This window comes from Streptomyces sp. ITFR-6 (genome assembly GCF_031844725.1).
GTDB lineage: Bacteria > Actinomycetota > Actinomycetes > Streptomycetales > Streptomycetaceae > Streptomyces.
Genome location: NZ_CP134612.1, coordinates 4,165,893 through 4,221,061 on the forward strand (window position 1 = coordinate 4,165,893; position 55,169 = coordinate 4,221,061).

The 55,169-nt window shown below is 70.8% G+C and carries 57 protein-coding genes and 1 tRNA gene (2 of these 58 cut by a window edge); 30 read left to right on the top strand and 28 right to left on the bottom strand.

What is annotated here, in order from left to right:
- From RLT59_RS18840 to RLT59_RS18850, 3 genes are all read right to left on the bottom strand, one after another.
- Positions 1–618, bottom strand: partial view of a PP2C family protein-serine/threonine phosphatase gene (locus tag RLT59_RS18840; protein WP_311304475.1) — the beginning only. Its footprint begins 879 nt before the window's first position; the window shows 618 of its 1,497 coding nt (coding positions 1–618); the start codon lies at positions 616–618; its stop codon lies beyond the left edge, outside the window.
- Positions 619–747: 129 nt separating this feature from the next.
- Positions 748–1,263 (bottom strand): FHA domain-containing protein FhaB/FipA, encoded by a 516-nt coding sequence (locus tag RLT59_RS18845; RefSeq protein ID WP_073733278.1) that lies wholly within the window; start codon positions 1,261–1,263, stop codon positions 748–750.
- A gap of 10 nt (positions 1,264–1,273) precedes the next feature.
- Positions 1,274–2,167 (bottom strand): FHA domain-containing protein, encoded by an 894-nt coding sequence (locus tag RLT59_RS18850; RefSeq protein ID WP_311304476.1) that lies wholly within the window; start codon positions 2,165–2,167, stop codon positions 1,274–1,276.
- A gap of 317 nt (positions 2,168–2,484) precedes the next feature.
- Between RLT59_RS18850 and RLT59_RS18855 the strand changes: the two genes are divergently transcribed.
- Positions 2,485–2,567, top strand: a tRNA-Leu gene (locus tag RLT59_RS18855).
- Between the two features lie 290 nt (positions 2,568–2,857).
- Here the strand turns inward: RLT59_RS18855 and RLT59_RS18860 are convergent.
- Entirely contained in the window at positions 2,858–3,469 is a 612-nt protein-coding gene (locus RLT59_RS18860) for an FMN-dependent NADH-azoreductase (RefSeq protein ID WP_311304477.1), read from the bottom strand.
- 127 nt (positions 3,470–3,596) lie between these two features.
- On the opposite strand from RLT59_RS18860, the gene RLT59_RS18865 reads away from it, so the two are divergent.
- The 4 genes from RLT59_RS18865 (at position 3,597) to RLT59_RS18880 (ending at position 6,952) form a co-directional block, all read left to right on the top strand.
- Positions 3,597–3,944, top strand: coding sequence for a winged helix-turn-helix transcriptional regulator (locus tag RLT59_RS18865; protein WP_073733281.1), 348 nt, complete (start codon positions 3,597–3,599; stop codon positions 3,942–3,944).
- Between the two features lie 152 nt (positions 3,945–4,096).
- Positions 4,097–5,548 (top strand): DUF2252 domain-containing protein, encoded by a 1,452-nt coding sequence (locus RLT59_RS18870; RefSeq protein ID WP_311304478.1) that lies wholly within the window; start codon positions 4,097–4,099, stop codon positions 5,546–5,548.
- A gap of 58 nt (positions 5,549–5,606) precedes the next feature.
- A complete protein-coding gene (locus RLT59_RS18875) occupies positions 5,607–6,560 on the top strand; it encodes a J domain-containing protein (protein WP_311304479.1) in 954 nt (317 codons plus the stop codon).
- A gap of 47 nt (positions 6,561–6,607) precedes the next feature.
- Entirely contained in the window at positions 6,608–6,952 is a 345-nt protein-coding gene (locus tag RLT59_RS18880) for a rhodanese-like domain-containing protein (RefSeq protein WP_311304480.1), read from the top strand.
- Positions 6,953–7,034: 82 nt separating this feature from the next.
- Here RLT59_RS18880 and RLT59_RS18885 read toward each other — a convergent pair whose 3' ends face one another.
- The 6 genes from RLT59_RS18885 to paaA form a co-directional block, all read right to left on the bottom strand.
- Positions 7,035–8,195: an acyl-CoA dehydrogenase family protein gene (locus RLT59_RS18885; RefSeq protein WP_311307774.1), complete on the bottom strand. Its 1,161-nt coding sequence runs from the start codon at positions 8,193–8,195 to the stop codon at positions 7,035–7,037.
- Between the two features lie 147 nt (positions 8,196–8,342).
- Entirely contained in the window at positions 8,343–9,401 is a 1,059-nt protein-coding gene (locus tag RLT59_RS18890) for a 2Fe-2S iron-sulfur cluster-binding protein (RefSeq protein ID WP_311304481.1), read from the bottom strand.
- Complete coding sequence (gene paaD / locus RLT59_RS18895) at positions 9,402–9,908, bottom strand: 1,2-phenylacetyl-CoA epoxidase subunit PaaD (RefSeq protein ID WP_311304482.1); 507 nt, start codon at positions 9,906–9,908, stop codon at positions 9,402–9,404.
- Positions 9,902–10,603 carry a 1,2-phenylacetyl-CoA epoxidase subunit PaaC gene (gene paaC, locus RLT59_RS18900; protein ID WP_311304483.1) on the bottom strand — a complete coding sequence of 234 codons (702 nt, stop codon included), beginning with the start codon at positions 10,601–10,603 and terminating at the stop codon, positions 9,902–9,904. The genes paaD and paaC overlap by 7 nt, the downstream gene beginning before the upstream one ends.
- Positions 10,600–10,890 carry a 1,2-phenylacetyl-CoA epoxidase subunit PaaB gene (gene paaB, locus RLT59_RS18905; RefSeq protein ID WP_311304484.1) on the bottom strand — a complete coding sequence of 97 codons (291 nt, stop codon included), beginning with the start codon at positions 10,888–10,890 and terminating at the stop codon, positions 10,600–10,602. The genes paaC and paaB overlap by 4 nt, the downstream gene beginning before the upstream one ends.
- On the bottom strand, positions 10,887–11,948 hold the full coding sequence (paaA, locus tag RLT59_RS18910; protein ID WP_311304485.1) for a 1,2-phenylacetyl-CoA epoxidase subunit PaaA: 1,062 nt from the start codon (positions 11,946–11,948) through the stop codon (positions 10,887–10,889). The genes paaB and paaA overlap by 4 nt, the downstream gene beginning before the upstream one ends.
- 114 nt (positions 11,949–12,062) lie before the next feature.
- Between paaA and RLT59_RS18915 the strand changes: the two genes are divergently transcribed.
- From RLT59_RS18915 to RLT59_RS18925, 3 genes are all read left to right on the top strand, one after another.
- A complete protein-coding gene (locus RLT59_RS18915; RefSeq protein WP_311304486.1) occupies positions 12,063–12,953 on the top strand; it encodes a DUF5819 family protein in 891 nt (296 codons plus the stop codon).
- A gap of 68 nt (positions 12,954–13,021) precedes the next feature.
- Complete coding sequence (locus RLT59_RS18920) at positions 13,022–14,311, top strand: HTTM domain-containing protein (protein ID WP_311304487.1); 1,290 nt, start codon at positions 13,022–13,024, stop codon at positions 14,309–14,311.
- 101 nt (positions 14,312–14,412) lie between these two features.
- Entirely contained in the window at positions 14,413–15,066 is a 654-nt protein-coding gene (locus RLT59_RS18925; protein ID WP_311307775.1) for a TrmH family RNA methyltransferase, read from the top strand.
- 288 nt (positions 15,067–15,354) lie between these two features.
- Here the strand turns inward: RLT59_RS18925 and paaN are convergent, their stop codons facing one another.
- A complete protein-coding gene (gene paaN, locus RLT59_RS18930; protein WP_311304488.1) occupies positions 15,355–17,055 on the bottom strand; it encodes a phenylacetic acid degradation protein PaaN in 1,701 nt (566 codons plus the stop codon).
- A gap of 123 nt (positions 17,056–17,178) precedes the next feature.
- On the opposite strand from paaN, the gene RLT59_RS18935 reads away from it, so the two are divergent.
- Positions 17,179–17,766: a TetR/AcrR family transcriptional regulator gene (locus RLT59_RS18935; protein WP_311304489.1), complete on the top strand. Its 588-nt coding sequence runs from the start codon at positions 17,179–17,181 to the stop codon at positions 17,764–17,766.
- A 111-nt stretch (positions 17,767–17,877) separates the two neighbouring features.
- Here RLT59_RS18935 and RLT59_RS18940 read toward each other — a convergent pair whose 3' ends face one another.
- Positions 17,878–18,384 (bottom strand): Lrp/AsnC family transcriptional regulator, encoded by a 507-nt coding sequence (locus tag RLT59_RS18940; RefSeq protein WP_311307776.1) that lies wholly within the window; start codon positions 18,382–18,384, stop codon positions 17,878–17,880.
- A gap of 236 nt (positions 18,385–18,620) precedes the next feature.
- On the opposite strand from RLT59_RS18940, the gene pdhA (RLT59_RS18945) reads away from it, so the two are divergent.
- From pdhA (RLT59_RS18945) to RLT59_RS18975, 7 genes are all read left to right on the top strand, one after another.
- The gene (gene pdhA, locus RLT59_RS18945; RefSeq protein WP_311304490.1) at positions 18,621–19,784 is read left to right on the top strand and encodes a pyruvate dehydrogenase (acetyl-transferring) E1 component subunit alpha; all 1,164 of its coding nucleotides are present in this window, start codon (positions 18,621–18,623) and stop codon (positions 19,782–19,784) included.
- Positions 19,781–20,812 carry an alpha-ketoacid dehydrogenase subunit beta gene (locus RLT59_RS18950; protein ID WP_311304491.1) on the top strand — a complete coding sequence of 344 codons (1,032 nt, stop codon included), beginning with the start codon at positions 19,781–19,783 and terminating at the stop codon, positions 20,810–20,812. The genes pdhA (RLT59_RS18945) and RLT59_RS18950 overlap by 4 nt, the downstream gene beginning before the upstream one ends.
- Positions 20,812–22,200, top strand: coding sequence for a dihydrolipoamide acetyltransferase family protein (locus RLT59_RS18955; RefSeq protein ID WP_311304492.1), 1,389 nt, complete (start codon positions 20,812–20,814; stop codon positions 22,198–22,200). Before RLT59_RS18950 ends, RLT59_RS18955 begins: the two co-directional genes overlap by 1 nt.
- A gap of 102 nt (positions 22,201–22,302) precedes the next feature.
- A complete protein-coding gene (locus RLT59_RS18960) occupies positions 22,303–23,151 on the top strand; it encodes an NTP transferase domain-containing protein (protein WP_311304493.1) in 849 nt (282 codons plus the stop codon).
- Entirely contained in the window at positions 23,148–24,809 is a 1,662-nt protein-coding gene (locus RLT59_RS18965; RefSeq protein ID WP_311304494.1) for a molybdopterin molybdotransferase MoeA, read from the top strand. The genes RLT59_RS18960 and RLT59_RS18965 overlap by 4 nt, the downstream gene beginning before the upstream one ends.
- A 20-nt stretch (positions 24,810–24,829) precedes the next feature.
- The gene (locus tag RLT59_RS18970; RefSeq protein WP_311307777.1) at positions 24,830–25,903 is read left to right on the top strand and encodes a potassium channel family protein; all 1,074 of its coding nucleotides are present in this window, start codon (positions 24,830–24,832) and stop codon (positions 25,901–25,903) included.
- 125 nt (positions 25,904–26,028) lie between these two features.
- Positions 26,029–27,018 carry an NAD(P)H-quinone oxidoreductase gene (locus RLT59_RS18975; RefSeq protein ID WP_311304495.1) on the top strand — a complete coding sequence of 330 codons (990 nt, stop codon included), beginning with the start codon at positions 26,029–26,031 and terminating at the stop codon, positions 27,016–27,018.
- Positions 27,019–27,169: 151 nt separating this feature from the next.
- Here RLT59_RS18975 and RLT59_RS18980 read toward each other — a convergent pair whose 3' ends face one another.
- The 6 genes from RLT59_RS18980 to RLT59_RS19005 form a co-directional block, all read right to left on the bottom strand.
- Positions 27,170–27,718, bottom strand: a complete 549-nt coding sequence (locus RLT59_RS18980) for a bacterial proteasome activator family protein (protein WP_311304496.1) — start codon at positions 27,716–27,718, stop codon at positions 27,170–27,172.
- 131 nt (positions 27,719–27,849) lie between these two features.
- A complete protein-coding gene (locus RLT59_RS18985) occupies positions 27,850–30,702 on the bottom strand; it encodes an FtsX-like permease family protein (RefSeq protein ID WP_311304497.1) in 2,853 nt (950 codons plus the stop codon).
- The gene (locus RLT59_RS18990) at positions 30,699–31,466 is read right to left on the bottom strand and encodes an ABC transporter ATP-binding protein (RefSeq protein WP_311304498.1); all 768 of its coding nucleotides are present in this window, start codon (positions 31,464–31,466) and stop codon (positions 30,699–30,701) included. Before RLT59_RS18990 ends, RLT59_RS18985 begins: the two co-directional genes overlap by 4 nt.
- Positions 31,467–31,633: 167 nt before the next feature.
- A complete protein-coding gene (locus RLT59_RS18995) occupies positions 31,634–32,242 on the bottom strand; it encodes a PadR family transcriptional regulator (RefSeq protein ID WP_311304499.1) in 609 nt (202 codons plus the stop codon).
- 83 nt (positions 32,243–32,325) lie between these two features.
- Positions 32,326–32,814, bottom strand: coding sequence for a hypothetical protein (locus tag RLT59_RS19000; protein ID WP_311304500.1), 489 nt, complete (start codon positions 32,812–32,814; stop codon positions 32,326–32,328).
- A gap of 410 nt (positions 32,815–33,224) precedes the next feature.
- A complete protein-coding gene (locus tag RLT59_RS19005) occupies positions 33,225–34,871 on the bottom strand; it encodes a protein kinase domain-containing protein (protein ID WP_311304501.1) in 1,647 nt (548 codons plus the stop codon).
- A gap of 364 nt (positions 34,872–35,235) precedes the next feature.
- Here RLT59_RS19005 and RLT59_RS19010 point away from each other — a divergent pair, with 364 nt between their 5' ends.
- On the top strand, positions 35,236–36,897 hold the full coding sequence (locus RLT59_RS19010; RefSeq protein ID WP_311304502.1) for a protein kinase domain-containing protein: 1,662 nt from the start codon (positions 35,236–35,238) through the stop codon (positions 36,895–36,897).
- Between the two features lie 25 nt (positions 36,898–36,922).
- On the opposite strand, the gene RLT59_RS19015 is transcribed toward RLT59_RS19010, so the two are convergent.
- From RLT59_RS19015 to RLT59_RS19025, 3 genes are all read right to left on the bottom strand, one after another.
- Positions 36,923–37,924: a phosphotransferase enzyme family protein gene (locus RLT59_RS19015; protein WP_311304503.1), complete on the bottom strand. Its 1,002-nt coding sequence runs from the start codon at positions 37,922–37,924 to the stop codon at positions 36,923–36,925.
- Between the two features lie 58 nt (positions 37,925–37,982).
- Positions 37,983–38,420, bottom strand: a complete 438-nt coding sequence (locus tag RLT59_RS19020; RefSeq protein WP_311304504.1) for a pyridoxamine 5'-phosphate oxidase family protein — start codon at positions 38,418–38,420, stop codon at positions 37,983–37,985.
- A gap of 101 nt (positions 38,421–38,521) precedes the next feature.
- Complete coding sequence (locus RLT59_RS19025; protein ID WP_073733310.1) at positions 38,522–39,181, bottom strand: response regulator; 660 nt, start codon at positions 39,179–39,181, stop codon at positions 38,522–38,524.
- Between the two features lie 341 nt (positions 39,182–39,522).
- Here RLT59_RS19025 and pdhA (RLT59_RS19030) point away from each other — a divergent pair, with 341 nt between their 5' ends.
- From pdhA (RLT59_RS19030) to RLT59_RS19045, 4 genes are all read left to right on the top strand, one after another.
- Positions 39,523–40,686, top strand: a complete 1,164-nt coding sequence (pdhA, locus tag RLT59_RS19030; RefSeq protein ID WP_311304505.1) for a pyruvate dehydrogenase (acetyl-transferring) E1 component subunit alpha — start codon at positions 39,523–39,525, stop codon at positions 40,684–40,686.
- Between the two features lie 2 nt (positions 40,687–40,688).
- Complete coding sequence (locus RLT59_RS19035; protein ID WP_311304506.1) at positions 40,689–41,669, top strand: alpha-ketoacid dehydrogenase subunit beta; 981 nt, start codon at positions 40,689–40,691, stop codon at positions 41,667–41,669.
- A gap of 10 nt (positions 41,670–41,679) precedes the next feature.
- Positions 41,680–43,143: a dihydrolipoamide acetyltransferase family protein gene (locus RLT59_RS19040; RefSeq protein ID WP_311304507.1), complete on the top strand. Its 1,464-nt coding sequence runs from the start codon at positions 41,680–41,682 to the stop codon at positions 43,141–43,143.
- 245 nt (positions 43,144–43,388) lie between these two features.
- Positions 43,389–44,069 carry a DUF4232 domain-containing protein gene (locus tag RLT59_RS19045; RefSeq protein ID WP_311304508.1) on the top strand — a complete coding sequence of 227 codons (681 nt, stop codon included), beginning with the start codon at positions 43,389–43,391 and terminating at the stop codon, positions 44,067–44,069.
- Here RLT59_RS19045 and RLT59_RS19050 read toward each other — a convergent pair.
- Complete coding sequence (locus tag RLT59_RS19050) at positions 43,966–44,607, bottom strand: ATP-binding protein (protein WP_311304509.1); 642 nt, start codon at positions 44,605–44,607, stop codon at positions 43,966–43,968. The two genes, RLT59_RS19045 and RLT59_RS19050, sit on opposite strands and share 104 nt — an antisense overlap.
- Positions 44,608–44,870: 263 nt before the next feature.
- Here RLT59_RS19050 and RLT59_RS19055 point away from each other — a divergent pair, with 263 nt between their 5' ends.
- Positions 44,871–45,725, top strand: a complete 855-nt coding sequence (locus tag RLT59_RS19055) for a helix-turn-helix domain-containing protein (RefSeq protein ID WP_311304510.1) — start codon at positions 44,871–44,873, stop codon at positions 45,723–45,725.
- Positions 45,722–45,913 (top strand): DUF397 domain-containing protein, encoded by a 192-nt coding sequence (locus tag RLT59_RS19060; RefSeq protein ID WP_311304511.1) that lies wholly within the window; start codon positions 45,722–45,724, stop codon positions 45,911–45,913. Before RLT59_RS19055 ends, RLT59_RS19060 begins: the two co-directional genes overlap by 4 nt.
- Positions 45,914–45,945: 32 nt before the next feature.
- On the opposite strand, the gene RLT59_RS19065 is transcribed toward RLT59_RS19060, so the two are convergent.
- Positions 45,946–46,380, bottom strand: a complete 435-nt coding sequence (locus RLT59_RS19065; RefSeq protein WP_311304512.1) for a nuclear transport factor 2 family protein — start codon at positions 46,378–46,380, stop codon at positions 45,946–45,948.
- Positions 46,381–46,463: 83 nt separating this feature from the next.
- On the opposite strand from RLT59_RS19065, the gene RLT59_RS19070 reads away from it, so the two are divergent.
- Both RLT59_RS19070 and RLT59_RS19075 read left to right on the top strand, forming a co-directional pair.
- Complete coding sequence (locus RLT59_RS19070; protein ID WP_311304513.1) at positions 46,464–46,844, top strand: winged helix-turn-helix transcriptional regulator; 381 nt, start codon at positions 46,464–46,466, stop codon at positions 46,842–46,844.
- 87 nt (positions 46,845–46,931) lie between these two features.
- A complete protein-coding gene (locus RLT59_RS19075) occupies positions 46,932–47,156 on the top strand; it encodes a hypothetical protein (RefSeq protein WP_311304514.1) in 225 nt (74 codons plus the stop codon).
- A gap of 81 nt (positions 47,157–47,237) precedes the next feature.
- On the opposite strand, the gene RLT59_RS19080 is transcribed toward RLT59_RS19075, so the two are convergent.
- The gene (locus tag RLT59_RS19080) at positions 47,238–47,789 is read right to left on the bottom strand and encodes a DUF1062 domain-containing protein (protein ID WP_311304515.1); all 552 of its coding nucleotides are present in this window, start codon (positions 47,787–47,789) and stop codon (positions 47,238–47,240) included.
- Positions 47,790–48,037: 248 nt separating this feature from the next.
- Here RLT59_RS19080 and RLT59_RS19085 point away from each other — a divergent pair, with 248 nt between their 5' ends.
- Together RLT59_RS19085 and RLT59_RS19090 are read left to right on the top strand one after the other, a co-directional pair.
- Positions 48,038–48,469: a nuclear transport factor 2 family protein gene (locus tag RLT59_RS19085; RefSeq protein WP_399125696.1), complete on the top strand. Its 432-nt coding sequence runs from the start codon at positions 48,038–48,040 to the stop codon at positions 48,467–48,469.
- A gap of 107 nt (positions 48,470–48,576) precedes the next feature.
- On the top strand, positions 48,577–49,914 hold the full coding sequence (locus RLT59_RS19090) for a S41 family peptidase (RefSeq protein WP_311304516.1): 1,338 nt from the start codon (positions 48,577–48,579) through the stop codon (positions 49,912–49,914).
- Positions 49,915–49,941: 27 nt separating this feature from the next.
- On the opposite strand, the gene RLT59_RS19095 is transcribed toward RLT59_RS19090, so the two are convergent.
- Complete coding sequence (locus tag RLT59_RS19095) at positions 49,942–50,379, bottom strand: VOC family protein (protein ID WP_311304517.1); 438 nt, start codon at positions 50,377–50,379, stop codon at positions 49,942–49,944.
- 137 nt (positions 50,380–50,516) lie between these two features.
- Between RLT59_RS19095 and RLT59_RS19100 the strand changes: the two genes are divergently transcribed.
- Positions 50,517–50,792: a hypothetical protein gene (locus RLT59_RS19100; RefSeq protein WP_311304518.1), complete on the top strand. Its 276-nt coding sequence runs from the start codon at positions 50,517–50,519 to the stop codon at positions 50,790–50,792.
- Positions 50,793–50,871: 79 nt separating this feature from the next.
- Here RLT59_RS19100 and RLT59_RS19105 read toward each other — a convergent pair whose 3' ends face one another.
- Both RLT59_RS19105 and RLT59_RS19110 read right to left on the bottom strand, forming a co-directional pair.
- Positions 50,872–51,771 carry a D-alanyl-D-alanine carboxypeptidase family protein gene (locus RLT59_RS19105; protein WP_311304519.1) on the bottom strand — a complete coding sequence of 300 codons (900 nt, stop codon included), beginning with the start codon at positions 51,769–51,771 and terminating at the stop codon, positions 50,872–50,874.
- Positions 51,772–51,959: 188 nt separating this feature from the next.
- On the bottom strand, positions 51,960–52,478 hold the full coding sequence (locus RLT59_RS19110) for a hypothetical protein (RefSeq protein WP_311304520.1): 519 nt from the start codon (positions 52,476–52,478) through the stop codon (positions 51,960–51,962).
- A 244-nt stretch (positions 52,479–52,722) separates the two neighbouring features.
- Between RLT59_RS19110 and RLT59_RS19115 the strand changes: the two genes are divergently transcribed.
- A complete protein-coding gene (locus RLT59_RS19115; RefSeq protein WP_311304521.1) occupies positions 52,723–53,397 on the top strand; it encodes a GntR family transcriptional regulator in 675 nt (224 codons plus the stop codon).
- Positions 53,394–54,704 carry an MFS transporter gene (locus RLT59_RS19120; RefSeq protein ID WP_311304522.1) on the top strand — a complete coding sequence of 437 codons (1,311 nt, stop codon included), beginning with the start codon at positions 53,394–53,396 and terminating at the stop codon, positions 54,702–54,704. Before RLT59_RS19115 ends, RLT59_RS19120 begins: the two co-directional genes overlap by 4 nt.
- Before the next feature lie 61 nt (positions 54,705–54,765).
- Here RLT59_RS19120 and RLT59_RS19125 read toward each other — a convergent pair whose 3' ends face one another.
- On the bottom strand, positions 54,766–55,169 hold the 3' portion of the coding sequence (locus RLT59_RS19125; protein ID WP_311304523.1) for a maleylpyruvate isomerase family mycothiol-dependent enzyme. It continues 421 nt past the right edge of the window; the window shows 404 of its 825 coding nt (coding positions 422–825); the start codon falls outside the window, past its right edge; its stop codon occupies positions 54,766–54,768.

Below are 55,169 nucleotides of genomic sequence, written 5' to 3' on the forward strand. Positions count from 1 at the left end.
GCTGGCGAGCGTCTCCTCCATCGTTTGGTGGGAGACGACGCCGGAGAGGCCGTCGGAGCAGATCAGATAACGGTCGCCGGCCCGGACCTCGCGGATGGAGAGGTCGGGTTCGACGTGGTCGCCACTGCCCAGCGCGCGCATCAGCAGGGAGCGCTGCGGGTGGGTGGTGGCCTCCTCCTCGGTGATCCGGCCCTCGTCGACCAGCCGTTGGACCCAGGTGTGGTCCTGCGTGATCTGGGTCAGTACGCCGTCACGCAGCAGGTACGCGCGTGAGTCACCGACGTGCACGAGGCCGAGCCGCTGACCGGTCCACAGGAGGGCGGTGAGCGTGGTGCCCATGCCCTCCAGCTGCGGGTCCTCCTCGACCATCATGCGCAGCTGGTCGTTGGCCCCCTGCACCGCCGTACCGAGCGAGGTGAGGATGTCGGAACCGGGGACGTCGTCGTCCAGCTGCACGAGTGTGGAGATCACCTCGGAACTGGCGACCTCACCCGCGGCCTGTCCGCCCATTCCATCGGCGATGGCGAGAAGGCGGGGACCGGCGTAGCCGGAGTCCTCGTTGCCTTCCCGGATCATGCCCTTGTGCGATCCGGCGGCGAAGCGCAGGGAAAGACTCATGCGCACCTCGCCCGTCGGTTCGGGGTACAGCCGGTCTCGCGCCACACTGCCCACCCTCCGGTCGGGAGCCCTGCCGGGTCCGATGCCCGGGGCACCGCGGCTCGCTCGCTCCGCTCGCTCATTGTCGTACTACTTCCGCAGCTCGATGACGGTCTTGCCGATCCGGATCGGCGCGCCCAGCGGAACAGGCGTCGGGGTGGTGAGACGGGTCCGGTCCAGATACGTGCCGTTGGTGGACCCGAGATCCTCGACGATCCACTGGCCGTCACGGTCGGGGTAGATCCTGGCATGCCTGCTGGACGCGTAGTCGTCGTCCAGCACGATCGTTGAATCATGGGCGCGGCCCAGCGAGATGGTCTGCCCCTGGAGCGCCACCGTGGTGCCGGTCAGGGTGCCCTCGGACACGACCAGCTTGGTAGGCGCCCCCCGGCGCTGGCGGCCGGGCTGCTGGCGTTGCTGCGGTGGTGCCGCAGCGGTCTGGCGTGCCTGTGGCGGGCGCGCGTCGTTCGCAGTGCGGCGTGAGCCGCGCTGCGTTACGCGCGTTCCGAACAGGTCGCTGCGGATGACCTGGACGGCCACGATCACGAACAGCCACAGAACAGCCAGGAAACCTAGCCGCATGACCGTAAGGGTCAGCTCTGACATTGCCCCCGCTTCACCCTTCGGCTTGCCGGTAAACGATGGTGGTGTTGCCCACGACGATCCGCGAGCCGTCGCGGAGCGTAGCGCGGGTTGTGTGCTGCCCGTCTACCACGATGCCGTTGGTAGACCCGAGATCCTGGATCGTCGAGGGCGTTCCGGTCCGGATCTCACAGTGCCGGCGGGAAACGCCGGGGTCGTCGATCCGCACGTCGGCGTCGGTGCTGCGGCCCATCACCAACGTCGGGCGGGAGATCTGATGGCGGGTGCCATTGATCTCGATCCAGCGTCGCACCTGCGTGTTCGGCAGGGGGCTGGGATTGGCCGGCGGGCGCCGGTCGGATGGGGGTGCTGCGGGACGCCCCGCGCCCGGCGGTGGGGCCGCGGGCATGGGCGGGGCGGAGGTGGGCGGGTAGCCGTAGCCGCCGGGAGGCTGCGGGGCGGCGGGGCGCCCGTGGCCGGAACGGGGCGGGCCGGCGGGCTGTCCGGGCTGGTTCTGGAAACCGTGCTGCTCGGGCTGGCTCTGCTGTGACGAACTCGATGCCAGCGTGCGGCTGCGTACCCGGTAGAGACCGGTGTCGAGGTCGTCGGCCTTCTCCAGGTGGACCTTGATGGGGCCCATGAAGGTGTACCGCTGCTGCTTGGCGTAGTCCCGGACCAGGCCCGAGAGCTCGTCGCCCAACTGGCCCGAGTACGGGCTGAGCCGCTCGTAGTCGGGGGCGCTGAGTTCGACGATGAAGTCGTTGGGGACGACGGTCCGCTCGCGGTTCCAGATGGTGGCGTTGTTGTCGCACTCCCGCTGGAGGGCTCCAGCGATCTCGACCGGCTGCACCTCGGACTTGAAGACCTTGGCGAAAGTGCCATTGACGAGACCTTCGAGACGTTGCTCGAAACGCTTCATGACTCCCATGGGGCACCTCCTCCGGTGTCGTCGTCCCTGTACTGCTTACTGATCGTATCCACGCGTCGGGAAATCGGCTGGTTCCCCTTGTCTGCACTGCGGATGAGTGTCCCCCCTCACACGGATCGTAGAGGCGGTCTCCTCACAGTGTCCCGCACCTTGGGTGCACTCAGGAGGAGTGGGGGGCGCCGGGTCCGGGTTCCCGGTTCCCGTCAGGCGTTCGACGAAACAAAGGGATGTGAATCCGCCCTGTCCAGCGTGCTAATCTTCCTGATGTCGCCAGGGGCTCGCACCGAAAAGTGAGAGATTCTGGAAACACCACTCATGCGCGAGTGGCGGAACGGCAGACGCGCTGGCTTCAGGTGCCAGTGTCCTTAGGGACGTGGGGGTTCAAATCCCCCCTCGCGCACAAGAGAGAAGCCCCGCAGACCTTGGTTTGCGGGGCTTCTTCAGTTTGGCCCGGACCGGTCGGCCGGTCTTGGTTTCACGTGAAACGCCCGACTGATGCCCGTAGGTGCGGGCGCAGCGCGGGCGCAGGGGGAGCCGGTCGGGCGGGAGTGCTGGGATCGTTATACGGAAGGCCCGGGTCCCATGGGACCCGGGCCTTCCGTATGTACGCAGGCGCCCCGGGTGTCTCGGGGGCCTCGCGCGTTCAGGCGCTTGAGGTGCTTGGGGTTGCTTGGGGGTGCTTGAGGTGTCTCAGGCGGCGAGTCGGGATGCGAGGCCCTTGGCCTTCTCCGTGGCGTCGGTGAGCGCCTTCGCGCGGGAGGCCTCGGCCAGCGGGATCAGCTCGGCCATTGCCGGATTGCTGTGGGCCAGGGTGAGTTCCGGGACGATGAAGTCGACCTCGGCGGCGAACATGGACGTCAGCAGCGTCGCCAGATAGTTCTGGACGAACTCGGCGCCCTCGCGCGGAGTGCCAGGGGCGTAGGAGCCGCCGCGGCTGGCGACGACCGTGATCGGGGTACCGGCCACCGGGCTGTCGGGGCCGGTGTTGTGGCCCGCGATGATCACGTGGTCGAGCCACGCCTTCAGGGTCGACGGAATCGAGAAGTTGTACATCGGTGCGCCGATCAGCACCGCGTCCGCGGCGATCAGCTCGGCGGCCAGTTCACTGCGCAGCGGGTGCTCGGCGCCGGCGGCTGCGGCCGCGGCGTCCAGATGCGGCAGCGGGGTGACGGCGAGATCGCGGTAGATGACCTGCCCGTCGGGGTGCTGCTCGCGCCAGGCCTCCACGAAGGCGGCGGTGACCTCACGTGACGCCGAACCCTGGGGGAAGACGGCGGAGTCGAGGTGAAGAAGGGTGGCCATGGGGGTCTCCAGGGATGTCAGTAGCCAGGCGGGCCGGTGAGGCGGGGCTGATTTTCGTATGTACCTAGTGATAACATAGTGCCTTACTAATCGTAAGTCCCTTGTGATGGCGCAGTACCCTGGGCGTATGGCGGATCACAGCGAGCAGGCGTGCCGACGGGTCGACGTGAGCATCAGCCGCGTCTTCGAGCTGTTCGGCAAGCGCTGGACGGGGCCGATCGTCTCCGTACTGATGCAGCAGCCCGTGCACTTCGCCGATCTGCGGCGAGCGATTCCCGGCATCAGCGAGCGCATGCTCTCGGACCGGCTGTCCGAACTGGGGACGGCGGGGCTGGTGGTCCGGGAGGTGGACGAGGGGCCGCCGCTGCGGGTCTCGTACCGCCTGACCCAGGCCGGCGCCGCGATGGAGCCCGCGCTCAAGGAACTGGGGCGTTGGGCGGAGACGCATCTGACGGACGGCGGGGGCGACTGCTAGGTCCGGCGTGCCGGGGGTTTTCCACAGGTGCTCTGAGCCGTCATCCACAGGGGGAGACGGCTGCCGGTGAACGGCGGTACCTTCGTCAGCAGTTGATGTTGGACCGGGGCGCCGGACGGCGGTTTCGGGCGAGGCCGGGGGAGCTGCGCGCCATGGGTGAGATCGAAGCGACGGTGCCGGTACAGCGGGCCGCGGAGGGGGGTCCGCGCATTCCGGTCGTGCCCGGATTCGCCCGGCGCGGGTACCCGAAGGGGCCCGGTGGCCCGCAGTCGCCGCGGGGCGCGGGCAAGGCGCTGCGTGCGCGTGTGCCCCGGTCCTCGCACGCGTCGCTGGTCCTGCCCGGGGGCAGGCCCGACGCGGTCCGGGCGGTCGAGGAGTCGAACCGGGGCCGGGTGCCCGAGCTCACGCCGATCCGGGTGGGGCGGATGGCGGCCACCCCGTTCGCCTTTCTCCGGGGTTCGGCGGGGCTGATGGCCCACGATCTGGTGGGCACCCCCGTCACGGGTGTGGCGGCCCAGCTCTGCGGTGACGCCCACGCGGCCAACTTCGGTCTGTACGGCGATGCGCGCGGCAACCTGGTCATCGACCTGAACGACTTCGACGAGACCGTGACCGGGCCGTGGGAGTGGGATCTCAAGCGCCTGGCCACCTCACTGGTGCTCGCGGGCCGTGAGGCCGGCGCGGACGAGGAGACGTGCCGCAGGGGCGCGTACGACACGGTGGGCGCCTACCGGCGGACGATGCGGCTCCTGGCCAAGCTGCCCGCGCTCGACGCCTGGAACGCCATCGCGGACGAGGAGCTCGTCTCGCACACGGACGCGCGTGATCTCCTCGGCACGCTGGAGCGGGTCTCCGAGAAGGCCCGCAACAACACCAGCGCCCGCTTCGCCGCGAAGTCCACGGAGGAGTCGGGGGACGGCGGACGCCGATTCGTCGACGCACCGCCGGTGCTGCGCCGGGTGCCGGACGCGGAGGCCGCGGCCGTGGCGGCGGGGCTCGGTGACTATCTGGGCACCGTCTCACCGGACCGGGTGCCGCTGCTCGCCCGGTACGCGATCCACGATGTGGCGTTCCGGGTGGTCGGCACGGGGAGCGTGGGCACCCGCTCCTATGTGGTGCTGCTGCTGGATCACCGGGGCGAGCCGCTGGTGCTTCAGGTGAAGGAGGCCAGGCCCTCGGTGCTGGCTCCCCATCTGCCGGCTGCCGGGTTCGAGGTGCCGGCGGTGGGGCACGAGGGGCGCCGGGTGGTGCTCGGGCAGAGGAGGATGCAGGTCGTCAGCGACATCCTGCTCGGCTGGACGACCGTGGACGGGCGGCCCTTCCAGGTGAGGCAGTTCAGGAACCGCAAGGGCAGCGTCGACCCGGCGGCCCTCGCCGCCGACCAGGTCGACGACTACGGCCGGATGACCGGCGCGCTGCTGGCCCGTGCGCACGCGCACAGCGCGGACCCGAGGCTCATAGCGGGCTACTGCGGCAAGAACGACGAGCTGGACGAGGCGTTGGCCGCGTTCGCGGTGACCTACGCGGACCGTACGGAGGCGGATCACGCCGAGCTCGTGCGGGCGATCGCCGCCGGTCGGACAGAGGCAGAGCCGGGGGTGTGACATCCGTTGTGCGGACCGCGCGTCTCCGGGGCGTCGCCCGTGGCCATACGCTGGACGGGTGACCCACGAAGCCGCCGGGGTGCCGACCACCCGGAACGACGATGACCGGCAGGACGACGACCGGCAGGACCAGGACCGGCAGGACGAGCGGCCCGGCCGCCCGGATGACGCGCGCGCCGAGACCGCTCCTCCCGCCGGGGCGTCGGCCGACGGCGCCGACGGCGGGCCTGCCGAGCAGCCGCGGCCCGAGGCGCGTCTCGCGCATGCCGTGCGGGTCGCTGAGCAGGCCCTGATCGAGTTCGAGATCGCGGTGGAGACCTTCCGGGTGGAGGTGGAGAACTTCTCCCGGCTGCATCACCAGCGGCTGGGCCCGATGTACACGCGTCTCGACGAGCTCGACGCTCAGATCGCGGAGGCGCGGGCCGCGAGGACCGGTGACCCCGAGGATCTGCGCAAGGCGCAGGAGGCGCGGGCGGTCGTGATGCCCATGCCGGGTGTGGACGAGCTGTTCCACGACTGGATGGACTCCGACGGGCTCTCCCCCGAGGCGAGCGCGATGCTGACGGAGCAGCCCGTCCGGCCGCCGAAGCGGGTCCGGCCGACCGAGGAGGCCCGCAAGCTGTACCGCGAGCTGGCGCGCAAGGCCCATCCGGATCTGGCCCAGGACGAGGAGGAACGGGCCCGCCGGGACGAGTTCATCACCCGCGTCAACGCCGCGTACGGGCGTGGGGACGAGGAACTGCTCAAGGAGCTGGCCCAGGAGTGGGCGGCCGGACCGGCCGCTCCGGAGGCCGAGCTTGGGGAGGCCGACGAGCTCTACGCCCGGCTGAACTGGCTGACCCAGCGCAAGGAGCTGCTGACGGTGCTTGCGCAGGAGCTGGAGCAGAGCGCGATCGGCGCCATGCTGCGGATGGCGCCCGACGATCCGGATCACCTGCTCGAAGAGATCGCGGATCAGCTGCTGGGCGAGGTGGCGCAGCGTGAGGCGGAGCTGGCAGCCCTGGTGCAGTAGCGTTTCCGGGGATTTCGGAGCGTAACCAACGAAAGAAGGCGTGACCCATGAATTTCGGCCCGCTCCCCACGGTCGATGTGACGGCGGTGCCGGCGGACGGCCTCGTGCTGGACGTACGGGAGGACGAGGAATGGGCGGCCGGGCACGTCGACGGCGCCCTGCACATTCCGATGAGCGGCTTCGTGGGCCGCTCCGGTGAGCTCACGGAGGCGGCGGAGGACGGTCGGCGCGTGCATGTGATGTGCCGGGTCGGCGGCCGGTCCGCCCAGGTCACCCAGTACCTGGTGCAGCAGGGCATCGACGCCGTGAACATCGACGGCGGAATGCTCGCCTGGGACGCCGCCGGTCGCCCGATGGTCACCGACAGCGGAAACCCTGCCTTCGTCGCCTGACCGTCCGCCGCCTGGGGCCCGGGTGGCTGCGAAACCGGATGGGCTCTTCCGGTTTCCCGGCGGCCCCGGTGGCGGTGCGGGGTCAGTCCAGGGAGTGCGCGGCCAGCAGGTCGCCCAGAGCCTCCTCGTGGGCGGCGGCCGGGCCTAGGGAGAGCTCGATCTGCTTCGCCCAGGCGTGGAAGCGGTGCAAGGGGTAGTCGGTGTCCGCGCCGAAGCCGCCGTGCAGGTGCTGTGCCGTCTGCACGACCCGGCGGACCCCGTCCGACGCCCAGATCTTCGCGACGGCGACATCGCCCGCGGGCGGCAGCGCGCCACCCCCGCCGGTCGCGATCCGCCAGGCGGCCTGCCAGAGGGTGACCTCCATGGCCCGCAGGTCGATGTAACGGTCGGCGGCCTGTACGGCGACGGCCTGGAAGGTCGCCACCGGGAAGCCGAACTGCTCGCGCTTTCCGGTGTACTCACTCGTCATGGCGAGCACGGCCTCACCCAGCCCCAGCGCGAGCGCGCAGGTTCCGGTGGTGAGCAGTGCGTGCAGCCACTCCCAGGCGCCGACGGCGTCGATCAGCTCGCGGGGCGCGATCCGTACCGCGTCCAGCCGTACCTCACCGAACAGTTCACCGCTGGTGGAGACCTGCTCCGCGACGGTGAGGCCGTCGTGGACGCGCCGGACCATGGCCACGACGGCGCGGCCGTCCCCGGTGTGGGCGGGCACCGCGATCCAGTCGGCGGTCTGCGCCCACGGAACAGCCGACTGCACGCCGTCCAGCACCCAGCCGGCTTCCGGGCTGTCTCCCTCGTGCCCGGTGCCGTCCGGGCGGGCGGTGACGGCGAGTTCGGCCGGATCGTGGCCGGTGCGCCCGTTGGCTCCGACGGTGAGGACGAGCTCACCGCGGCCGACGCCGGGCAGCAGCTCGGCGGCCAGCCCCTGGTCCCCGTACCGCTGGAGCGCCATCGCGACCGCGCACGTCTCCAGCAGCGGGACCCGGGCGAGGACCTTCGCGGACTCGCGCAGCACCAGGCAGAGCGTGATCAGGTCGAGGCCGGCCCCGCCGTGCTCGGGCGAGAGTGTCAGGCTCAGCAGATCCCCGGCGGCGAGCCGGGCCCACAGCGGCCTGTCGATGTCCTCGGCCACCGCACCCGGTACGAGTGCGGGGCTGGGAACCGCGTCGGGCGCGACGCCCGAGAAGACGGCCCGTGCCGCCTCCGCGGCTGCCTGCTGTTCCTCGGTGTAGGTGAAGTCCACTGTCCTGGCCTCCCGCGAACCGCTGTGCCCGTGCTGGACCTGACGGTGCGTCAAGATAGAACAGGTTCTACAAAAAGGGAACAGGCGCGGTGCGGTTCGGTGCTGCCCGGTGCGGGGGCGGGTGCGCCGTGTGGCGCGCTCACGTGCTCACCGGTCGAAGTCGAGTTCCACCTCCCCGGTCACCGGATGGGACTGGCAGGCCAGTACATAGCCGGCGCCCGTCTCTTCCGGTTCGAGCGCGAAGTTGCGGTCCATCCGCACCTCGCCCGAGACCAGGAAGGCCCTGCACGTACCGCACACGCCCCCCTTGCAGGCGTACGGCGCGTCCGAGCGGCTGCGGAGCACCGTCTCCAGCAGCGATTCGCCCTCCTGCACGGGCCACTTGCCCGAGCGGCCGTCCAGGGTCGCCGTGAGCATGCTGTCCGCCGGAGCCTCGATCCGGGGGCGGGCCGCGGCGCCGGGCCCGTCGTCGACGTGGAAGATCTCCTGGTGGATCCGGGCCCGCTCGACCCCCAGGCCGTGCAGCGCGCCCTCGGCGGCCCGCACCAGGCCGAGCGGGCCGCACAGATACCAGCCGTCCACATCGGCCACCGGGAGCAGCGCGGGCAGCAGTCCGGTGAGCCGGTCGCGGTCCAGCCGGCCCGAGGGGAGACCGGCCTGCTGCTCCTCCCGGGAGAGCGCGGTGACCAGCTGGAACCGGTCCGGATAGCGGTCCTTGAGGTCAGCCACCTCGTCCAGGAACATCGTCGACGCGGCGGTCCGGTCGCTGCGGATCAGGCAGAACGAGGCGTCGGGTTCCCGCGCCAGCAGCGTCGCCGCGATGGACAGCACCGGGGTGATCCCGCTGCCGCCCACGACCGCCGCGAACTGCCCGGCTCGCGGGGTGAGCACGAAGCGGCCCATCGGGGGCATCGCCTCGACCTGGTCGCCGACCGCGAGCTCCTTCAGCGCGTAGGTGGAGAACGCGCCGCCGTCGACGAGCCGGATGCCCACCCGCAGGCGCGGCTCGGCCGGCTGCTCGGTGGCCGGTGCGCAGATCGAGTACGAGCGGCGGACCTCCTCACCGTCGACGGTGTAGCGGACATTGAGGTGCTGGCCGGGTCTGTGGCGGAAGGTCTCGCGCAGATCCGGCGGCACGGTGAAGTCGACAGCGACCGAATCGTCCGTGAGCCGTTCGATCGCGCTGACCCGGAGCGGATGGAACATCTACAACTCCTTGAAGTGGTCGAACGGTTCGCGGCATGACACACACCTGCGCAGCGCCTTGCAGGCGGTGGACGAGAACCGGCTCAGCAGCTCCGTATCGGTGGAGCCGCAGTGCGGGCAGCGCACCGAAAGGGCGAGCGGCACGGGTCCGGCGGCGGGCGAGGCCGTGCTGTGCGACCGAGGAGGCGCTATGCCGAACTCGGTTAGCTTGCGGCGCCCTTCCGCGCTGATGTCGTCCGTCGACCAGGCCGGGGTGAGGACGGTGACCACGGAGACCTCGGTCATGCCGTGGTCGAGCAGCACGCGCTCGATGTCCGTGGACATCGTCTCTATCGCGGGGCAGCCGGTGTAGGTGGGGGTGAGGCGGACCATGACGCGGCCCGGTGCCAGCACCTCCACACCCCGGAGCACGCCCAGCTCCTCCAGGGTCAGCACCGGCAGCTCCGGGTCGGGGACGGAGCCGGCGAGGCCGCGCAGCTCGTCCTCCAGCGCCGTACGGGTCACCATGACGCCCCCGGGTGACTGCGGTGCAGGTGCTGCATCTCGGCGATCATCCGGCCGAAGTGCTCTGTGTGGATGCCCTGGCGGCCCGCTCCGGCCGTCCAGGCGCCGGACTGCGGGCCGGTCGGCACGGTCAGCGTGGCCCGCTCCAGAACGGTGGTGACGGAGGCCAGCCAGTTGCCCCGCAGGGCGTTCCAGTCCACCTCGACGCCTTCGACGGGCTGGGACAGCTCACCGGTGAAGCGCCACAGCGCGTCCACCGCGCGCTGCATCCGGTCGTGGCTCTCCGGCGTGCCGTCACCGAGGCGCAGGGTCCACTGCTCGGCATGGTCCCGGTGGTAGGCGACCTCCTTGACGGCCTTCGCCGCGATGCCCGCGAACTCGCCGTCACCGGCCGCCAGCCGCTCGTACAGCCGGTGCTGGTGGACGGAGAAGAAGAGCTGGCGGGCGATGGTGTGGGCGAAGTCGCCGTTCGGCTGCTCGACCAGCTGGACGTTGCGGAAGGCGCGCTCCTCGCGCAGATACGCCAGCTCGTCCTCGTCCCCGACGAGGGAGAGCAGCAGGCGGGCCTGGCCCAGCAGGTCCAGGGCGATGTTGGCGAGGGCCACCTCCTCCTCCAGCACGGGGGCGTGGCCCGCCCACTCCCCCAGCCGGTGCGACAGCACCAGCGCGTCGTCGCCCAGGGCGAGGGCCGCGGTCACAGGTGCTTCACCCCCTCCGGGATCTTGTAGAACGTGGGGTGCCGGTAGGGCTTGTCCCCGGCCGGCTCGAAGAACGTGTCCTTCTCGTCCGGCGAGGACGCCGTGATCTGGGTGGACGGCACCACCCAGACGGAGACACCTTCGGACCGGCGTGTGTACAGATCGCGTGCGTTGCGCAGCGCCATCTCGGCGTCCGGGGCGTGCAGGCTGCCGGCGTGGGTGTGGGAGAGGCCACGCCGCGAGCGCACGAACACCTCCCACAGTGGCCATTCGGTCGAGCTGCTCATGCTGTCGCCTCCCCGTTCGGTACGACCGTCGTCTGCGTCGTGGACGTCTGTTGCGCCCGTTGCGTCTGTTGCGTCTGCTGTTCTTGTTGTTTCTGTGCGTAGGAGGCGGCTGCCTCGCGGACCCAGGCGCCTTCCTCGTGTGCCCGGCGGCGCTGGCTGAGGCGCTCCTCGTTGCACGGGCCGTTGCCCTTCAGGACCTCCTGGAACTCCGTCCAGTCGATCGCCCCGAAGTCGTGCTGACCGCGCTCCTCGTCCCACCGGAGGTCCGGGTCGGGGAGGGTGAGGCCCAGCACCTCCGCCTGCGGGACGCAGATGTCGACGAAGCGCTGCCGCAGCTCGTCGTTGGAATGACGCTTGATCTTCCAGGCCATCGACTGGGCGGAGTGCGACGAGGCGTCGTCCGGCGGGCCGAACATCATCAGGGACGGCCACCACCAGCGGTTCACCGCGTCCTGGGCCATCTCGTGCTGGGCGGCCGTGCCGCCGCTGAGGGCCAGCAGCAGTTCGTAGCCCTGGCGCTGGTGGAAGGACTCCTCCTTGCAGATGCGGACCATCGCGCGGGCGTAGGGGCCGTAGGAGCAACGGCACAGGGGCACCTGGTTGGTGATCGCCGCCCCGTCCACGAGCCAGCCGATCGCGCCCACGTCCGCCCAGGTCAAGGTGGGGTAGTTGAAGATCGACGAGTAGCGCTGGCGGCCCGCGTGGAGCTTGTCGAGCAGCTCCTCGCGGCCGGTGCCGAGGGTCTCGGCCGCGCTGTAGAGGTAGAGGCCGTGTCCCGCCTCGTCCTGCACCTTGGCGATCAGGATCGCCTTGCGGCGCAGCGAGGGCGCGCGGGTGATCCAGTTGGCCTCGGGCTGCATGCCGATGATCTCGGAGTGGGCGTGCTGGGCCATTTGCCTGACCAGCGAGGCGCGGTAGGCATCGGGCATCCAGTCGCGCGGCTCGATGCGCTCGTCGGCCGTCACCGCGGCGTCGAAGGCCGCCACCAGGGCCCCGTCCGCCCCATCGGTGCTGCCCGCTGTCGCCTGCGCTGCCTGGCCCGCAGTCAATGCCGCCATCCCGGACTCCCTACCGACCGATCGTTCGGTTCAATGTCTTCAATGGTGAGTCTGCGGCCCGTAGGGTGTCAACCCTGTGGATAACTGACCGGGATCGACGGGGATCGGGGCGGGATGGATTCGTACGACGACAGGGGCGTCGGCGGCAGGGACGGACGCGTTGCCGGTCCCGATTCGGGGGACGTTCCAACGGTTCCCGATCCTCGTGCGGAGCCCGGCCCCGGTGCCGAGCCCGGTACCCGTGCGGAGCCCGATCCGGAGCCGAGTCCGAGCCCGAGCCAGAGCCCGATACCTAGTCCGGGTCCGGGTCCGGGTACGGACCCTCGCGGAGACGCTGGTTCGGAGTCCCGTTCCGGAATGGCCGGGCTGTCGTTTCCCTACCAGGTCGCCGCCGCTGTGGCGCTCTCGGTGATCGGGCTGGTCACCTGCACTCAGCTGGCGATGGTGTTTCTGCACGTCGCCCCCTCCAACACCCTGACCAAGCAGCACGGCAAGGGTGTGGACGAATGGATCTATCCGGAGTTCGAGCAGAACTGGAAGCTCTTCGCCCCCAATCCGCTGCAGCAGAACGTCGCCGTGCACGTGCGAGCTGAGATAGCCGGTCCCGACGGCCGTCGGACCACCCCCTGGATGAGCCTCTCGGGCGAGGACGGCAAGGCGATACGCGGCAATCCGCTGCCCAGCCACGTCCAGCAGAACGAACTCCGCCGGGGCTGGGACTTCTACCTCGGGTCCCACGACAGCAAGAACCGGGCCAACGGACTGCGCGGCACCCTCTCCGAGCAGTACATCCGCCGGATAGTCATGCTGCGCCTCGGCGAACACGACTACGGCGGCACCGTCGAACGGATCCAGGTCCGCTCCGAGGTGCGGTCCGTCGCGGCGCCTCCGTGGAGCGACGAGAAGATCAGTACGAAACCGTCCTACCGGGTGCTGCCGTGGTGGAACGTCACCGCAGCCGACCTCCCCGAGGGCTCGGCGGACCTGAAGGAGACGGACCAGTGAGCACGCCCGGACCAGTGAGCACGCCTGGATCAGTGAGCGCGCCTGGACCCAGCAGCACGCTCGGACCAGTGCGCCGGCCCCGCCGCGCGCGTGGGCTCGCCCGCGGTATCCAGCGCATCACCGCCTCGTCCCTCGGCCCGTACCAGAGCGCCGTCATCCGGATCGGCTTCTCCGCCACCTACCTGCTGTTCTTGCTGCGGGAGCTGCCGCACCGGCACGAGATGTACGGCCCCGACGCCCCGTGGCGCTGGGACATGGCGGAACAGCTGATCTCGAACAACCAGGCGTTCACCACCCTCATGTGGACGGACAGCACCGTCTGGTTCGAGATCGTGTACGCGCTGGCGCTGATCGCCGCCGCGCTGCTGCTGGTGGGCTGGCACACCCGCGCCATGTCCGTCCTGTTCATGGTGGGAGTGCTGTCGCTGCAGAACCGCAGCATCTTCATGGGCGACGGCGGTGACAACGTCCTGCACCTGATGGCGATCTATCTGGTGCTGACCCGGTGCGGGCAGGTCTGGTCGCTGGACGCCCGCCGCGCGGCGCGCCGAGCTCGGGCGGCGCTGACGGCGGACGGGGGCGCCGACGGGGTCGTGGACGGGAGCGTGGACACGGACAAGGGCGGGCGCTCGCCGCGTGGGGATGTGGCCGGTCCGCTGCTGTGGATGGCGTACGGAGCCGTGCTCGTCTGGGCCACGGGGACGGACCACCTGGGCGGAACCGTGTGGCTGCCGGTGCTGTTCTGGATTCTGTGGACCGGGCATGGCGTCTGGTGGGCCGTGAACCGGTACGCGCCGCACAGCGAGCCGCGCACCCTGCTCGACGTCATCGCCAACCTCGCGCACAACGCCACCCTCGTCGTGATCATGGCCGAGGTCTGTCTGATCTACTCCACCGCCGGCTGGTACAAGATCCAGGGGTCGAGGTGGCAGGACGGCACGGCGCTGTACTTCCCGCTCCAGCTCCACTACTTCACGCCGTGGCCCGCCCTCTCGGACCTCCTCGCATCGAGCGGGGTGATGGTGATGGTGCTGACGTACGCCACGGTCATCGTGCAGGTCGCGTTCCCCTTCACCCTGTTCAACCGGCGGGTCAAGAACGTCCTGCTCGTCGTGATGATCGGGGAGCACGCCGGTATCGCCCTGCTGCTGGGTCTGCCCTTCTTCTCGATGGCCATGATCGCCGCGGACGCCGTCTTCCTGCCGACCGTCTTCCTGGTGTGGCTGGGGGGCCGGGCGGCCCTCGGGCGGGAAATGCTGTCCCGGGGGCGTGGCAAGGTCCCGCCACCCCGGGACGGGGCCGAGGACCGGGAGGCACCGGAGCACAGCGGCAGCGGGGGCCATACGCTCGTCGGGTGAGCAGCGAGACCGGTAACACCGGCAGTACGAGTGGTGCCAGCGGTACCAGCGGTACCAGCGGTACCAGCGGTACCAGTAGGAATGCGTCGACCGATGAGTACGTGGTGGACGAGCCGGCTCAGTACGACGACGGGTTCGGGACGGAGATCGGTGTCGGGCCGCACCCGCTGCCCTGGCCCGTGGGCGAGCGTTACGACCCCGAGCTGCTCGCCCACGGCGACCGGCGCAATGTGGGCGACGCGTACCGGTACTGGACCCGGGAGGCGATCGTCGCCGATCTGGATCTACGGCGGCACGATTTCCATGTGGCGGTGGAGAACTGGGGCCACGACTTCAATATCGGCTCCGTGGTGCGCACCGCGAACGCCTTCCTCGCCAAGGAGATCCACATCGTGGGGCGGCGGCGCTGGAACCGGCGCGGGGCGATGGTCACCGACCGCTACCAGCATGTCCGCCACCACCCCGACACCGCGGATCTGACCGCCTGGGCCGCGGCCGCGGGGCTGCCGATCATCGGTATCGACAATCTGCCGGGTGCCGTGCCGCTGGAGCGGACCGAGCTGCCGCGGCGGTGCGTGCTGCTGTTCGGGCAGGAGGGGCCGGGGCTGACCGAGGAGGCGCGGAAGCACGCCTCGATGGTGTGCTCGATCGCGCAGTTCGGGTCGACGCGGTCGATCAATGCGGGGGCGGCTGCGGCGATTGCGATGCATGCGTGGGTGCAGCGGCATGCGGATATTCCTGGGGCGGGGGTGTAGGGCGGGCCTGGGGCGGGGGCCCGGGGGTGGGCTTGGGCGTCGGGGCGGGTGCGGGTGGGGCCTGCGGCCGGCCTTCCCCTACCCGCCCCTTCCCGTAACCGGGGGCTCTGCCCCCGGGCCCCCGGGCCCCCGGGCCCCCGGGCCCCCGGGCCCCCGGGCCCCCGGGCCCCCGGGCCCCCGGGCCCCCGGGCCCCCGGGCCCCCGGGCCCCCGGGCCCCCGGGCCCCCGGTCCTCAAACGCAGGACGGGCTGGATTTGCGGGCGGGCGGGCTGGATTCGCGGTGGGTGGTCAGCGTTGGCGGCGGACTTCCAGGGTGCGGAAGCGGTTGGAGACGAAGGCCCCGTCGCACAGGGCCGCGTTGGCCGCGGGGTTGCCGCCCGAGCCGTGGAAGTCGGAGAACGCCGCGGTCTGGTTCACGTACACCCCGCTCGTCAGGTTCAGCGAGAGCTGGGCCGACTCGTCCAGGCAGACGTCCACCAGTGCGCTCTCGACCTCCGGTGACGTGGTGTACGCGCCCACCGTCATCGCGCCCTTGTCGCGGACCGTCCGGCGCAGGAGCTCCACGGCGTCGGCCGTCGAGTCGACCGCGACGGCGAACGAGACCGGGCCGAAGCACTCCGACAGGTAGGGGGAGTCCTCGTCCGGCTTGGCGCCGTCCAGCTTGACGATCAGGGGCGTACGGACCACCGCCTCCGGGAAGTCCGGGTTGGCCACTTCCCTTGGGGGCAGGGCGACTTCGCCCAGCTGTGCGGCGGCCTCCAGACGGGCCCGCACCTCCGGGTTGACCAGGGAGCCGAGGAGGGCGTTGGCCCGTGCGTCGTCACCCAGGAGGCCGGTGACCGCCGCGGCGATGTCGACGACCACGTCGTCGTACGTCTTGTCACCGATGTCCGTCGTGATGCCGTTGCGCGGAATCAGCAGGTTCTGCGGGGTGGTGCACATCTGGCCGCTGTAGAGGGAGAGCGAGAACGCCAGGTTGGAGAGCATGCCCCGGTAGTCGTCCGTGGAGTCGAGGACGATCGTGTTGACCCCGGCCTTCTCCGTGTAGACCTGCGCCTGAAGGGCGTTGGCCTCCAGCCAGTCACCGAACGCGGTGGACCCGGTGTAGTCGATGATCCGGATCTCCGGGCGGAGCGCCAGGGTCTTGGCGATGCCCTCGCCGGGCCGCTCGGCGGCAAGGGCGACCAGGTTGGGATCGAAGCCCGCCTCGGTGAGCACCTCACGCGCCAGCTGGACCGTGAGGGCCAGCGGAAGCACCGCGCGGGGATGCGGCTTGACCAGGACGGGATTGCCGGTGGCGAGGGAGGCGAAGAGGCCCGGGTAGCCGTTCCACGTGGGGAAGGTGTTGCAGCCGATCAGCAACGAGACACCACGGCCCGCCGCGGTGAACGTCTTGTGCAGCTCGATCGGATCGCGCTTGCCCTGCGGCTTGGACCAGTCCGCGGTGCGCGGGGCGCGGGCCTGCTCCTCGTACGCGTACGCCACCGCCTCCAGGCCGCGGTCCTGGGCGTGCGGGCCACCGGCCTGGAACGCCATCATGAAGGCCTGGCCGCTGGTGTGCATCACCGCGTGGCCGAACTCGTGGGTGCGGGCGCTGATCCGGGCCAGGATCTCCAGACAGACCAGGGCCCTGGTCTCGGGGCCCGCCTCGCGCCAGGCCGGCATTCCCGCGCGCATCGCCGGGATCAGGACATCCGGATCGGCGTGCGGATACTCGACGCCGAGCTCCGGCCCGTACGGGGAGGTCTCCCCGCCCGTCCACCCGTCGGTGCCCGGCTGGCCGAGGTCGATACGGGTGTTGAGCACGGCGTCGAAGGCGGCCTTGCCCTCGGCGGCACCCAGGCTGCCGGGGGCGCCGCCCTCGCCGTACGCCTTCGGGTGCTCGGGGTGCGGGGACCAGTACGCACGCGAGCGGATCGCGTCGAGGGCCCGGTCGAGCGTGGGGCGGTGCTTCTCGGTCAGCAGGTGCGGGGAGAGCTCGGCGGCCATGACGGACCAACTCCTCATCGAGCTGGGCAGGGACGGGCGGACAGAGTTAGAGTAACCGAACGATCGGTCGGGACAAGGGGCCCCACGAAACCTGTGGATAACCCGTAGGGGAGGATCGCTGGCATGACCACGGCCAAGCGGGACACGTACACCCCGGAGACTCTGCTCACCGTCGCCGTCCGTGTCTTCAACGAGCGCGGCTACGACGGCACGTCCATGGAGCACCTCTCGAAGGCGGCGGGGATCTCCAAGTCGTCCATCTACCACCACGTGTCCGGCAAGGAGGAACTGCTGCGGCGAGCGGTCAGCCGGGCGCTGGACGGGCTCTTCGGAATCCTCGAAGAACCGGGTGCGACGCGTGGTCGCGCGATCGCGCGCGTCGAGTACGTCACCCGCCGTACGGTCGAGGTACTGATAGCCGAAATCCCCTACGTCACGCTGCTGCTGCGGGTGCGGGGCAACACGAAGACGGAGCGCTGGGCGCTGGATCGGCGGCGCGAGTTCGACCAGCGGGTGGGCGATCTGCTGAAGTCCGCGGTCGCGGACGGCGATCTCCGCTCCGACGTGGACATACGCCTTGCGACCCGGCTGCTCTTCGGCATGGTCAACTCGCTGGTGGAGTGGTACCGGCCGTTGCCCGACGGTGGTGCGGAGCGGGACCAGCTGGCGGACACCGTCGTGCGTCTCGCCTTCGACGGGATGAAGTCCTAGCGAGGCCGGAGCGCCCCCGGGGCGGGCCCTCCCCGGGCCGGAGCGTTCCCGGGTCGGAGCATCCCCGGGCCGAGCCTCCGGTTTGGGGCTCCGGGCCGAAGCTGCCGGGCCTCAGGTGAGCTCCGTGGGGCGGTCCGGTCCCGGGGCCAGGTCCGTCTCCTCGAACACCAGCAGGGTGCGGGTCGAGAGCACCTCCGGGATGGACTGGATCCTGGTCAGCACCAGATCGCGCAGTGACTGGTTGTCCTGCGTGTGCACCAGCAGCAGGACATCGAAATCGCCGCTGACCAGCGCGATGTGGGTGGCTCCCGGCAGCGCCTGGAGCTGCTCGCGGACGGTGCGCCAGGAGTTCTGGACGATCTTGAGCGTGATGTAGGCGGAGGCCCCCTGCCCCGCCCGCTCGTGGTTGACCCGCGCGCTGAAGCCGCGGATCACCCCGTCATCCATGAGCCGGTTGATCCGGGCGTAGGCGTTGGCGCGTGACACGTGAACGCGATCGGCCACCGACCGTATCGAGGCCCGGCCGTCCGTCTGGAGCAACCGGACGATGGCGCGGTCGGTGGAGTCGAGCGGCCGTGCCGGAGGGGTTCTGCCGGGGTCCTCGCCCCCCTCGGCCATTTGTTCAGCTGCCATGTTCCCGCGCCTCCCTGTCCTGGACGAGCTGTCTCCATCCCAGGCTGTGGAGAACCGTTTGTCCACAGGCTGATGGTGCCTGTAGCCAAAATGCGCTCGCGACCGAACAATCGGTAGGTGAGACGCACCACAGTCGCGCCTCACGCAGTCGTTGATATTTCTACATATTTCGGCACCCCGCGACACCCATAGATGCCCCTCGATGCCAGGAGGTGCTTGTCATGACGGTCCAAGAGCTGCCCGGCGCGGCCGCCTACCAGCCCACTCCGCCCCCGGCGTGGAAGCCGCTCACCGACCCGGCGCCGCTGCTCCCGGACCCCGAGCCGTACCGCGTGCTCGGTACGGACGCCGCGGCCGACGCAGACCCCGAGCTGCTGCTGCGGCTCTACGCCGAACTGGTGCGCGGCCGGCGGTACAACGCCCAGGCGACCGCCCTCACCAAGCAGGGGCGGCTCGCGGTCTACCCGTCGAGCACCGGCCAGGAGGCCTGCGAGATCGCGGCCGCCCTGGTGCTGGAGGAGCGGGACTGGCTCTTTCCCAGCTACCGCGACACGCTCGCGGCCGTGGCGCGCGGGCTGGACCCGGTCGAGGCGCTGACGCTGCTGCGTGGTGACCGGCACACCGGCTACGACCCGCGCGAGCACCGCATCGCCCCGCTCTGCACCCCGCTCGCCACCCAGCTGCCGCACGCGGTGGGTCTGGCGCACGCGGCGCGGCTCAAGGGTGACGACGTGGTCGCGCTCGCCTTGGTGGGCGACGGCGGCACCAGCGAGGGTGATTTCCACGAGGCGCTGAATTTCGCCGCCGTGTGGAAGGCCCCGGTCGTCTTCCTCGTGCAGAACAACGGCTTCGCCATCTCCGTACCGCTGGCCAAGCAGACCGCGGCACCCTCCCTGGCGCACAAGGCCGTGGGATACGGGATGCCGGGCCGGCTGGTCGACGGGAACGACGCGGCGGCCGTGCACCAGGTGCTCTCCGAAGCGGTCGAGCGGGCCAGGAGCGGCGGCGGCCCGACGCTCGTCGAGGCCATCACCTACCGCATGGACGCGCATACGAACGCCGATGACGCGACCCGCTACCGCGGCGACAGCGAGGTCGAGGCGTGGCGGGCGCACGATCCGGTCCGGCTCATGGAGCGTGAGCTGACCGCTCGCGGTCTGCTCGGAGATGACGGCATCGAGGAGGCGCGGTCGGCAGCGGAGCGGATGGCGGCCGCGCTGCGCGAGCGGATGAACGCGGATCCGGTGCTCGACCCGATGGATCTCTTCGCCCAGGTGTACGCGGAGCAGACCACGCAGCTGCGCGAGCAGGCGGCCCAGCTGCGCGTCGAGATGGACGCGGAGAACGGGCAGCACGGCACGGACGACGGGGGAGCAGGGCGATGACCACCGCAGCGGCCACGGCCACCGGGCGGACGGCGAAGGCCAAACCCGCCACCATGGCGCAGGCCCTCGGGCGCGCGCTGCGCGACTCGATGGCCGAGGACCCCTCCGTGCACGTCCTCGGGGAGGACGTCGGGACGCTCGGCGGCGTCTTCCGGATCACCGACGGCCTGGCGAAGGAGTTCGGCGAGGACCGTTGCACGGACACCCCGCTGGCCGAGGCCGGCATCCTCGGGGCGGCCGTCGGCATGGCGATGTACGGGCTGCGGCCCGTCGTCGAGATGCAGTTCGACGCCTTCGCCTATCCGGCGTTCGAGCAGCTCATCAGCCATGTCGCCAAGATGCGGAACCGGACCGGCGGCGCCATGCCGCTGCCGATCACCGTCCGGGTGCCCTACGGCGGCGGCATCGGTGGCGTCGAGCACCACAGCGATTCCTCGGAGGCGTACTACATGGCGACCCCCGGTCTCCATGTCGTCACACCCGCCACGGTCGATGACGCCTACGGGCTGCTGAGGGCCTCGATCGCCTCCGACGACCCGGTGGTCTTCCTGGAGCCCAAGCGGCTCTACTGGTCGAAGGCGGACTGGTCGCCGCAGGCGCCCGCCGCCGTGGAGCCCATCGGGCGGGCCGTCGTGCGCCGGAGCGGACGCAGCGCGACCCTGATCACGTACGGGCCCTCGCTGCCCGTCTGCATGGAAGCCGCTGAGGCGGCGGTCGGGGAGGGCTGGGACCTCGAAGTCGTCGATCTGCGCTCGCTGGTGCCGTTCGACGACGAGACGGTGGCCGCGTCCGTGCGGCGTACCGGGCGGGCGGTCGTCGTCCACGAGTCCACCGGTTTCGGCGGTCCGGGCGGCGAGATCGCGGCGCGGATCACCGAGCGCTGCTTCCACCACCTGGAGGCGCCGGTGCTGCGCGTCGCCGGTTTCGACATCCCGTATCCGCCGCCCATGCAGGAACGGCACCACCTGCCGGGCGTGGACCGGGTGCTCGACGCCGTCGCGCGACTGCAGTGGGAGGCGGAGCACTGATGCCGCAGGTACTCGAATTCAAGCTTCCGGATCTCGGCGAGGGTCTGACCGAGGCCGAGATCGTGCGCTGGCTGGTGGAGGTCGGCGACGTCGTCGCCATCGATCAGCCGGTCGTCGAGGTCGAGACGGCCAAGGCGATGGTGGAGGTGCCGTGCCCGTACGGGGGCGTGGTCACCGCACGGTTCGGTGAGGAGGGCAAGGAACTGCCGGTCGGGGCACCGTTGCTGACGGTCGCGGTCGGGTCCGTCGAGCCGGAGCCGTCCGGGAGTACGGAGGCCGCGGAGGCGGAGCCGTCCGGGTCCGGCAATGTGCTGGTGGGGTACGGGACCGGCGCACCGCCGGTCCGCCGGAGGCGGGTCCGGCCGGAGGGACTCTCGGCACCGGCCCCCGCGACTGTTGCTCCTGCGGCTCCCTCGGCTCCTGCGGCTCCTGTCACTGCTGTTGCTTCTGTTGCTCCTCCTGTTGTTTCCGCTGCTTCCGGTGCGTCGGACGGAGTACGGGGGCCGGTCGCCGTCGTCTCCCCGCTGGTGCGCAAGCTCGCGCGGCAGCACGACCTCGATCTGCGGCAGCTCGCCGGCTCCGGGCCCGATGGGCTGATCCTGCGCGCCGATGTGGAGTCCGCCATCCGGTCCGGGACCGAGACCCAGCAGGAGGCCGCAGCGACGGAACCGGCAGCCGTACACCCCGCCGGTGAGCGCGTTCCGCTGCGAGGCGTACGGGGCGCGGTCGCCGACAAGCTGGCGCGCAGCCGGCGCGAGATCCCCGACGCCACCTGCTGGGTGGACGCCGATGCCACCGAGCTGATGGCAGCCAGAGCGGCGATGAACGGCGCCGGTGGTTCCGGCGCGGGGCCGAAGGTGTCGGTGCTCGCGCTGCTTGCCCGCATCTGCACCGCAGCCCTGGCCCGGTACCCGGAACTGAACTCCACGGTGGACCAGGAAGCGCGGGAGATCGTGCGGCTGCCCGGTGTGCACCTCGGGTTCGCGGCCCAGACCGAGCGGGGGCTCGTCGTCCCCGTCGTACGGGACGCGCACGCGCGCAGCACCGAGTCGATCGGGGCCGAGATCACCAGGCTCACCGAGGCCGCCAGGACGGGAACGCTGAAGCCGGCGGAGCTGACCGGAGGCACGTTCACGCTCAACAACTACGGGGTGTTCGGGGTGGACGGATCCACGCCGATCATCAACCACCCGGAGGCGGCGATGCTCGGCGTCGGCCGCATCGTCCCCAAGCCGTGGGTGCACGAGGGCGAGCTGGCCGTGCGGAAGGTCGTCCAGCTCTCGCTGACCTTCGACCACCGGGTCTGCGACGGCGGCACGGCGGGAGGCTTCCTGCGCTACGTGGCCGACTGCGTGGAACAGCCGGCGGTGCTCCTGCGGACGTTGTAGGTTCCCCGGCCCGGAAGGTTCCCCGGCCCGGAAGGTTCCCCGGCCCGGAAGGTTCCCCGGCCCGGAAGGTTCCCCGACCCGGACGGCACGCATACTCGGGGCATGACCGCGTATGACGCCATCGTCCTCGCCGGGGGTGCCGCGAAGCGGCTCGGCGGTGCTGACAAGCCGGGGCTCCGGGTCGGTGGCCGTGCGCTGCTCGACCGGGTGCTCTCGGCCTGCTCCGATGCCGGGACCACGGTGGTGGTCGGGGGCAGGCGGCCCACCGCGCGTGCGGTGACCTGGGCACGCGAAGAGCCCCCGGGCGGGGGTCCGCTGGCCGCGCTCGACGCCGGGGTGCGGCACACCGGGGCGGAACGCCTTCTGGTGCTCTCCACAGATCTGCCCTTCCTGGGGGCGGACACGGTCGGGGCCCTGCTGGCAGCCGCCGGCCTGGATGACGCGGAGGGCGCCGTCTGCACCGACGGGGACGGCCGCGACCAGCCGCTGGTGGCCGTCTACCGTGCGGAGCCGCTGCGCAGGGAGCTGGCGCTGCTCGCCGCGGAGCACGGTGGACTCGCCGGACTGCCGCTGCGGTTGCTGACGCACGAGCTGCGGCTTTCCCGGGTGGCGGCGGACCCGCTCGCCTCGTTCGACTGCGACACCTGGGAGGACATCGCTTCGGCCAGGGCCCGCATCAGAGAACATGGGAGTGTGCTGGACGAATGGATCACCGCAGTCAAGAACGAACTGGCTATCGAACTCGACGTCGACACCGCCGTCCTGCTCGACCTCGCCCGTGACGCCGCCCACGGTGTCGCCAGGCCCGCCGCGCCCCTGACGACCTTCCTGGTCGGCTACGCGGCGGCGAAGGCGAGCAGCGACGGGGGCGGGGCCGAGGCGGTGGCCGAGGCCGCCCGCAAGGCCGCCGCGCTCGCTCTCCGCTGGGCGGACGAGACCGGGACGCCATGAAGGGCCGCAGCGGCAGTACCGGGCGCCCCCCGGCTGCCGCGAAGAGCCCGTCCGGAGGCGCCGGGGCCGCCGGGTCTCCCGAGTCCGCTGAGTCCGTCGAACCCTCTGATTCCCTCGATTCCCTTGAATCCCCCGAGCCGCCCGACTCCGCCGATGCCGATGCCGATGCCGATGCCGAAGCGCGGCGGGTATCCAGGGCCAGGGCCAGGGCCGATGCCGATGCCGACGAGGAGCGGGCGGTCGCGCAGGCCCTCGCGCTGGTGGGCCGACAGCCGGGCCCCGACCCGCACCCCGACCCGCACCCCGGCCCGTACCGCGACCCAGCCCCCGGTGCCGCGCCTGTCGGCAGCCCCGGCACCGGCCCGCGTCCTGACCCGGGCCCCGCCCCCCGGCGTATCCGAGCGACCCAGTGGGGCGAGGCGCGAGCCGTCGCGGCCCGTGCCGGGCTGGGGTTTCCTCCCCGCACCGGGCGCGTCCCCCCCGATCAGGCGCTCGGCCATGTGCTGGCCGAACCGCTTGCCGCGCTCACCGATCTCCCGTCCTTCGACACCTCCGCCATGGACGGCTGGGCCGTCGCGGGACCGGGCCCCTGGCACGTCCGGCAGCACGAAGGCGTCCTCGCGGGCCGCGCCTGCCCCGCCCCGCTCCCGGACGGCGACGCCGTACGGATCGCCACCGGCGCCCGTATCCCGGCGGACGCGACCGCCGTCATCCGCAGCGAACACGCGGAGGCCGACGAGTCGAAAGGCCTGTTGTACGCGCGGCGGCAGGTGAGCCCCGGGCAGGACATCAGGCCGCGCGGCCAGGAGTGCCGGTCCGGGGAGCAACTCCTCCCCGCCGGAACGCTGGTGACGCCCGCCGTGCTCGGGCTGGCCGCCGCCGCCGGGTACGACGAACTGCTCATCCGCCCCAGGCCGCGCGTCGACGTCCTCGTCCTGGGCGACGAACTGCTGACGGCCGGGCTGCCCCACGACGGACTGATCCGTGACGCACTCGGCCCGATGATCGGCCCCTGGCTGCACGCCCTGGGCGCCGAGGTCTCCGCGCCCCGCCGACTCGGTGACGATGCGGAGGCACTCCGCCAGGCGCTCGTCCTCTCCGAGGCCGATCTGGTCATCACCACCGGAGGCACCGCCGCCGGGCCGGTCGACCATGTGCACCCCGTACTCGCCGATCTGGGGGCCGAACTGCTCGTCGACGGTGTCGCCGTCCGCCCCGGTCATCCCATGCTGCTGGCCCGGCTGCGGGCCGGAGGGCCGTATCTCGTGGGGCTGCCCGGCAACCCGCTGGCCGCCGTGTCCGGGCTCCTCACGCTTGCCGAGCCGCTGCTCAGCGGGCTGGCGGGCCGGACATCGCAGGATCTCTACCGCGTCGCGGTCCGTGACGACGTGCACGGCCACCCGCACGACACCCGGCTGGTCCCGGTCGTCTATCGCGTTGAAGCAGCCCCCAGCGGGCTCGCACAAGCCGGAACCAGCGGTGGGACAGACCACGTCGTACCCCTCCATTACAACGGTCCCGCCATGCTGCGCGGGATCGCCGCCGCGGACGGGCTGGCCGTCGTGGAGCCGGGCGGGGTACGGTCCGGCACCGAGGTGGAGATCCTCGATCTACCGTGGGCCCCGGCGACGCCGTGGACTGAAGGGTGTTTCACGTGAAACTTCCCGGCCATGACGCGATGGCCAGGCGCGCCGAGGAGCATGTCGTCCCCACCCGGGTGATGCTCCCCCGCCGGGTCGTCGACGGCCCCGCGCGCCAGGTCGCCAAACGGCTGATGATGGCGCTGATGGTGCTCGCCGCCACGGTGTTTATCGTCTGGATCGACCGCGGCGGCTACCACGACGCGGCCGACGGCAGCGTCGACCTGCTGGACGCCGTCTACTACGCGACGGTCACGCTCTCGACCACCGGGTACGGCGACATCACCCCGTACAGCGACGGAGCCCGGCTCATCAATGTGGTGTTCGTGACACCACTACGCGTGCTCTTTCTCATCATCCTGGTCGGCACCACCCTTGAGGTCCTCACGGAGCGGACCCGGGAGGACTTCCGGCTGAAGCGTTGGAGAACCCACTTGCGTGACCACACCATCGTCGTCGGCTTCGGCACGAAGGGCCGCTCGGCCATCCAGACCCTGTGCGCCACCGGGCTGCGGAAGGACCAGATCGTCATCGTCGATCCGGCGTCCAAGGTGATAGAGATCGCCAACGCCGAGGGGTTCACCGGGGTACTCGGGGACGCGACGCGCAGCGATGTGCTGCTGCGGGCCGAGGTGCAGAAGGCGCGTCAGATCATCATCGCCACCCAGCGCGACGACACGGCGGTGCTGGTCGCGCTGACCGCCCGCCAGCTCAACCGCGGGGCGAAGATCGTCGCCGCGGTGCGCGAGGAGGAGAACGCCCCGCTGCTGCGGCAGTCCGGTGCCGACGCCGTGATCACCAGTGCCAGCGCGGCCGGACGGCTGCTGGGCCTCTCCGTGCTGAGCCCCAGTGCGGGCACGGTGATGGAGGATCTGATCCAGCAGGGCAGCGGACTCGATCTGGTCGAACGGCCGGTGATAAAGGCCGAGGTGGGCAAGAACGTCCGGGAGACCGACGATCTCGTCGTGAGCGTTCTGCGCGGTCACCGGCTGCTCGGTTACGACGATCCGGCTGCCAGTCCCCTCCAGCTGACGGACCGCCTGATCACCATCGTGCGGGCCACGAACGAAGCGCCCCCGAGCCACACCCCGCCGACGGCCCCCCGCCCCTGACCCGACGGGAATCGGCCGCCCCTCCCCCCGACAGGCCCCGGCCCCTCACCCCATAGGACCCCACCGGCCCCGACCGGCCGCGCCTCGCGGGGTTCGTCCGCACGGCACGGAGTAGCCTCGCGGCCATGCATGCGATCACGATCCCCGAACCCGGTGGCCCCGAGGCGCTCGTATGGGCCGAGGTGCCCGATCCCGTACCCGGCGAGGGCGAGGTCCTCGTCGATGTCGTCTCCAGCGCGGTCAACCGTGCGGATGTGCTCCAGCGGCAGGGCTTCTACAACCCGCCGGCCGGCGCCTCGCCCTACCCGGGGCTGGAGTGCTCGGGCCGGATCTCCGCCATCGGCGCCGGTGTCACCGGCTGGTCGGTCGGCGACGAGGTGTGCGCGCTGCTGGCGGGCGGCGGTTACGCGGAGAAGGTCGCCGTCCCGGTCGGGCAGTTGCTCCCCGTACCGGCCGGACTGGACCTCGTCCTCGCCGCGGCGCTGCCCGAGGTGACCGCGACGGTCTGGTCGAACGTGTTCATGGTGGCGCACCTGCGCCCCGCCGAGACGCTGCTCGTGCACGGCGGGTCCAGCGGCATCGGCACGATGGCGATCCAGCTGGCCAAGGCGGTCGGAGCCCGGGTCGCGGTGACGGCGGGCGGGCCCGAGAAGCTGGAGCGCTGCGCGGAGCTGGGCGCCGACATCCTGATCGACTACCGGGAGCAGGACTTCGTCGAGGAGATCAGCCGGGCGACGGACGGGGCGGGCGCCGACGTCATCCTCGACATCATCGGCGCGAAGTACCTGGACCGGAACGTGCAGGCGCTCGCCGTCAACGGCCGGCTCGCGATCATCGGCCTCCAGGGCGGCGCCAAGGGCGAACTGAACCTCGGCGCCCTGCTGAGCAAGCGGGCCGCCGTCACCGCGACCTCGCTGCGCGGGCGCCCCCTCGCGGAAAAGTCCGCGATCGTCGCGGCCGTACGCGAGCACGTCTGGCCGCTCCTCACCGACGGCGTCGTACGGCCGGTGGTGGACCGGACGCTGCCGATGCCGGACGCGGCGGAGGCGCACCGGGTGATGGAGTCCAGCACCCACATCGGCAAGGTGCTCCTCCGCTCACCCGCAACGGCCTGAGCCCGCACCTGGCACCCCGACCCCGCACCGAAAGGGCCCGGCACACGGAGACCGTGTGCCGGGCCCTTCGAACGTCCTGGCTGGTCAGTACGGGTACGGGTACGGGTACGGATACGAGTACGGGGTTACGGGGTCAAGCGGGTGTCCGGGGTTACAGGTACGGGCCCGAGCGGATCGCTCCGTTCGGGTCCCCGCCGCCTTCCTCCTCCTCGTGGACCGTGCCCGGGGGCAGGGCGCGGCGCATCTGCTCCAGCTGTGCGCGGGCCGCCATCTGCTGGGCGAACAGTGCCGTCTGGATGCCGTGGAAGAGGCCCTCCAGCCAGCCCACCAACTGGGCCTGCGCGATCCGCAGTTCCGCCTCCGAGGGAACCGACTCCTCGGTGAACGGCAGCGAGAGCCGCTCCAGCTCCTCCACCAGCTCCGGCGCGAGGCCGTCCTCCAGCTCCTTGACCGAGCTGGCGTGGATCTCCTTGAGGCGGACGCGGCTGGCCTCGTCGAGAGGAGCCGCCCTGACCTCCTCCAGGAGCTGCTTGATCATGCTGCCGATGCGCATCACCTTCGCGGGCTGCTCGACCATCTCCGTCACCGGGATCTCGCGCGACTCGTCGTCAGTGCCACCGCCGCCGATCGCCATTCCGTCCTGTCCCACCACGAGGACTTGGGGGTGCTCCTGCGACCGTTCATTCCTCGGCATCTCCATGTCGTCCATTGTCTCGCACACCTGCGGTACAGCACTGTGGTGCCCCCGGAAACGTGAGATCCACCGTTTCCGAGGGCACCGGAGCCATGCCGGAGCGGCTGGTCAGCCCGCTGCCGGAGCCTGCCGACCGGTCATCCCGCGCGCCGTGACAGCGTCAGCCGGGAGCGGGTGAACAGCGCCGCCAGCAAGCCGGCCAGCAGCGGAACGACCACGGCCAGCAAGCCGATGGTCACCCAGGGCACCACGATCGGGGTGTACGCGGACTCCATCGGGTCCTGCCGCATCTCCTCCAGCGCGTTGCGCAGGTCGATCAGGCGCAGCGCCACGGCGGGCACCAGCCCCGCGGCCGTCCCGAGCAGCACCCCGGTGAGCGCCACCACCAGGCACTGGAACCCGGACAGGGTCCGCCGTACCCGCGGGGGGGCGCCCACCGCGCTGAGCGTGGTGAGGTCGGCCTCCGCGTCGGCCTTGGACAACCCGGTCGTGATCGCGGCCGCGCCCACCGTCACCACCCCGGCGAACAGCGTCAGCACGAGCAGCATGATGTCCTCGTTCTCACCGGGTTCAGTTCCGGACTGCACGTAGACGTTCGCACCGGCCTGCTGGATCGCGGCCTCGGTCCGCTGCGACTCCGCGTCGGTCGGCGGGCGGGCGACGTTGTACACGCTGCCGTACGCCGCGGTGTGCAGTCCGAGCCGCTGTGCGGTCTTCTCCGGCATGATCATGCGGATTCCGGGTGTCTCGGCGTACTTCGCGTCCGCGACGTACACCTTCAACCGGTCCGTCGTCTTCCTGGCCGGGCCCGGATGCAGGGCGCGATTCTTCTTGTCCTTGTCGCTGTACCGGTGGAGGGCCTTGACCGTGACCTGCCCGTCCTTTGCGTACGCCCGGTTGAGCAGCACGGGGGTGCCCGCCTCCAGCGCCTTGGCGGCGGCCGGGTCGTCGAGCTTCACGTACGTCCTGAGCAGCGACGCGTCACCGATGACGATGTTGCTCCCACCCGAGTTGAACGCGTCGATGGTGTAGCGCTCGTCCACGCACTCGGGGGAGTGCATCAAGTTGCGGTGCTCCTCGTCGCTCAGCCGGAGGGCGAGCTCCTTGGCACCCTTGGTGTTGAGCGGGCAGGTGTGCCCCCGGCCGGTGGGCTTGGCCAGTTCGAGCGAGCCGCAGGCGTTCTCGTCCTCGTAGTAGGTGTTGCAGTCGCTGCCGGCCCAGCCGCGGGAGATCCTGGCGGGTTTGCCGATGGGGTTCATGTTCCGCTCCACCGCCGCCCGCGCCAGCTGATCGGCCGCCTTGGAGTTCTCTCCGTCCGGGCTGTACAGCACGACCGACTGCGCGCTGAGCATCGGCACGTAGTCGTACTCCCCCTGGGCGTCCTTGCTGGACATGAACGTGGCGATGGCCACCGAGCCCGCGACCGCGGCCATCACCGCGGCGACCGCCGGAGCGGTCCTGCCACGGTTGCGGGCCGCGTCGCGCAGCGCCATCCGGGGCGAGAGCGGGAGTGTGCGGCCGAGCCGCCCGAGGAACCCGACGATCACCGGGATGCAGCACAGGAGTCCCAGCTCGGCGATCACCGAACCGGCGGCGACCTCGGTGGAGTTGCCGGTGGTGCCGCCCAGGACGGCGATCGCGACGCCGACGGCCAGGGCGCAGGCACCCACGATGGGCAGGATCCGGGAGCCGCGCCGGACACCGCGGTGTCCGGTGAGCGACTCCAGTACGGACTGCCGGCCCGCCACGATCGCCGGGGCCAGCGCCGCCAGCACCCCGGTGATCATTCCGATCACGGCGATGGCCAGCAGTTCCTTCGGCTCCAGGACGAGCGAGCCGAAGCGGTGTTCGGCCTGCTCCTCGATCAGCGGCCGGCACACCGCCGTGAGCACCAGCCCGGCCACCACCCCCACCACGGCTCCGGCGCCGCCGAGCACCAGCCCGCCGGAGAGGACCACGGCCCGTACGTGGCGCCGGTCCCCGCCGCAGGTGCCGAGGAGGCCGAGCTGACGGCGTGAGCGGCGCGCGCCGACGGCGAAGGCCGGTCCGGCGAGCAGCACGATCTCCAGGACCGCCATGGCGACGACCGTGATGAGGGCCGCGCTCAGCTCGTCGGAGGACTCGGGTGCCGGGTTGCTGCCGTGCTTCTTGATCAGCGGGACCTCGGAGTCCGGCGGCGGGTCGAGGACGACCTGGCGCGAGACGACGAGCGCGCCCTTCTTGTTGGCCGCCATCACGTCGGACCAGGTGACCCCGGTTCCGTTGCCCGCCTTCACCAGCCAGCTCAGGTCGTCGGTGTTCGGCGGCAGCACCTTCTTGTCGCGGGCGGCGTTGGCCTTCCACGGGGCGATGACCGCGCCCGGGTCCGCGTACAGGGCCTTGGCCGACAGGTTCTCCGGCTGCTCGACCGTGCCGGTGACGGTGTACTTCCGGTTCGGTCCGCGCACCGTGATGTCTGAGCCGATGTGCAGTCCGGCCGACTTCAGGAACGCCTCGGTGGCGACCATCTCGCCGGTGCCCTTCGGGAACGCGCCGTCGACGAGGTCGATATTGCCGCGCGCCATCGCGTCCGAGGTCCGGAACTCGACGATGTCGACGTCCGCGACGCCGTACCCGGTGGTGACGTTCGCGGGCACCGACTGGATGCTGATGGAGCGCGCACCCTTCGGGAAGGCGGTCCGCAGGTCGATCGCGGGGATTTCCTCCTCCGGCGGCGGATCCTCGCTGAGGGGGCTGTAGTCGTCCCCGCTGACCGACTGGTCCAGCGGACCGGCCTGCGGGTCCCTGAACAGCGCGTCGGCCGACCCCACCTGAGCCGCCAGCTTCTCGGCGGTGGAGGTCTCCACGCTGCGGTACGTCACATCGAGGGCGGTGACGCCGAGCACCGGTATCGCGATCATCGCGACCACCAGCGCGCTGCGGCCCTTGGCGCGCATGGCGTCGCGCCGGGCGATCCGCAGGGCGGCGCGCCACCCCGTGAAGACGCTCACTCGGTGCCCCCGGCGGCGAGCAGCGAGTCGGCGCCGACGCTCAGCGTCTGGTCGACGATCGAGCCGTCCCGCAGGAAGACGACCCGGTCCGCCCAGGCGGCGTAGCGCGGTTCGTGCGTCACCATCACCCCGGCCGCACCCTGGTCGCAGCGGTTGCGCAGCAGCGCGAGGACGGTCTCGCCGGTCTCGGAGTCGAGCGCCCCGGTCGGCTCGTCCGCGAGCACCAGGCGCCGGTCCCCCACCAGCGCGCGGGCAATCGCGACACGTTGCTGCTGGCCGCCGGACATCTCGTCGGGGAAGCGGTCACCGATCTCCAGGAGGTCCATCTCCTCCAGCGCGGCACGGGCCTCCTTGCGCGCCTTGCGGACGGGGACGCCGTCCAGCTCACGCGGCAGGGCGATGTTCTCGGCGGCGGTCAGGGCGGGGATCAGGTTGTAGTCCTGGAAGACGTAGCCGACGCTGCGGCGGCGCAGCGCGGCCACGCCCTTGCGGCCGAGCGCGGCGATGTCCTGGCCCTCGATGACGACCTGGCCCGCGGTCGCGGTGTCCAGTCCGCCGGCGATGGTCAGCAGGGTGGATTTGCCCGAGCCGGACGGGCCCATCACGGCGACGAGCTCACCGGCGTGCACCGACAGGTTGATGCCGCGCAGGGCGTGCACCTCCGCGATCCCGGTGCCGTGGGTGCGGGTGAGTGAGCGGAGTTCGAGCACCGGCGCGTCCACCGACAGGGGCGGAGCGGTCGGAGACGGGGCGTGCAGTGACATGACGGGTGGTTCCCCCTCGGGACAAAAACGGTTCTGTGGTCGGTGCGCCTCTGCGCCTCTGCGCCTCTGCGCCTCTGCGCCTCTGCGCCTCTGCGCCTCTGCGCCTCCGGGCCTCTGTGCCTCCGGCCGGTGAGCGGGTCTCCGGCGGCGGGCGGCCGTGGCGTAGCTCAGCGGCGGGTTCGGGCCTTGACGGTGCGGGCGGGGCCGGGAGCGGGTGTGCTGGTCTCCGGCTCCGTGGCGGCGGCCTCTGCCAGCCGGACCAGCCGGGCCTCGCAGTGGTCCAGCCAGCGGGCCTCCGCCTCGGCCTGGAAGATCAGCTGTTCCAGTACGAGCAGCCAGGCGACCTCGTCGCGGTTGGCGGGCACATCGGTGAGGGCCTGCGCCTTGAGACGCGTGTAGTCCTGCATCGCCTTCACGGTGTGGTGGCGTTGGGACTGGATGACGGCCCTGATGTCCACGCCGGGTGCGCCGACGGCCATGGCGAGCTTGATGGCCAGTTCGTCGCGGGGCGGGTTGCTCCGGTCCACGGGGGTCTCGAACCAGCTGCGCAGCTCGGTGCGTCCCTCGTCGCTGATCGAGTACAGGGAGTGCCCCTGGTCGTCCTCGCCGTCCTGGACGACCAGGCCGTCACGCTCCAGTCTGCTCAGCGTCGTGTACACCTGCCCGACGTTGAGCGGCCAGGTGGAGCCGGTGCGTGACTCGAATTCGGTGCGGAGCTGGGAGCCGTAGCGCGGCCCCCGTTCCAGGAGGGCGAGTAGCCCGTGACGGATCGACATACTGAGTATGTATACCGAGTATGTTGCTGAACGCAAGTCTGTGACCTGGTGCGAAGGGGGGTGGGGTGGTCCGGGAGTGGTGATCAGTCGGCGCGGCGCATGCGCAGTGCGAGGAAGCCGAGACCCAGTCCGACCAGGCAGATACCCACGCCGAGCGACGTCTCCTTGACCTGTTGTACGGCCCGTCCGTCGAGGGCCTGCCGGGCGAGCCGGCCGGTCTTCGGTGACGCGCTCGCGTCAGGGGTGACGGCCGGTACGGCGGCGGGGTCCGTCGCGCCGGGCCGGTTCTCCTCGGCCTCGATGGCGTCGTCGGCCCGTGCGATCTCCCCGGGCGTCAGCTGCCGCCCGGGGCGCTGCCGCCCCTCCCCGGCGGGCAGCCCGGCGAGCGGTGACTGCGCGTCGTCCGGCCGCGCCGATCCCGCGCTCGGTGAGGGCGATCCGGAGGCGTCGGACGGCAGGGGTGCGGAGGGGGGTGGCGGCGCGGGTGCGGGTGCGGCGGAGGATGCGCCGGGGCCCTGCGGGGCGGGCGTGGACTCCGAGGGCGGCACGGTGGGTGTGGCGGACGGTGTCACGCCTGGCGACGAACCCTGCGACGACCCGGAGGCGGACCCGGACGACGGCGCCGACGACGACCCGCCCTGTCCCGACGACGGCCCGCCCTGTCCCGACGCGGCGGAAGCGGAACCCGCGGCCACGGAAGGCCCCGCCGCCCGCGCGACCGCAGAAGGCCCCTCCGCCCGCGCGGTCACGGAGGTCCCCGCCGCCCGCGCCTCCCCGCCCGTCATGGCGCCCAGGGCCGCGGCCGCCGTCAGTGCGAGGCAGGCCGTGCGCCATGAGGGCCGCGAGGGGGAGCGTCCTGAAACCATGTGGTCAGCGTCACATGTGACGATATGTCCGGCATCTCAGGTGATGCGGACGGATGGCCCGAGCAGAACGACCCACCGAAGCGGTCGGCGAGGAACGCGACCAGGGCGGGGACGTACTACGCCGGATCCCCGGTAGCGATACGGAGCTCGAAGTGGGCACCGGTCTTGGGCACCGCGGTCCCTGCGGTCGGGAACTGGTCGACGACCTGGTCCTCCGCGTAGGCGTTACCCGGCACCTCGATCTTCTTGATCGTCCAGCCGGCCGCGTCCGCGCACTGCCGCGCGGAGATGATGTCCTTGTACAGGAAGCTCGGGGCGTCGACCTTGTTCGGGTCGTCGTTGTCCTCCATCGCGTCCGTGCACTTGTCGGTGTCCATCGTCCGGTTCCGCTCCGGACCCTTGTGCTCGGCGCCCGGTTCCGACTGGCTCGTCGTGGGCTTGTCCTCGTCGCCGCCCTTCATCGAGAGCACCGTGATCAGACCGCCGATCGCGACCAGCGCCACCACGATCGAGCCCACGATCACCGGAACGTTCCGCTTGGAACCGCCGCCACCCGCGGGGGTGGTCGCCGTCTGCGGCGACACCGCGTACGGCGGCGGGGTCTGCTGCTGCATCGGCTGCATGGACTGCATCGGCGCCTGGCTCTGGTACGCCGGGGCCGACTGGGGGTAGCCGTACGACGGCGCGGGCGTCGGCGTGCCGTAGGGGCCGGGCTGCTGCTGCGACTGGTACGGGCCCGGCTGGTACGGCGTCCGGACGTTCTGCGGAGCCGGGGCGGACTGGTCGACCGGCGGGAAGACGGCGGAACCGACGCCGGAGCCGCTGTTCGCCGGTGCGCCGGCGTCCCCGACGATCACCGGGGCGCCCGTCCGGCCGCCGGCGCTCAGCACCCGGTGGATCTCGTCCTGCATCGCGGCGGCGCTCGGGAAGCGCTCGTTCGGGTTCTTCTTCAGCGCGCGGGCGACGAGCGCGTCCATCGCCGGGGTGATCGACCGGTTGATGGTGGACGGCGCGACCGGCTCCTCCTGCACATGCGCGTACGCGATGGCCAGCGGGGAGTCGGCGTCGAACGGGATGCGGCCGGTCAGCAGCTGGAACAGCATGATGCCGACCGAGTACAGGTCGGAGCGCGCGTCCACCCCGCGGCCCAGGGCCTGTTCGGGGGAGAGGTACTGCGGGGTGCCGACGACCATGCCGGTCTGCGTCATCGACGTGACGCCGGACTGCATGGCGCGGGCGATGCCGAAGTCCATGACCTTCACGATGCCGCGCTTGGTCACCATGACGTTGCCCGGCTTGATGTCGCGGTGGACCAGGCCCATCTCGTGGCTGGTGTCCAGGGCGGCCAGCACATCGGCCGTCACCTTGAGCGCCTTGTCGGCGGGCATCGCACCGTGACTGCGGATGTCCGCCTGGAGGACGGAGCCGAGCGGCTGCCCCTCGACGTACTCCATGACGATGTACGGCATCAGCGCGCCACCGAGCTCGTCCTCTCCGGTGTCGAAGACGGAGACGATGTTGGTGTGCTGGAGCTTCGCGACCGCCTGCGCCTCGCGCCGGAACCGCTCGCGGAAGGACTGCTCGCGGCCCAGCTCCGTATGAAGCGTCTTGATCGCGACCTGTCGGTCCAGCGCGGAGTCGTACGCCAGATATACGGACGCCATCCCGCCTTCGCCGAGCAGGTCACGCAGCTGGTAGCGGCCGCCGGCGACCGAACCGCCCGCGTAGCGCCCCTGGGCCCCTTGTGCGCCGTCCTGGCTCATGACTTGACTTCCCCCTCGGGCGCGTGACTCACGCGAAGATCCGTATTACGGGCCAAGTCTGCCCGAGGGGTACGACACGTCAAGCCGGGTGCCCGTTCCGTGACCCTACGCGCAAGAAGCGTCTCGGAAGCGTTACAGGAACCGGATGTAACCGGATGCAATTTGCGCGGGCGGCTTCCCAGCCGGTTGGATGGCCGGTCCCTCTCGAAATCGGTGTGTCCGACGAAGGCTGTAGCGTGACGTGGCAATGCGGACGTGCGATACGGACGTGGCAATGCAGCAGGGCAGCAGGGGCTTTTCGGACGAAAGGCCCCGGACACCGTGAGAACCGCGGACGCGCGGACAGATACGACGGCGAGGACTGATGGCACCCGAACCCGAAGCAAACGGCGGCGGAGTTCCGGATGGCACCGATTCCTGGGGCATCGGCGGTGTTGTCGGCGACGGACGTTACCGGCTGACCCACCGGCTCGGCCGGGGCGGTATGGCCGAGGTCTTCGCGGCCGAGGACGTCCGGCTCGGGCGCACGGTCGCGGTGAAGCTGCTGCGCTCCGATCTCGCGGAGGACCCGGTCTCCAAGGCCCGGTTCACGCGTGAGGCCCAGTCGGTCGCGGGGCTCAACCACCACGCGGTCGTGGCGGTGTACGACTCCGGCGAGGACACCGTGGGCGGGCAGACCGTCCCGTACATCGTGATGGAGATCGTCGAGGGTCACACCATCCGTGACCTGCTGCTCAACGCCGAGCCGCCGCCGCCGGAGCAGGCGCTGATCATTGTCTCCGGGGTGCTGGAGGCGCTCGCCTACTCGCACCAGCACGGCATCGTGCACCGGGACATCAAGCCCGCCAACGTGATCATCACGCACTCCGGTGCGGTCAAGGTGATGGACTTCGGCATCGCCCGCGCCCTGCACGGCGCGCAGTCCACGATGACCCAGACCGGCATGGTCATGGGGACGCCGCAGTACCTCTCCCCCGAGCAGGCGCTCGGCAAGGCCGTCGACCACCGTTCCGACCTGTACGCCACCGGCTGTCTGCTGTACGAACTCCTCGCGCTGCGGCCCCCGTTCACGGGTGAGACGCCGCTCTCCGTCGTGTACCAGCACGTCCAGGACATCCCGGTCCCGCCCTCCGAGGTCTCCGGCGGGGTGCCCCCGGAGCTGGACGGGCTTGTCATGCGCTCGCTCGCGAAGGACCCGGACGACCGGTTCCAGAGCGCGGAGGAGATGCGCGGGCTCGTCCAGTACAGCCTGCAGATGCTCCAGGTCCAGGGCGGCCACACCGGCACCTGGAACACCGGACCGGTCGTGCTGAACGAGGGCGGCGCCACCCCGCCCCGGGGCATGACGGGCGCCACCCGCGCGATGGGGCACCCGCAGCACGGGGACACCTCGCAGGGCCCGATCCTGCCGCCGATGAACCCGGACGACGGCGGCTACGACGGCTACGACGCCAACGGCAGCCACCAGGCGGGCGGTGGCCGGAGCCGGGGCAAGCTGTGGCTGTTCGTCGTGCTGGCACTGATCGCGATCGGCGCGGGCGTCGCCATCGCGCTGAACGCGACGAAGGGCGACGGCGAGACGCCCAAGAAGGACCCGACGCCGACGTCCAGCTCCCCGTCCCCGACGAAGAGTTCGCCCTCGCCCACCGAGGAGCAGACCCAGGACACCGAGCAGCCCGGCAGCTCCTCCGGCGATCAGCAGGAGACGCCGCGCAGGCCCTCCTACACCCCGTCGAACACTCCGAGCGAAACGGACACGCCTCCCTCGCCCACCCCGTCCGACACGGACTCGGGCACCACGACGGACGGCGGCGCGAGCACCGACGCGGGCGGCACGACGACGGACGGCGGCGGCAACAGCAGCAGTACGGGCGGCGACACGGACGGCACGACGACCGACGGCAGCGCCAACGGCGAGCAGGACGGCGGTACGACGCCGGCCGGTGGCGCGGCCGGCGAGCCGGGCGGCACGGCCGAGGGCGCCAGCACCGGCACCGCGGAGGGCCCGGTCGGCACCACCCCGTGAACGGCGCCCGCACCCCGTAGACCCCTCACCCCGTGAAGGCCTCGCACACCGCGTCGTACTCACGGGTCCACCACACCGCCAGGGCCGACACCGCGGGAAACTGCGGGTCGGCCCTTCGGTCGTTCAGGCAGTACCGCCAGCGCAGTATCCAGAAGTCGTTGAGCCGCTCCCACCACACCCGGTGCACCGCCGCGGCCAGTTCCGCTGCCCCGGCCCCGGCCGCCCGCCGGTAGGCGCGCGCGTAGGCCCGCACCTTCGCCAGCTCCAGCTCACCGGCCGGCTGGACGAAGAAGATCGCGGCGGCCCGTACCGCCTCCTCCGCCCGTGGCTGCACGCCGAGGCGGTCCCAGTCGAGGATCGCCACCGGATCCGCGCCCCGGTAGAGCACGTTCAGCGGGTGGAAGTCGCCGTGCACCCAGCCGGTCGCCGGGACCCCGGGCGTGGGCGGCCGCCGGTCCGCGTGCTGGTCCAGCAGGGTGCGCCGCTCCAGGAGCCGGTGCTCGGCCAGTTCGTCGAAGGAGTCCCGGGGCCGCCGGCCACGGGCGGCGGCCAGCAGCTCGTCGATCACCGCGAAGGTGTCGGCGGGATCAGGGCTGGCATGACCGGCCGGCCTGCCCGCGCCCTCCGTACCCCCGGCGCCCGCCTCCATCACCTGCTCAAGACCTGTGTGTACGGCTCCGAGGAGCGCCCCGAGCCGTACCGACTGGGCCACGGTGAGCTGGGCTCCGGCCCGGTGCAGCCCGTCGACCCAGGGGTGCAGGGCGTAGCAGCGGCCGCCGATCTCGGTGACCGTGCCGCCCTCGGTGTCCTCGATGGGCGGGGCGACGGGCACTCCGAGTGACTGGAGCCGCTGGGTGGCCCGGTGCTGGCGGACGATCGTGGCGCGGTCGCCGGTGGAATCGTCCAGGTGGTGCTTGAGGAAGTAGGAACCCCGGGTCGTGGAGACCCGGTATCCATGGTTGAGCAGTCCCTGATCCAGCGGTTCGCAGGTGAGCGGCTCACCTGCGTGCGGGTAGCGGCGGAGCACTTCGCGGACCGGGGGAACAGGCGTAAGGGTTACAGATGAGCGCGGCACCCGCCAGATGTTAGATCACGCTGTGTTGCAGGCTGTGACGAGTTGCGTGGAAGTCCAGAGTGTGCACGTGGACGAAATGCGGGTCGAGCCGGAGGAACGCCGGGGTGAAGGGCTCCCCGTTCACCTCGACGGGGGCGGGGCCGAACAGCTCGCGCTGGGCGCAGGTCGGCTCGACGGTCTGCGCGGGACCGGTGAACTCCACGGACCACAGATCCCGGCTGCCGGCCGTGGCGGAGACGTTGAAGTTGTCCGCGCCGTACGCGACGACGGTCCCGTTGCAGGCGTCGTGGTAACCGAGTCCGCCGTGCAGCCGCAGGACCACCCGGCCGTCGATCACGACATGGCGGGCCACCGTCAGGAAGGGAAGAGCACGCATGCTCGTCGCCAGCCGGCCGTAGGGGACCCGGCCGAGCAGGTCGATTGCGTGGAGTTCTTCCTCGGTGGACATGGCCTCCACTGTGCGTGACCGCGGTGCGCGTGGATAAGAGGCCGCAGCCCCCGGTGCCGGGGGACCAAAGTCCCGAATCGGCCCCCCGGGTCACGTGCGGCTCAGCGCTTCTCCGCCTGGAGCCGTGCGACATAGGCGGCCGCCTGCGAGCGGCGTTCCATACCGAGTTTGGAGAGCAGGCTGGAGACGTAATTCTTGATCGTCTTCTCCGCGAGATGCAGCCGCTCCCCGATCACCCGGTTCGTCAGCCCCTCACCGATCAGATCAAGGATCTTGCGTTCCTGGTCGGTCAGGCCCGCGAGTTTGTCGTCGCCGCGCCCTTTCTTGCCGTCGCGCAGCCGCTCCAGCACCCGCGCGGTGGCCACAGGGTCGAGCAGCGACTTCCCGGCCGCCACGTCCCGTACGGCGTTCAGCAGCTCGTTGCCCCGGATCGCCTTGAGCACGTATCCGGAGGCGCCGGCCATGATCGCGTCGAAAAGTGCCTCGTCATCGGCGTACGAGGTCAGCATCAGGCAGTTGATGGACTCGTCCCGGGACCGGATCTCCCGGCAGACCTCCACCCCGCTGCCGTCCGGCAGCCGTACGTCGAGGACGGCGACATCGGGCCGGGTCGCGGGGATGCGGACCAGCGCGTCCTCCGCAGTACCGGCCTCACCGACCACCTCGATATCGTCCTCCACCGAGAGAAGCTCATGAACTCCGCGGCGGACGACCTCATGGTCATCCAGCAGAAAAACCGTGATTTTTCCTTCTTTGCGCACAAACGCAGTCTCACACACTCCCCCCTTCCCTGCCGCTGTCCGGCGGGATAACGTGCCGTTGTTCCGGCAGCCTGCAAGGCTGTTACCAGTGCTGTGACCAGCGAGAGTTCCCGAATTCTTCGATTTACTTGGATATCCAAGCAAAATCGCAGGTCAGATAGGGTTTCGCAGTTACGCGAGGCACTGGGTAACGTGCCTAACAACAGGGCGCTCGCCGGGGCACCTGTCACGCCTGTTCCCGGACCGAGCGGCACCCCACCCCGTGCACGGGTACGGACACAGGCGAGCCGCACTGGTCTCCCGGCAGACCCCGGGGGCCGGACCGACGGAGGAGCACGCACGTGACCGTGGAGAGCACTGCTGCCGCGCGTAAGCCGCGACGCAGCAGCAAGCGGACCAGCGCCGCGAAGACGCCCGCGAAGACACCCAAGAGTTCCGGACCCGAACTCGTACAGCTGCTGACGCCCGAGGGCGAGCGCGTCGAGCACCCGGACTACTCGATCGACCTGAGCGCGGACGAGCTGCGCGGCCTGTACCGGGACATGGTCCTGACCCGCCGCTTCGACGCGGAGGCCACCGCCCTCCAGCGCCAGGGCGAGCTGGGCCTGTGGGCCTCGCTGCTGGGCCAGGAGGCCGCCCAGATCGGCTCCGGCCGGGCGCTGCGCGACGACGACTACGTCTTCCCGACCTATCGCGAGCACGGTGTGGCCTGGTGCCGGGGCGTCGACCCGACCAATCTGCTCGGGATGTTCCGCGGTGTGAACCACGGCGGCTGGGACCCGAACACCAACAACTTCCACCTCTACACGATCGTCATCGGCTCGCAGACGCTGCACGCCACCGGCTACGCCATGGGCGTCGCCAAGGACGGCGCGGACTCGGCCGTGATCGCGTACTTCGGTGACGGTGCCTCCAGCCAGGGCGATGTGGCGGAGGCGTTCACCTTCTCGGCGGTCTACAACGCGCCGGTCGTGTTCTTCTGCCAGAACAACCAGTGGGCGATCTCGGAGCCGACCGAGAAGCAGACCCGGGTGCCGCTCTACCAGCGCGCCCAGGGCTTCGGCTTCCCCGGCGTCCGGGTCGACGGCAACGACGTACTGGCCTGCCTGGCCGTCACCCGGTCCGCCCTGGAGCGGGCCCGCCGGGGCGAGGGCCCCACCCTGGTCGAGGCGTTCACCTACCGGATGGGCGCGCACACCACCTCCGACGACCCGACGAAGTACCGGGCCGACGAGGAGCGCGCCTCCTGGGAGGCCAAGGACCCGATCCTGCGCCTGCGCACCTACCTGGAGAACGAGGGCGCCGCCGACGAGGCGTTCTTCACCGCCATGGAAGAGGAGAGCGAGACCCTCGGCAAGCGGGTCCGCGAGGCGGTGCGGTCCATGCCGCAACCGGACCGGATGGCGATCTTCGAGCACGCCTACGCCGACGGGAGCGCCCTCGTCGACGAGGAGCGCGCCCAGTTCGCCGCCTACCAGGCATCGTTCGCAGAGGAGGGCAAGTAGCCATGGCCATGGAAAAGATGTCCATCGCGAAGGCGCTCAACGAGTCGCTGCGCAAGGCCCTCGACACCGACCCCAAGGTCCTCATCATGGGTGAGGACGTCGGAAAGCTCGGCGGCGTCTTCCGGATCACCGACGGCCTCCAGAAGGACTTCGGCGAGGACCGCGTCATCGACACCCCGCTCGCGGAGTCCGGCATCGTCGGCACCGCGATCGGTCTCGCCCTGCGCGGCTACCGGCCGGTCGTGGAGATCCAGTTCGACGGCTTCGTCTTCCCCGCGTACGACCAGATCGTCACGCAGCTCGCGAAGATGCACGCCCGCTCGCTCGGCAAGATCAAGCTCCCGGTCGTCGTCCGGATTCCGTACGGCGGCGGCATCGGCGCGGTGGAGCACCACTCCGAGTCGCCCGAGGCACTGTTCGCGCACGTCGCGGGCCTGAAGGTGGTCTCCCCTTCCAACGCGTCCGACGCGTACTGGATGATGCAGCAGGCCGTCCAGAGCGACGACCCGGTCATCTTCTTCGAGCCGAAGCGCCGCTACTGGGACAAGGGCGAGCTGGACACCGAGGCCATCCCGGGCGGCCTGCACCGCGCCGCCGTCGCCCGCACGGGCACGGACCTCACGCTCGTCGCGTACGGCCCGATGGTGAAGGTCTGCCTGGAGGCGGCCGCGGCCGCCCAGGAGGAGGGCAAGTCGGTCGAGGTCGTGGACCTGCGCTCGATGTCCCCGATCGACTTCGACGCCATCCAGGCATCCGTGGAGAAGACCCGCCGCCTGGTCGTGGTGCACGAGGCTCCGGTGTTCTACGGTTCCGGCGCGGAGATCGCCGCCCGCATCACGGAGCGGTGCTTCTACCACCTGGAGGCACCCGTGCTGAGGGTCGGTGGCTACCACGTGCCGTACCCGCCGGCCCGGCTGGAGGACGAGTACCTGCCGGGTCTCGACCGTGTGCTCGACGCCGTCGACCGCTCGCTGGCGTACTGAGGACTGGGGCGTGACAACGATGACCGAAACTACGAACGCCGCTCGCTTCCGTGAGTTCAAGATGCCCGACGTGGGCGAGGGACTGACCGAGGCCGAGATCCTCAAGTGGTTCGTCCAGCCCGGCGACACCGTCACCGACGGCCATGTCGTCTGCGAGGTCGAGACGGCGAAGGCGGCCGTCGAGCTGCCGATCCCGTTCGACGGGGTGGTGCACGAGCTGCGCTTCGGCGAGGGCACGACCGTGGACGTCGGCCAGGTGATCATCGTCGTGGACGTGGCACCGGACAGCGGCGACGCGGCTGCGGACCCGGCTCCGGCGTCGGAGCCGGCGTCGGCTCCGGCTCCGGTTTCGGACGAACCGGTGGCCGAGGCCGAGGCGCCGAAGGGCCGTACCCCGGTCCTGGTCGGCTACGGCGTGGCCGAGTCCTCCACGAAGCGACGCGCCCGCAAGGGTACGGAGACCGCTCCGCCCGCCGCCGCTTCCGCCGCGATCCAGGGTGAGATGAACGGGCACGGCACGGGCGCCGTCGTGCCCGAGGCCCGCCCGCTCGCGAAGCCTCCGGTGCGCAAGCTGGCGAAGGACCTGGGCATCGACCTCGCGACGGTCAGCCCGACCGGCGAGGGCGGCGTCATCACCCGCGAGGACGTGCACGCGGCGGCGACCCCGGCCCCGGCCCCCGAGCCGGTGCGGGAGCAGCCGCAGATCCCGGCGCCGACGTCCGCCCCGGCCGCGGACCAGTCCCCGGCCCCGGCCGTGGTCGCCTCGATGGGTGCGCGCGAGACGCGTATCCCCGTCAAGGGCGTACGGAAGGCGATCGCGCAGGCGATGGTGGGCAGCGCGTTCACCGCGCCGCACGTCACCGAGTTCGTGACGGTCGACGTGACGCGCACGATGAAGCTCGTCGCGGAGCTCAAGGAGGACAAGGAGATGGCCGGGGTGCGGGTCAACCCGCTCCTGATCATCGCCAAGGCCCTCCTGGTCGCGATCAAGCGCCACCCCGAGGTCAACGCGGCCTGGGACGAGGCGAACCAGGAGATCGTGCAGAAGCACTACGTGAACCTGGGCATCGCGGCGGCCACTCCGCGCGGACTGATCGTGCCGAACATCAAGGACGCGCAGGAGCAGACGCTCCCGCAGCTGGCCGCGTCCCTGGGCGAGCTGGTCTCCACGGCCCGCGACGGCAAGACGTCCCCGGCGGCGATGGCGGGCGGCACGGTGACCATCACCAACGTCGGCGTCTTCGGTGTCGACACGGGCACGCCGATCCTCAACCCCGGCGAGTCCGCGATCCTCGCGGTCGGCGCGATCAAGCTCCAGCCGTGGGTCCACAAGGGCAAGGTGAAGCCCCGTCAGGTCACCACACTGGCCCTCTCCTTCGACCACCGCCTGGTCGACGGCGAGCTCGGCTCGAAGGTCCTGGCGGACGTCGCCGCGATCCTGGAACAGCCGAAACGCCTGATCACCTGGGCGTAGCCGCCCCGGCGTCACGTGCATGAGGTGGGCCCGCGCGAGGCGTCGCGCGGGCCCACTGCCGTGTCCGCGCCGCGTCCGCCCGCCGGTCCGTTCCGGCTCGGCGCGCTTGTAACAGCCATGTATTAGCCGGTGACCGGGCGGAACAGCCGAGCCTCTCCGGCGGGTCCTCTTGATCAGAAGCGCTCGCTGGTACCGACCCGTACCGAGTGGGCCGGTACTGACCAACCGATGCTGAGGACGAAACCATGCGCGCTCGTAAGCTCACCTTCGCGGCCCTGGCGCTCGTTGCGGGTCTCTCGCTCACGGCCTGCCAGAACGACGACGACGCAGCGGGCCAGGCCGACCCGTCGTCCGGGTCGTCCGCGTCCGCCGCTTCCTCCTCCGGCGGTGGCTCGGACTCGGGTGGTACGGACGATGCCGGTGGCAAGGAGTCATCCGCCCCGGACTCCAACGGTTCCGCCTCCGGCGGTTCTACGTCCGGCGGGAGCGGCTCCGACGCCAAGGGCGGCAAGTGCACCACCGACGGTCTGAAGATCACGGCGCTGGACACCTTCATCGACGGCGACCGCGATGGCAGCATCGCGGTGGCGCTGACGAACACCAGCGGCGCGGACTGCGTGATCTCCGGGTTCGTGGGCGTCGACCTGAAGACGAACACGGGGACGCTCTCCGCCACGCGCAAGGGTGACCCCGGCGACCCGTACACCCTCAAGAACGGCAAGGAGATCGACTCCAACGTCAGCTACCCGCTCAACAAGACGGGTGGCTCCGGCATCCGCATCACGGGTCTTGTGGTGACCCCGCCGAACGAGACGAAGTCGGTCACCCTCGCCTGGCCGGGCGAGAGCTCGCTGCCCGCGGGGGACAGCGGCAACGGTGACCAGATCCTGGTCGGCCCGATCGGCAGCGCCGGCCAGGGCGGCTGACCGGGCGGCAGCCGCCCCGGCGGTACGTGTGTGAGGTGGGCCCGTACGAGATGTGCGCGGGCCCACTTCTTCGGTTACGGGACGTTCGCGCGGAGACCTCGACGTCCGACCGCCTGCGCAGGGCGAGTTCGGCGAAGACGGTCTTGCCGACGGTGCGCGGCTCGACGCCCCAGCGGTCAGCGAGCCGGTCGACGATGAGCAGCCCCCGCCCGTAGCAGTCGTCCTCCTGCGCCTCGCGCACCGCGGGCAACCGCTCCCCTCGCGGGTCGCTGACCTCGATGCGGAGGGCGGTGGCCGTGAGGATGAGGTGCACGCGGAAGAGCCGCCCGCGCACGGAGCCGTGCAGTAAGGCGTTGGTCGCCAACTCGCTTACCAGCAAAGCGACTTCTGCCACGTGGTTCGGATACCCCCACTCGGACACCAGCCGCACGGCCCGGCGCCGGCAGAGGTGGACGCTGCGCGCGGTGGGCGTGTAGTCGAGCCGGTCCTCCTGGAGGACGGGCTCGGGTGCGGGGGCCTTCTCCTGGGCTGCGGTCATGGACGCGTGCCTCTCGGTGAGGGGGCGGTGGCGATACCGGACCCTGTCCTGAGCAGGGCAGGGCGGTGCACTTCCGCCGGGCGGTGTCGCTGTGTGAGCGGCTTGGTGCCGAACGTAGCGAGTCGGCGACCGCACCACAATCTCTCGGAGATAAATATCCCCAACCGAGTGATTGTGGTGGAGTGTCCCGGAGTTGGAGACTGTTCCCGAACAACAGGAGGTGGTGCGCTGTGCCGAAGTTGCCTGCGGATAGGGGCAACCGAGTGTCCACGGTTCTCGCGCGTCAGCTGGGCGGTCAACTACTGGGCTTCAGAGAGGCGGCCGGGCTGAACCAGACGCAGGCCGCAGAAGCTCTCAGTGCTCAGGCTGCCAAGGTCGCCAAGATGGAACATGGCTGGGTTCCGTTCCGGGATCCGGACGTCATTGCACTCTGCCGGGCTTATGGCGTCGACAGTCCGGGCACGGTGGACGGGCTGCTCAAGCTGGCAAAGCTGGATCGAGAGCGTCGGCGGGCAAAGGGGTGGTGGGACAACTCGCTGACGCAGGGCAGCCTGCGCGAGTACATCGCTATGGAGGACGTCGCGCTCCGACTGCAAACTTGGCAACTTGCTTTGATTCCGGGACTGTTTCAGACGCCCGAGTACATGAGAGCCCTCGCGGTCGCCGCCGTGTCCCCCGACCGGATCGACGAGGTCGAGCGCCTGGTCGACGTGCGAGTGCGCCGCCAGCGTCGTCTGCGAGGCGACAATCCACTGCGCGTGCACGCCGTGATCTGGGAAGCGGCATTGCGGCAGATGATCGGTGGTCCACGTGTCATGAGGCAGCAGCTTGAGTCTCTGTGCGAACTCGCGGAGCGCCCGAACATTGATGTGCAGGTGCTTCCGTTCCGGTCGGGGGTGCATTCGTGCGGCGGCGGGGCCTTCAACATCCTGTCGTTCGCTGAATCAGGAGCACTGGATGTCGTTCACATGGACGGGCTCCGCTCCACCAACTGGATCGAAGGCTCCGAGGAGAGCGCCGCCTACACTGAATTGTTCGCACGCACCTGTGCCACGAGTCTGTCGCCGTACGACTCGTCGCGGCTCATAGAGAGCATTGCCAAAGGGATGAACGAGTGACCGAGTCTCACTTCACGAAGTCCAGTTACAGCGAGCCGCAAGGCGAGTGCGTCGAAGTCGCCCGCAACATCCCCCACACCGTCGCCGTCCGCGACTCCAAGCATCTGGACGGCCCCGTCCTCCTGCTCACCCCCGCCGCGTGGGACGCCTTCCAGGGGACCTTGGGGCGGGCGCCGCACACCAGGTAGCCGGTCCCGGTTACCTGGTGTGCGGCCTGACGTCAGGACATGAGCACCGCGGGGTTTCCGTCGCTCCAGATGTTGGTGATCCTGCGGTGCGTGAAGCGCCAGCCGTCCGGGGTGCGGCGAAGGCGGTCTTCGTAGCGGCCTCCGCCGAGGAACTTGTCGCCGTCGGGCAGGCCGTGGCGGACATGCTGGGCTTGGTAGTAGCACGTGTGCTCGGCCTCGTCGCTGTGGACCGCGGCGACGTGGTTGCCGTTCAGGTGCTGGGTGGCGTCGATCCGTTCCAGGCTGGTGCTGATCCTGGCAACGATCGCGTCGGGCCCACGGAGCCGTTCTCCCGAACCGTCGTACTCCCAGCAGGCATCGTCCGTGAACAGCGCGCCCAACGCCTCCCAGTCCCTGGTGTCCAGGGCCGTCGCGTACGCGATGACGGCGTCCACGATCGCGGCGCGGTCTGTGAGTTCCTGGAGCATTGAGCCGCCTCCCGGGTCGGTGCACGATTTGATACCGAGTACATGATTGGCAACTGTCGGACCGGGCGGAAGAAGGCACTTTCATGTCCCAGAGGCACATCGATGTGACAGTCCTGGCCGGCGAGGCGTGCCCGGTCTCGGAGGTTCTCGATCACGTCTCCGGGAAGTGGAGCATCGGCATCCTGGTGGCCGCCGCGCAGGGCCCGGTTCGGTTCACGGAGCTGGAGCGTTCGATCACAGGCATCAGCAGACGCATGCTCACGCTCAATCTGCGCAAGCTGGAGCGGGACGGCCTGCTCGTACGCACCGTCCATCCGGTCGTTCCGCCCAAGGTCGAGTACACGCTGACGGAAATGGCCCGGGAGCTCCACACGTCGCTGCTGGAGCTCACCGACTGGGCCAAGCGGCACGGCGGCTCGGTCGCCGCCGCCCAGGCGGCCTACGACCGCGAGCACAACGGCTGACGGCCGCTGCCCAGGGCTGCCGGACACCGGTCAACTCGCCTGCGGGACACGGGCGGTACCCGTTCAACCCTCACGTCACTCCGTTGCGTGGAACACGGCGCCCTGGTCCGCGTCACGCAGCAGAGCCGCAGGGGTGACGTGCTCGGGCAGTTCGCCTACCCGCTGGAGAAGATCTTCGCCGCGTCGGACCCGACCAGCCCGTGGGGCCCGGCCTTGCGGGGCGGCGAACGGTCGCTGGTCCTGGTCAGTGACGACAACTTCGCGGACGACGCGGTCACCCAGTTCGTCGCGCTGGGCATCCGCTCCCGCTGACGAGCCGTGCGCACCGGGCCCGGTCCTACGTACAGGACCGGGCCCGGCGTGCTGAGAGCGCTCAAGCCGCCGGTACAGCCTTCAGCGCTTCAGCATGAAGGTGAAGTCGGCGGCTGTTCTGCCGGTCAGCCGGATCGCGGAGACGATCTTGCCGTCCGTGATCAGCCTGCCGGCCTCCGCCCGGGAGAGACCCCACCCGTCAGCGATCAGCCGCACCGGCCGGACCGGAATCCGTGCCGCGAAGCGGACCGATACGTCGATCACGTCGTGGTCCGCGTCGGCGGCCGGTTCGCCCGTGTCGAGGCGCCAGGCATCGGTCCAGTCGAGGGCGATGCGGTTGCGGCGCCGTAGGGCCGGGTCCTGGAGCAGCTCGGCCGCCAGGCCGGGATCGTTGTCGTGCATCCGGTCCAGCAGTTCGGGCCGGATGGAGCGCACGTGCGCCCGTTCCAGGACCGTGAGCTCGGTGGTCTCCCCGCACGTCGTGCAGAGCGCGAGGAGCCACGCGTCAAGGAGCTTGTGGTTGGCGTTGACGCGGAACTTGCCGTTCGCCCGAAAGGTCCCGGACGCGCACGTGTGGCAGCGGCGGAGGACGAGGGGAAGGCAAGTGGGCATGACGACCCAGTTGTTGAGCACAGGGGTACACCGGTTTCAGGTGAGAAGTCCGCAGCAGGAATCAGCACGGCGCACAAGTGCGTGCGACGCGCGACAGATCAGCTCGTGGGAAGTCTCAAACGGTGTACAACGGAACGCCCTTGCCTGGACGACGGGGACCGGCAGCACGGTAGCGGCGCGCGGGTGCGGCGATCCAGTGGATTTCCGCGCCTCGCCGTGGGCCGCCCTTCCCCGGGAGGTAATCGCGGTGGCGGCCGGTGCGGGCCAGGATGCCGATCGCCGCTCCGACCGGGGCGGGTTGTGAACCGGAAGATCCGGCATGGCAGTTACCGCGTCCGCGCCCACACCCACTCGACTGGCCGGAGGGCGAGCCCGGCCGGGCCGCCACCCCGTGGATGCGCCACCGCTCCACCCGCGCCGACGCCGCCGCGCACTACCGCGAGCTGGGCGGGCACCACGTGCCCGGGGCCGCGGCCACCGAGATCGAGCGCGTCCTGGTGGACGGCGACGACGCGGTCGTGTTCGGGGAGATCCGGCAGACGGCCCGGTCCACCGGACGCGCCTACCGCGCGCGGTTCGCCCTGCACCTCACGTTCGCGGGCGGTCTCGTCACCCGGCACCACGTCTACGAGGACAGCCTCGCGGTGGCACGGGCCTTCGACGCGGAGGAGCCGGGCGCGAAGGCCGACCGTCAGGAGTGAGGGGGTATCCCCCCTGCCGATCCGCCTGCCTGCCCGATGTCGCCCCGGCGGGCCATGCGCGATCGTCGGTTCCGTGACGCAGATCGCGCACGGGGAATGGGGAGACTGTGCGACTTCGGAGTTCCAAGGCCGCGACGGCACTCGTGGCGCTGGCCCTCACCGGCGGGGCGATCGCGCCCGCTGCGGCGGCGCGACCGGGGTCCGCCGACGGCACCTGGCGGGTGAACGGGTACGGCACCGTCCTGCGTATCGCGGACGGGCGGTTGCAGGAGTACCAGACGACCTCGGTGAGCTGCCTGGAGGGTGAGTCCGCAGCGCAGACGGGGCCCGGCGTGTTCAGGGCCGAGGACGGGACGATCCTCAGCGTGCGGCCGGATGTCGGGTCGCTGGAGCTGTCCGGTTCGGTGGGGCGCAGGGAGCTGCGGCGGATCGGGCGGCTTCCGGAGGCGTGCGAGCGACCCACCGCCACGGACCCGGTGACGACGTTCGACGTCTTCTGGCAGTCCTTCGAGGAGAACTACCCGTTCTTCGACGCCAAGGGCGTCGACTGGCACGCCGTACGCGAGACGTACCGGCCGAAGGTGCACGCGACCACCACGCGCGACGAACTGTTCGCACTGTTCAGCGACATGGTGAAGCCGCTGTACGACGCACATGTGGCCGTCTTCGACGGAGACCGCTACTTCGCCGGGAGCCGGCCGGGAACGGCGGTGCCAGGGCCGGAGCTGGACACCAGGATCAAGAACCACATCGTGGCGCGCGACCTCAACGGCAAGAAGCCGAGGGAGTTCGCGAGCGGGCGGATCAGCTACGCGGATCTGCCGGAGGGGCTGGGCTATCTGCGGATCTCTGGATTCGCCGGGTACGACCCGGAGGACCCGTCGTACGCCGCCCAGTTGGCCCAGCTCGGCAAGGCGCTCGACAGCGTCCTCACCGCCGGGCGCACGGCCTCGCTCCAGGGGCTGGTCATCGACGTACGGATCAACGGCGGCGGCTCCGACGCGCTCGGCGTGCACATCGCGGAACGCCTCACGGACACCCCGTACGTCGCCTACCGCAAGCGCACCCAGTACACCCGGCCCCGGCCCGTCCCCGTGCAGCCCGCGAAGGGCAGGCCCCGATACACCGGCCCCGTCGCCGTACTGACCTCCGGGACGACGTACAGCGCGGGCGAGACGTTCACGCAGGCGCTCATCGACCGGCCCGGCAGGACGGTCAGGATCGGGGAGCCGACCCAGGGCGTCTTCTCGGACACGATGGACCGGGTGCTGCCGAACGGCATGGCGCTGTGGCTGCCGAACGAGGAGTTCCTGACCCGCTCGGGCCGGACCTTCGACGGGGCGGGCATCCCGCCGCACATCCGTACCCCGGTCTTCACCGAGGAGGAGTTCGCGAAGAACCGCGACTCGGCGTTCGACGCGGCGGTGGCGGAACTGCGGCGCTGAGGTTCTCCTGCCCTGCGGCCGGGCCGGTCAGGCGGACGTGGCCGCCACGCAGAACCCGTTGCCTTCCGGGTCCGCCATCATGATGTGGTGCCCGTCGAACGCCTCCAGGACGGTGCCGCCCGCCCGTACCAGGCGTTCGGACTCCGCCCTGATCCTGGCCCAGCGCTCCTCGGGCGTCGTGCCGTGTCCCGGCACTCTGACGTCCATGTGGAGCCGGTTCTTGGCGGTCTTGGGCTCGGGGACCTTGAGGATGGCCAGGCGGGGGCCGTTGCCGTCGGGATCGCAGAGCCAGGCGCCGTCGTCCACGGAGTCGTCCTCCGGCAGGTCGAACGACGCGTGCCACTCCTCGCGGGTGCGGAAGGGAGCCGGCGGTGGCTCGTCGATGTAGCCGAGTGCGGTTCTCCAGAAGGCCGCGAGGGCCTGCGCGTCGGCGGCGTCCAGTGTCAGATCGATGGTGGCTGCCATGGGGCGACCGTACTGCGCGCCTCTGACAGCCGACCCGCTCCGAGCCGGCCGCCGATCCTTCCGAAACCGGGGACTGCGCCTCGGAGTTCTGGGCAGGCACCGGGTGCCGGTACCGCTTCACCAGCTGGAGAACGATCTTGACGAACGACGAACACGACCGACCCGACGCGCACCCCGAGGCCCCGTGGTGGTGGGGCATCGGCCCGGTGGGGGCCGTCCTCCTCATCGTCGTCGGGATCGTCGGGACGCTGTGGGTGTTCGTGTGGTCCGACGCGATGGACGACACGACGGCCGGCTACCAGGCGGGCAAGGTCATCGCCATCGGGCTGGTGCTGCTCGGCACAGCCGTCCTGGAACGCTTCCGCAGCCGCCGCCCGCGTGCGGCCGAGGCGGAGGACGGGCGGGACAGCTAATACGGTGAAGAACGGAGAAGGGGCCCCGCGGACTGCCGCAGGGCCCCTCTTCCGTGACGTCGGGCAGAACCCGGCAGGGCTACTTCTTGAAGCCGTAGTCCATGAGCTTCTTCGCGTCCGCGGTCCGGGTGGACTCGGACGTGGCCGTCAGGACCGTGCCGATGACCGTCTTGCCCTTGCGGGTCGCGGCGAAGACCAGGCAGTACTTGGCCGAAGGGCCGGAGCCCGTCTTCACACCGATCGCGCCGCTGTACGAGCCCAGCAGCTTGTTGGTGTTGGTCCACGACATGTAGCGGTAGCCACCGCTCTTCGTCGTGACCTTCTGCTTGGTCGACTTGGTCTTGACGACGCTGCGGAAGGTGGAGTACTTCATCGCGCTGCTCGCGATCTTCGTGAGGTCCTTCGGGGTCGAGTAGTTGGACCCGTTCCCTATGCCGTCGAAGGAGTCGAAGTGCGTGTTCTTCAGGCCGAGGGTCTTGGCCGTGCTGTTCATCTTGCCGATGAACGACTTCACCCGGGCCGCGCGCGTGGAGCCCGAGCCGAACTTGTCGGCCAGGGCGTACGCGGCGTCGCAGCCGGACGGCAGCATCAGGCCGTACAGCAGCTGGCGGACCGTGACCTTGTCGCCCACGATGAGGCGGGCCGAGGACGCGCCCTTGGAGACGATGTAGTCGCTGTACGCCTTCTGGATCGTGACCTTGGAGTCCAGGTTGAGGCCCTTCGTGGCCAGCACCACCCGGGCGGTCATGATCTTCGTCGTGGAGCCGGTGGAGCGGCGGGTGTCCGCGGCCTTGCTGAACAGGGACTTCCCGGTGCCGTTGTTCATCACGTAGCCGCCCTTGGCGACGATCGTCGGCGGCTTCGGCGCGGCGGCCTGGGCCTGGGAGGCGAACGCGCCTCCCGCGATGACGGCACCTGCGGTGAGGGCGACCGTGGCGGTGGCCGATACGCGCCTTATGCCCTTGATCTTGATATTCAAGTCGAACACTCCAAATGCCCCTGGTATGCGCGCACATGAGACTGCCGCGCGCTGGATGAGACGTATGGGACGGATCAATGGTTGTAGGGAGTAGGGGGTGAACTCTCCGGCCCGGACCCGTCCGCGGCGCGGGGCTGGCAGCCGCTCGGCGGGTGGTGCGGGCCGGTGCCGCGCTCGGCGGTCCGGGGTCATGCCGTCTCCTGCTCCCGGCCGCGGAGTCCCGCTGTCACCCGGTCGGGCCGCCCCAGCGCCTTGCGGCTGAGCAGTGGCTGACAGAGCTGCAGCGCGGCGAGCGCCAGCATCGTCAGGCCCCAGAGGGGGGAACCGTCCAGGAACTGGAACACCGCACTCAGTACGAACACCGCCGCGACGGCCCGGAACACCCGGCGGTGCCGGTTCGGCCGCTCCAGGGCCTCGCGCTGCACGGCCACCAGCCGCCCCGTCTCCGCGCGTTCCCGCGGGTCGTCGGGGATGTCCACGTGCCGGATGCGCCGCAGGAGCGGGCGCAGGCTCTTGCGCGGTATCCCGGCCTGTCGCGCTGTCGACCGGCCGGAAAGCGCCCCCGCCGTCGCGCTGACACCGACGACCAGGACGATCAGGATTCCCACGACCAGGCCGGGCCGGTTCTCCCAGCCCAGTCCGGCGACCGCTCCGGCCAGGCCCCCCGTCACGCCGATCGCGACGGCGTACACCGCTCCGGCGAGCACCGGGCGGTCCCGTAAGCGCCGGTTACGGGACCGGCCTGTGCCTGTGCCTGTGCCCGTGCCCGTATCCGTGTCCGTTCCGGTCTCGGCCATGGTCGCCACCCCTGGGGCCTGTGGGGCGCTCTCTCCGCGCCCCCAAGCCCTCCGTGTACCCACGTTCGCCGGGCGTGCACCGGGGTGTGCCCCGGCGCGGTCCAGTATCCGGACGCGCCGTTGTCCGCATCCATGTTGTATCTATGCTGTGCGCATGCCTGCTCCAGCCTCCTCGCCCGTCCGTCCGCCCGTGAAGCGGCCCCCCGCCGCCGAGCGCGTCTACACCCATATCAAGGAAGCGGTTCTGGACCGCCGTTACGAGGGCGGGACGCTCCTCACCGAGGGCGATCTCGCGGATGCCGTCGGGGTCTCCCGGACGCCCGTGCGCGAGGCGCTGCTGCGCCTTGAGGTGGAGGGGCTGATCAAGCTCTACCCGAAGAAGGGCGCCCTGGTGCTAGCCGTCTCCGCGCAGGAGATCGCGGACGTCGTGGAGACCCGGCTGCTGGTCGAGGAGTTCGCCGTGCGCCGGGCCGTGCCCGCCTCGGCGAAGCTGATCGCCCGGCTGGAGGAGCTCCTTGAGGAACAGCGGCAGATGTCGGAGGCGGGTGATCTGGCGGCCGTCTCCGTGAAGGACCGCTGTTTCCACGCGGAGATCGTCCGGCACGCCGGCAACGAGATCCTGTCCCGCCTCTACGGCCAGCTCCGGGACCGGCAGCTGCGGATGGGCGTCGCCGTCATGGAGGCCCACCCCGGCAGGATCGCCGCGAACATCACCGAGCACGGTGAGCTGCTGGAGGCGATCAGGTCCGGTGACGCGGACGGCGCCGCGCAGGTCGTGCGCCGTCATGTGAGCCGGGTCAAGGTGCTGGTCAGGGGGGAGGACCGGTGAGCTCCGCCGCCTCTCCCACCCTCTCCCTGCCCGGCGATCCGCCCGGCGGCCGGCGTGCCGCCCGGGTCTGGGGCATCGGGGTGGCCGTCTACTTCGTCGCCATCATCTTCCGCACCAGCCTGGGTGTTGCCGGACTCGACGCCGCCGACCGGTTCCACGTCAACGCCTCCGCGCTCTCCACCTTCTCCATCCTCCAGCTGCTCGTCTACGCGGGCATGCAGATACCCGTGGGCCTGATGGTGGACCGGCTGGGCACCAAGAAGGTCCTCTCCATCGGCGCCGTCCTGTTCACCCTCGGTCAGCTCGGCTTCGCGCTCTCCCCGTCGTACGGTGCCGCGCTGGCCTCCCGCGCCCTGCTGGGCTGCGGCGACGCGATGACGTTCATCAGCGTGCTGCGGCTGGGGACGCGCTGGTTCCCGGCCCGGCGCGGCCCGATGATCGCCCAGGTCGCCGCGCTCTTCGGGATGGCGGGCAACCTCGTCTCGACACTGGTCATCGCCCGCTCGCTGCACGGCTTCGGCTGGACCACCACCTTCGTCGGCAGCTCGCTCGCCGGGGTCGTGGTGCTGGTCCTGCTGCTGCTCTTCCTCAAGGACCACCCCGAGGGCCACGAACCGCCGCCCGCGGAGCACGCCGGAGCGGCGTACGTGCGCAAGCAGATCGCCGCCGCCTGGCGGGAGCCCGGCACCCGGCTCGGGATGTGGGTGCACTTCACCACGCAGTTCCCGGCCATGGTGTTCCTGCTGCTGTGGGGCATGCCGTTCCTGGTCGAGGCGCAGGGGCTGAGCCGGGGGACGGCGGGGGAGCTGCTCACCCTGGTGGTGCTCTCCAACATGGCCGTCGGCCTGGTCTACGGCCAGGTCATCGCCCGGCACCACGCGGCCCGGCTCCCGCTCGCGCTGGGCACGGTCGCGGCGACGGCGCTGCTGTGGGCGGCGGCCATCCTGCACCCCGGCGACCAGGCGCCGATGTGGCTGCTGGTCACGCTGTGCGTCGTGCTCGGCGCCTGTGGGCCCGCGTCGATGATCGGCTTCGACTTCGCCCGCCCGGCCAACCCGCCGGAGCGCCAGGGCACCGCGTCGGGGATCGTCAACATGGGCGGCTTCATCGCGTCGATGACCACGCTGTTCGCGGTCGGCGTGCTGCTGGACGCGACCGGCGACAACTACCGCATCGCGTTCGCCTCGGTCTTCGTCCTGGAGGCCCTCGGCATCACGCAGATCCTGCGGCTGAGGCTCAGGGCCGCGCACCGGGAGCGCGAGCACCACGTGATCAGCCGCGTGGAAGCCGTGCACGTACCCGTGTGACCGCGAAAACGGCGGCGGCGCGCCCGTCCCCTCGTGGGGATGGGCGCGCCGATTGCCGTGACTACGGGGTGACGGCGAAGTTCCGCAGGATGGCGGCGGCCAGCTCCTGATCGCCCTCGGTCTTGATGGCGTCCGCGACCGCGCTCGCCCGCACCCGGCCGCAGGCCAGCCGTACGTACGTCTCCCAGTCCATCGCCAGCGTCACCGCGGGACCCAGTGACGGCGCACCGTCCACGGAGCCGCGGCCCTCCGCGTCGACCCGGACGGTCCGCAGGAACTCCACCGGACCGTGCACATCCAGCACGACGGCCGAGTTGGGCGGTGCGCCCGCGTCCTTGGCGACCACCTTCGGCAGCGCGGCCAGCAGCGTGTCCCGGACGATCGCGGCACCGGGGGAGTCCAGGTTGCCGGGCTTCCCCAGCGTCGTCCGCAGATCCTGCTCGTGCACCCAGACGTCGAAGGCGC

Excerpts from the sequence above, each read along its gene's own strand:
- RLT59_RS18845 (WP_073733278.1), bottom strand. The coding sequence starts at position 1,263 with ATGTCAGAGCTGACCCTTACGGTCATGCGGCTAGGTTTCCTGGCTGTT.
- RLT59_RS18850 (WP_311304476.1), bottom strand. The coding sequence starts at position 2,167 with ATGGGAGTCATGAAGCGTTTCGAGCAACGTCTCGAAGGTCTCGTCAAT.
- RLT59_RS18860 (WP_311304477.1), bottom strand. The coding sequence starts at position 3,469 with ATGGCCACCCTTCTTCACCTCGACTCCGCCGTCTTCCCCCAGGGTTCG.
- RLT59_RS18865 (WP_073733281.1), top strand. The coding sequence starts at position 3,597 with ATGGCGGATCACAGCGAGCAGGCGTGCCGACGGGTCGACGTGAGCATC.
- RLT59_RS18870 (WP_311304478.1), top strand. The coding sequence starts at position 4,097 with ATGGGTGAGATCGAAGCGACGGTGCCGGTACAGCGGGCCGCGGAGGGG.
- RLT59_RS18880 (WP_311304480.1), top strand. The coding sequence starts at position 6,608 with ATGAATTTCGGCCCGCTCCCCACGGTCGATGTGACGGCGGTGCCGGCG.
- RLT59_RS18890 (WP_311304481.1), bottom strand. The coding sequence starts at position 9,401 with ATGTTCCATCCGCTCCGGGTCAGCGCGATCGAACGGCTCACGGACGAT.
- paaD (WP_311304482.1), bottom strand. The coding sequence starts at position 9,908 with ATGGTGACCCGTACGGCGCTGGAGGACGAGCTGCGCGGCCTCGCCGGC.
- paaB (WP_311304484.1), bottom strand. The coding sequence starts at position 10,890 with ATGAGCAGCTCGACCGAATGGCCACTGTGGGAGGTGTTCGTGCGCTCG.
- paaA (WP_311304485.1), bottom strand. The coding sequence starts at position 11,948 with ATGGCGGCATTGACTGCGGGCCAGGCAGCGCAGGCGACAGCGGGCAGC.
- RLT59_RS18915 (WP_311304486.1), top strand. The coding sequence starts at position 12,063 with ATGGATTCGTACGACGACAGGGGCGTCGGCGGCAGGGACGGACGCGTT.
- paaN (WP_311304488.1), bottom strand. The coding sequence starts at position 17,055 with ATGGCCGCCGAGCTCTCCCCGCACCTGCTGACCGAGAAGCACCGCCCC.
- RLT59_RS18935 (WP_311304489.1), top strand. The coding sequence starts at position 17,179 with ATGACCACGGCCAAGCGGGACACGTACACCCCGGAGACTCTGCTCACC.
- RLT59_RS18940 (WP_311307776.1), bottom strand. The coding sequence starts at position 18,384 with ATGGCCGAGGGGGGCGAGGACCCCGGCAGAACCCCTCCGGCACGGCCG.
- pdhA (WP_311304490.1), top strand. The coding sequence starts at position 18,621 with ATGACGGTCCAAGAGCTGCCCGGCGCGGCCGCCTACCAGCCCACTCCG.
- RLT59_RS18950 (WP_311304491.1), top strand. The coding sequence starts at position 19,781 with ATGACCACCGCAGCGGCCACGGCCACCGGGCGGACGGCGAAGGCCAAA.
- RLT59_RS18955 (WP_311304492.1), top strand. The coding sequence starts at position 20,812 with ATGCCGCAGGTACTCGAATTCAAGCTTCCGGATCTCGGCGAGGGTCTG.
- RLT59_RS18960 (WP_311304493.1), top strand. The coding sequence starts at position 22,303 with ATGACCGCGTATGACGCCATCGTCCTCGCCGGGGGTGCCGCGAAGCGG.
- RLT59_RS18965 (WP_311304494.1), top strand. The coding sequence starts at position 23,148 with ATGAAGGGCCGCAGCGGCAGTACCGGGCGCCCCCCGGCTGCCGCGAAG.
- RLT59_RS18970 (WP_311307777.1), top strand. The coding sequence starts at position 24,830 with ATGGCCAGGCGCGCCGAGGAGCATGTCGTCCCCACCCGGGTGATGCTC.
- RLT59_RS18975 (WP_311304495.1), top strand. The coding sequence starts at position 26,029 with ATGCATGCGATCACGATCCCCGAACCCGGTGGCCCCGAGGCGCTCGTA.
- RLT59_RS18980 (WP_311304496.1), bottom strand. The coding sequence starts at position 27,718 with ATGGAGATGCCGAGGAATGAACGGTCGCAGGAGCACCCCCAAGTCCTC.
- RLT59_RS18990 (WP_311304498.1), bottom strand. The coding sequence starts at position 31,466 with ATGTCACTGCACGCCCCGTCTCCGACCGCTCCGCCCCTGTCGGTGGAC.
- RLT59_RS18995 (WP_311304499.1), bottom strand. The coding sequence starts at position 32,242 with ATGTCGATCCGTCACGGGCTACTCGCCCTCCTGGAACGGGGGCCGCGC.
- RLT59_RS19005 (WP_311304501.1), bottom strand. The coding sequence starts at position 34,871 with ATGAGCCAGGACGGCGCACAAGGGGCCCAGGGGCGCTACGCGGGCGGT.
- RLT59_RS19010 (WP_311304502.1), top strand. The coding sequence starts at position 35,236 with ATGGCACCCGAACCCGAAGCAAACGGCGGCGGAGTTCCGGATGGCACC.
- RLT59_RS19020 (WP_311304504.1), bottom strand. The coding sequence starts at position 38,420 with ATGTCCACCGAGGAAGAACTCCACGCAATCGACCTGCTCGGCCGGGTC.
- RLT59_RS19035 (WP_311304506.1), top strand. The coding sequence starts at position 40,689 with ATGGCCATGGAAAAGATGTCCATCGCGAAGGCGCTCAACGAGTCGCTG.
- RLT59_RS19045 (WP_311304508.1), top strand. The coding sequence starts at position 43,389 with ATGCGCGCTCGTAAGCTCACCTTCGCGGCCCTGGCGCTCGTTGCGGGT.
- RLT59_RS19050 (WP_311304509.1), bottom strand. The coding sequence starts at position 44,607 with ATGACCGCAGCCCAGGAGAAGGCCCCCGCACCCGAGCCCGTCCTCCAG.
- RLT59_RS19065 (WP_311304512.1), bottom strand. The coding sequence starts at position 46,380 with ATGCTCCAGGAACTCACAGACCGCGCCGCGATCGTGGACGCCGTCATC.
- RLT59_RS19070 (WP_311304513.1), top strand. The coding sequence starts at position 46,464 with ATGTCCCAGAGGCACATCGATGTGACAGTCCTGGCCGGCGAGGCGTGC.
- RLT59_RS19085 (WP_399125696.1), top strand. The coding sequence starts at position 48,038 with ATGCCGATCGCCGCTCCGACCGGGGCGGGTTGTGAACCGGAAGATCCG.
- RLT59_RS19095 (WP_311304517.1), bottom strand. The coding sequence starts at position 50,379 with ATGGCAGCCACCATCGATCTGACACTGGACGCCGCCGACGCGCAGGCC.
- RLT59_RS19115 (WP_311304521.1), top strand. The coding sequence starts at position 52,723 with ATGCCTGCTCCAGCCTCCTCGCCCGTCCGTCCGCCCGTGAAGCGGCCC.